The sequence below is a fragment of the Sellimonas intestinalis genome, assembly GCF_001280875.1.
GTDB classification, from domain to species: Bacteria; Bacillota; Clostridia; order Lachnospirales; family Lachnospiraceae; genus Sellimonas; species Sellimonas intestinalis.
Genome location: NZ_LGAJ01000003.1, coordinates 749,369 through 807,039, shown reverse-complemented (window position 1 = coordinate 807,039; position 57,671 = coordinate 749,369). Strand labels below are relative to the sequence as shown.

At 47.3% G+C, this 57,671-nt stretch carries 48 protein-coding genes (2 of these 48 running past the window's edge); 44 read left to right on the top strand and 4 right to left on the bottom strand.

Features of this window, described 5'->3' with window-relative positions; all coding sequences use genetic code 11:
* From AOA56_RS04875 to AOA56_RS04835, 8 genes are all read left to right on the top strand, one after another.
* On the top strand, positions 1-339 hold the 3' end of the coding sequence (locus AOA56_RS04875; RefSeq protein ID WP_053769071.1) for a peptide ABC transporter substrate-binding protein. The gene continues 1,356 nt to the left of window position 1, outside the view; the window shows 339 of its 1,695 coding nt (coding positions 1,357-1,695); its start codon lies off the left edge, out of view; its stop codon occupies positions 337-339.
* A gap of 72 nt (positions 340-411) precedes the next feature.
* The gene (locus AOA56_RS04870) at positions 412-1,530 is read left to right on the top strand and encodes an amidohydrolase family protein (protein ID WP_024732400.1); all 1,119 of its coding nucleotides are present in this window, start codon (positions 412-414) and stop codon (positions 1,528-1,530) included.
* Positions 1,530-2,696 carry an amidohydrolase family protein gene (locus AOA56_RS04865; RefSeq protein ID WP_053769070.1) on the top strand — a complete coding sequence of 389 codons (1,167 nt, stop codon included), beginning with the start codon at positions 1,530-1,532 and terminating at the stop codon, positions 2,694-2,696. The genes AOA56_RS04870 and AOA56_RS04865 overlap by 1 nt, the downstream gene beginning before the upstream one ends.
* A gap of 438 nt (positions 2,697-3,134) precedes the next feature.
* Positions 3,135-3,692 carry a manganese efflux pump MntP gene (locus tag AOA56_RS04855; protein ID WP_024732402.1) on the top strand — a complete coding sequence of 186 codons (558 nt, stop codon included), beginning with the start codon at positions 3,135-3,137 and terminating at the stop codon, positions 3,690-3,692.
* 66 nt (positions 3,693-3,758) lie between these two features.
* Positions 3,759-6,401, top strand: a complete 2,643-nt coding sequence (gene polA / locus AOA56_RS04850) for a DNA polymerase I (RefSeq protein WP_053769068.1) — start codon at positions 3,759-3,761, stop codon at positions 6,399-6,401.
* A gap of 18 nt (positions 6,402-6,419) precedes the next feature.
* Positions 6,420-7,010 (top strand): dephospho-CoA kinase, encoded by a 591-nt coding sequence (coaE, locus tag AOA56_RS04845; RefSeq protein WP_053769067.1) that lies wholly within the window; start codon positions 6,420-6,422, stop codon positions 7,008-7,010.
* 23 nt (positions 7,011-7,033) lie between these two features.
* Complete coding sequence (locus AOA56_RS04840) at positions 7,034-7,831, top strand: MBL fold metallo-hydrolase (protein ID WP_024732405.1); 798 nt, start codon at positions 7,034-7,036, stop codon at positions 7,829-7,831.
* Positions 7,832-7,851: 20 nt separating this feature from the next.
* Positions 7,852-8,709, top strand: a complete 858-nt coding sequence (locus tag AOA56_RS04835; protein ID WP_053769066.1) for a DegV family protein — start codon at positions 7,852-7,854, stop codon at positions 8,707-8,709.
* 134 nt (positions 8,710-8,843) lie between these two features.
* On the opposite strand, the gene AOA56_RS04830 is transcribed toward AOA56_RS04835, so the two are convergent.
* Positions 8,844-10,133: a nucleotidyltransferase gene (locus AOA56_RS04830; protein ID WP_053769065.1), complete on the bottom strand. Its 1,290-nt coding sequence runs from the start codon at positions 10,131-10,133 to the stop codon at positions 8,844-8,846.
* An 89-nt stretch (positions 10,134-10,222) separates the two neighbouring features.
* On the opposite strand from AOA56_RS04830, the gene mgtE reads away from it, so the two are divergent.
* The 5 genes from mgtE (at position 10,223) to rpmF (ending at position 14,649) form a co-directional block, all read left to right on the top strand.
* Positions 10,223-11,554, top strand: a complete 1,332-nt coding sequence (gene mgtE, locus AOA56_RS04825) for a magnesium transporter (protein WP_024732408.1) — start codon at positions 10,223-10,225, stop codon at positions 11,552-11,554.
* A gap of 113 nt (positions 11,555-11,667) precedes the next feature.
* On the top strand, positions 11,668-12,663 hold the full coding sequence (gene pta / locus AOA56_RS04820; protein WP_024732409.1) for a phosphate acetyltransferase: 996 nt from the start codon (positions 11,668-11,670) through the stop codon (positions 12,661-12,663).
* Positions 12,664-12,678: 15 nt separating this feature from the next.
* Positions 12,679-13,866, top strand: coding sequence for an acetate kinase (locus tag AOA56_RS04815; protein ID WP_024732410.1), 1,188 nt, complete (start codon positions 12,679-12,681; stop codon positions 13,864-13,866).
* A 78-nt stretch (positions 13,867-13,944) separates the two neighbouring features.
* Positions 13,945-14,463, top strand: a complete 519-nt coding sequence (locus tag AOA56_RS04810) for a YceD family protein (RefSeq protein ID WP_024732411.1) — start codon at positions 13,945-13,947, stop codon at positions 14,461-14,463.
* Positions 14,464-14,466: 3 nt separating this feature from the next.
* Entirely contained in the window at positions 14,467-14,649 is a 183-nt protein-coding gene (gene rpmF, locus AOA56_RS04805) for a 50S ribosomal protein L32 (protein WP_024732412.1), read from the top strand.
* A gap of 280 nt (positions 14,650-14,929) precedes the next feature.
* Here the strand turns inward: rpmF and AOA56_RS04800 are convergent, their stop codons facing one another.
* Both AOA56_RS04800 and AOA56_RS04795 read right to left on the bottom strand, forming a co-directional pair.
* Positions 14,930-16,672 (bottom strand): cache domain-containing sensor histidine kinase, encoded by a 1,743-nt coding sequence (locus AOA56_RS04800; RefSeq protein WP_024732413.1) that lies wholly within the window; start codon positions 16,670-16,672, stop codon positions 14,930-14,932.
* Positions 16,673-16,677: 5 nt separating this feature from the next.
* Positions 16,678-18,180 carry a response regulator transcription factor gene (locus tag AOA56_RS04795; RefSeq protein ID WP_024732414.1) on the bottom strand — a complete coding sequence of 501 codons (1,503 nt, stop codon included), beginning with the start codon at positions 18,178-18,180 and terminating at the stop codon, positions 16,678-16,680.
* A 284-nt stretch (positions 18,181-18,464) separates the two neighbouring features.
* Here AOA56_RS04795 and AOA56_RS04790 point away from each other — a divergent pair, with 284 nt between their 5' ends.
* The 20 genes from AOA56_RS04790 (at position 18,465) to AOA56_RS04690 (ending at position 43,029) form a co-directional block, all read left to right on the top strand.
* Positions 18,465-19,766: an ABC transporter substrate-binding protein gene (locus tag AOA56_RS04790; RefSeq protein ID WP_069956199.1), complete on the top strand. Its 1,302-nt coding sequence runs from the start codon at positions 18,465-18,467 to the stop codon at positions 19,764-19,766.
* A gap of 28 nt (positions 19,767-19,794) precedes the next feature.
* Positions 19,795-20,688: a carbohydrate ABC transporter permease gene (locus AOA56_RS04785; RefSeq protein ID WP_024732415.1), complete on the top strand. Its 894-nt coding sequence runs from the start codon at positions 19,795-19,797 to the stop codon at positions 20,686-20,688.
* Complete coding sequence (locus tag AOA56_RS04780) at positions 20,678-21,523, top strand: carbohydrate ABC transporter permease (protein ID WP_048621670.1); 846 nt, start codon at positions 20,678-20,680, stop codon at positions 21,521-21,523. The genes AOA56_RS04785 and AOA56_RS04780 overlap by 11 nt, the downstream gene beginning before the upstream one ends.
* A gap of 20 nt (positions 21,524-21,543) precedes the next feature.
* On the top strand, positions 21,544-24,633 hold the full coding sequence (gene lacZ, locus AOA56_RS04775; RefSeq protein ID WP_053769064.1) for a beta-galactosidase, LacZ type: 3,090 nt from the start codon (positions 21,544-21,546) through the stop codon (positions 24,631-24,633).
* A gap of 69 nt (positions 24,634-24,702) precedes the next feature.
* Entirely contained in the window at positions 24,703-25,092 is a 390-nt protein-coding gene (locus AOA56_RS04770; protein ID WP_024732417.1) for a GrdX family protein, read from the top strand.
* A gap of 15 nt (positions 25,093-25,107) precedes the next feature.
* Positions 25,108-25,797 carry a TetR family transcriptional regulator gene (locus tag AOA56_RS04765; RefSeq protein WP_048621673.1) on the top strand — a complete coding sequence of 230 codons (690 nt, stop codon included), beginning with the start codon at positions 25,108-25,110 and terminating at the stop codon, positions 25,795-25,797.
* A 226-nt stretch (positions 25,798-26,023) separates the two neighbouring features.
* Positions 26,024-27,310, top strand: a complete 1,287-nt coding sequence (gene grdG / locus AOA56_RS04760; protein ID WP_053769063.1) for a sarcosine reductase complex component B subunit alpha — start codon at positions 26,024-26,026, stop codon at positions 27,308-27,310.
* A 21-nt stretch (positions 27,311-27,331) separates the two neighbouring features.
* On the top strand, positions 27,332-28,654 hold the full coding sequence (gene grdF / locus AOA56_RS04755) for a sarcosine reductase complex component B subunit beta (protein ID WP_082349852.1): 1,323 nt from the start codon (positions 27,332-27,334) through the stop codon (positions 28,652-28,654).
* A gap of 81 nt (positions 28,655-28,735) precedes the next feature.
* On the top strand, positions 28,736-29,884 hold the full coding sequence (locus AOA56_RS04745; RefSeq protein WP_024732422.1) for a YkvI family membrane protein: 1,149 nt from the start codon (positions 28,736-28,738) through the stop codon (positions 29,882-29,884).
* A gap of 152 nt (positions 29,885-30,036) precedes the next feature.
* Complete coding sequence (locus tag AOA56_RS04740; protein ID WP_024732423.1) at positions 30,037-31,272, top strand: threonine/serine exporter family protein; 1,236 nt, start codon at positions 30,037-30,039, stop codon at positions 31,270-31,272.
* An 80-nt stretch (positions 31,273-31,352) separates the two neighbouring features.
* Positions 31,353-32,366, top strand: a complete 1,014-nt coding sequence (gene plsX / locus AOA56_RS04735) for a phosphate acyltransferase PlsX (protein WP_024732424.1) — start codon at positions 31,353-31,355, stop codon at positions 32,364-32,366.
* A 24-nt stretch (positions 32,367-32,390) separates the two neighbouring features.
* Positions 32,391-32,624, top strand: coding sequence for an acyl carrier protein (gene acpP / locus AOA56_RS04730; protein WP_024732425.1), 234 nt, complete (start codon positions 32,391-32,393; stop codon positions 32,622-32,624).
* A gap of 53 nt (positions 32,625-32,677) precedes the next feature.
* Positions 32,678-33,364 carry a ribonuclease III gene (gene rnc, locus AOA56_RS04725; protein ID WP_053769062.1) on the top strand — a complete coding sequence of 229 codons (687 nt, stop codon included), beginning with the start codon at positions 32,678-32,680 and terminating at the stop codon, positions 33,362-33,364.
* 7 nt (positions 33,365-33,371) lie between these two features.
* The gene (smc, locus tag AOA56_RS04720; protein ID WP_053769061.1) at positions 33,372-36,929 is read left to right on the top strand and encodes a chromosome segregation protein SMC; all 3,558 of its coding nucleotides are present in this window, start codon (positions 33,372-33,374) and stop codon (positions 36,927-36,929) included.
* Between the two features lie 22 nt (positions 36,930-36,951).
* Positions 36,952-37,908 carry a signal recognition particle-docking protein FtsY gene (gene ftsY, locus AOA56_RS04715; RefSeq protein ID WP_024732428.1) on the top strand — a complete coding sequence of 319 codons (957 nt, stop codon included), beginning with the start codon at positions 36,952-36,954 and terminating at the stop codon, positions 37,906-37,908.
* 38 nt (positions 37,909-37,946) lie between these two features.
* Positions 37,947-39,161, top strand: a complete 1,215-nt coding sequence (gene ilvA / locus AOA56_RS04710; protein ID WP_053769060.1) for a threonine ammonia-lyase — start codon at positions 37,947-37,949, stop codon at positions 39,159-39,161.
* A 40-nt stretch (positions 39,162-39,201) separates the two neighbouring features.
* Positions 39,202-39,612 (top strand): hypothetical protein, encoded by a 411-nt coding sequence (locus tag AOA56_RS04705; protein ID WP_024732430.1) that lies wholly within the window; start codon positions 39,202-39,204, stop codon positions 39,610-39,612.
* Between the two features lie 140 nt (positions 39,613-39,752).
* Positions 39,753-41,141 carry a beta/alpha barrel domain-containing protein gene (locus AOA56_RS04700; protein ID WP_053769059.1) on the top strand — a complete coding sequence of 463 codons (1,389 nt, stop codon included), beginning with the start codon at positions 39,753-39,755 and terminating at the stop codon, positions 41,139-41,141.
* A gap of 17 nt (positions 41,142-41,158) precedes the next feature.
* Positions 41,159-41,806, top strand: coding sequence for a GntR family transcriptional regulator (locus AOA56_RS04695; RefSeq protein WP_053769102.1), 648 nt, complete (start codon positions 41,159-41,161; stop codon positions 41,804-41,806).
* Positions 41,807-41,826: 20 nt separating this feature from the next.
* On the top strand, positions 41,827-43,029 hold the full coding sequence (locus AOA56_RS04690; protein ID WP_053769058.1) for an NADP-dependent isocitrate dehydrogenase: 1,203 nt from the start codon (positions 41,827-41,829) through the stop codon (positions 43,027-43,029).
* A gap of 148 nt (positions 43,030-43,177) precedes the next feature.
* On the opposite strand, the gene abc-f is transcribed toward AOA56_RS04690, so the two are convergent.
* Entirely contained in the window at positions 43,178-45,106 is a 1,929-nt protein-coding gene (gene abc-f, locus AOA56_RS04685; protein WP_053769057.1) for a ribosomal protection-like ABC-F family protein, read from the bottom strand.
* A 146-nt stretch (positions 45,107-45,252) separates the two neighbouring features.
* Here abc-f and AOA56_RS04680 point away from each other — a divergent pair, with 146 nt between their 5' ends.
* From AOA56_RS04680 to AOA56_RS04630, 11 genes are all read left to right on the top strand, one after another.
* Positions 45,253-45,903 (top strand): redox-sensing transcriptional repressor Rex, encoded by a 651-nt coding sequence (locus AOA56_RS04680; RefSeq protein ID WP_024732434.1) that lies wholly within the window; start codon positions 45,253-45,255, stop codon positions 45,901-45,903.
* A gap of 95 nt (positions 45,904-45,998) precedes the next feature.
* Entirely contained in the window at positions 45,999-47,510 is a 1,512-nt protein-coding gene (locus AOA56_RS04675; RefSeq protein WP_053769056.1) for a bifunctional ADP-dependent NAD(P)H-hydrate dehydratase/NAD(P)H-hydrate epimerase, read from the top strand.
* A gap of 17 nt (positions 47,511-47,527) precedes the next feature.
* Positions 47,528-48,694, top strand: coding sequence for an alanine racemase (gene alr, locus AOA56_RS04670; protein ID WP_024732436.1), 1,167 nt, complete (start codon positions 47,528-47,530; stop codon positions 48,692-48,694).
* A 69-nt stretch (positions 48,695-48,763) separates the two neighbouring features.
* A complete protein-coding gene (locus tag AOA56_RS04665) occupies positions 48,764-49,123 on the top strand; it encodes a type II toxin-antitoxin system PemK/MazF family toxin (RefSeq protein WP_270523079.1) in 360 nt (119 codons plus the stop codon).
* Positions 49,124-49,134: 11 nt separating this feature from the next.
* Entirely contained in the window at positions 49,135-49,956 is an 822-nt protein-coding gene (locus AOA56_RS04660; protein ID WP_053769055.1) for a hemolysin family protein, read from the top strand.
* A 67-nt stretch (positions 49,957-50,023) separates the two neighbouring features.
* Positions 50,024-50,755, top strand: coding sequence for a YebC/PmpR family DNA-binding transcriptional regulator (locus tag AOA56_RS04655; RefSeq protein WP_024732439.1), 732 nt, complete (start codon positions 50,024-50,026; stop codon positions 50,753-50,755).
* 35 nt (positions 50,756-50,790) lie between these two features.
* Positions 50,791-51,561 carry a CFI-box-CTERM domain-containing protein gene (locus AOA56_RS04650; RefSeq protein ID WP_024732440.1) on the top strand — a complete coding sequence of 257 codons (771 nt, stop codon included), beginning with the start codon at positions 50,791-50,793 and terminating at the stop codon, positions 51,559-51,561.
* Positions 51,562-51,591: 30 nt separating this feature from the next.
* On the top strand, positions 51,592-52,875 hold the full coding sequence (locus AOA56_RS04645; RefSeq protein ID WP_053769054.1) for an O-acetylhomoserine aminocarboxypropyltransferase/cysteine synthase family protein: 1,284 nt from the start codon (positions 51,592-51,594) through the stop codon (positions 52,873-52,875).
* A gap of 56 nt (positions 52,876-52,931) precedes the next feature.
* The gene (locus tag AOA56_RS04640; protein WP_048621689.1) at positions 52,932-53,648 is read left to right on the top strand and encodes a ClpP family protease; all 717 of its coding nucleotides are present in this window, start codon (positions 52,932-52,934) and stop codon (positions 53,646-53,648) included.
* A gap of 89 nt (positions 53,649-53,737) precedes the next feature.
* Positions 53,738-56,278 carry an FtsK/SpoIIIE family DNA translocase gene (locus AOA56_RS04635; protein ID WP_053769053.1) on the top strand — a complete coding sequence of 847 codons (2,541 nt, stop codon included), beginning with the start codon at positions 53,738-53,740 and terminating at the stop codon, positions 56,276-56,278.
* Positions 56,279-56,300: 22 nt separating this feature from the next.
* Positions 56,301-57,671, top strand: partial view of a formate--tetrahydrofolate ligase gene (locus AOA56_RS04630; RefSeq protein WP_024732443.1) — the 5' portion only. Its footprint extends 300 nt past the window's final position; only the first 1,371 of its 1,671 coding nucleotides appear in the window; the start codon lies at positions 56,301-56,303; its stop codon lies off the right edge, out of view.

The window sequence follows — 57,671 nt, the reverse complement described above, 5'->3', positions numbered from 1 at the left end:
GATATTGCCCAAGGCGGATGGGGACCGTATTACAATGAGCCGAGTGCATTTCTTCAGCTTTTTGATCCAGATAATGGTTATTTCAACTCTGCAAAAACAGGATGGACAAATGAAGAGTCCAAACAGTATAAAGAACTGCTTGAAAAAGCTAAAAATATCGTAGACGACAAAGAAAAGGCAGAGATTTATCTGGAGGCGGAAAATCTGGTTGTCGGAAATGCATTGATTGCGCCGACTTACCTGGAGGCATCACCGACCTATGTGAAAAACTATGTGAAAAACTATTTTGTAACGACAAATGGAACAGTGGATTTTTCACAGGTATCGATTGAAAAGTAGAGAACAGACAGATCAGAAGGCCAATCACAAGCGGGTGGTTGGCCTTTTTCAAAAGAGAAGGAGGGAAAGCAGATGTACCTGATTAAGAACGGTGTTGTCCATGTGGGGGACGGCACGATTCTGAAGGACTGCGATATTTTAACAAAAGGATCAACGATCCAAAAGATTGGCCAGGGACTTGATTGTCCCGAGGCTGAGGTGGTCGATGCGTCGGGCTGCGAGGTATTTCCTGGATTTATCGATCCACATTCGATGATTGGAGCGCTTGGAATTCCATCCAGAAGTCTGGATAACCAGGAAAAATCCGATCCTATCACACCAGAGCTGAATGTCAAGTACTCCGTAGATCCTGACGAACTAAACGGACAGGAATTTTATAAAAGCGGAATCACCACGGTCGGACTGGCTCCGGGGAATACTAATATCATGGGCGGACAGATTGTGGTGGTGAAAACTGCGCCTATGAAAATGAGCAGGCGTATAGTGAAAGAAAAAGCGGCATTAAAATGCAGCGTTACGGCGTCGGTCAAATCGGTTTATGGGAAGCAAAACAAGATGCCGATGACAAGGATGGGATCGTTCTGGATGCTTGAGGAGGCAATCCGAAAATCAGAAAAAAGCGGCGGAGGTACAGAAAATCAAGAGAGAGATCGGGTGATCCAGGACGTCTTTGACAAAAAAAAGATGCCAGTCTTTGCGGCGGCAGAGCGGATCGGGGAGATCGCAGGTCTACATCATTTGATGGAAGAAAAGCAGGTGCCATTCGTCCTGGTGGACGGGTATGAGTTTGGAGATGTCATAGAAGATATGAAGCGTCAGCATACGGGACTAATCCTTGGCAATGTAAACGATGGATCCAGGATTGCAAAGCATGGAATGGATCTTGGTAAAATAAAGGAATTGGCAGAAAACGGAAACAAGATAGCTTTTACCAATTCCAGCAGTGGCTCTTCCGAAGGAAGAGAAGTGTTCCTCTGGACAGCCATTGAGGTATTCCGTGCCGGCGTGGATGCAGAAGAAGTGGTAAAGATGATGACGATACATCCGGCCGCCATGCTTGGCGTGGGAGACAGAATTGGAGCGCTGCGGGAAGGAATGGACGCCGATCTTTCTATCTATACGGGACATCCGGTGAAAACATATGCGGCCAGAGTCAAACACAGTATCATCAACGGGGAGGTGGTCTTCTGATGGAACACATATTGATTCAAAACGGGACATTATATACGATGGAAGAGGGAACAGAACCATTTCAGGGAGATCTGCTTGTCGCAGAAGGAAAAATCAAAAGCATCGCAAAAGAGATTTGTCCGGCAACACTGCCGTCTGATACGAAAGTGGTGGATGCGTCCGGAATGAACATCTTTCCGGGACTGATTGACGCACATTCCCATATCGGACTCTTTGATTTTAACGGTGAGAATTCGGTCGACGACGCTAACGAAATGACGGGGCCTGTCACTTTGTCCGTGGACGCCAGATACGGTGTCAACCCCAAGGCAAAAGAATTCCGGGTGGCATATGAGTACGGCATTACAACCATGCTTCTGACACCGGGAAGCGGCAATGTATTCTGTGGTCTGCCGTTTGCCCTGAAAACATATGGTGACAATGTATTTGACATGTCTATCAAAGCGCCATGTGCGGTGAAGATTGCTCTTGGGGGGAATCCGAAAGGGACCTACGGGGATCGAAACCAGCTTCCGATGACGAGGATGGGCGTGGCAAAGGTGCTCTGGGAAACCTTTGGAAAGGCAAAAGCCTATCAGGAAGCAAAAGAAAAAGGAGAAGCCTTGGAGTATGACCCGGATATGGAGGCGATGCTTTTGGCACTTCGTGGAGAGATCCCGTGCAAGATCCACTGTACTCAGTATGATATGCTGACAGCGATCGAAGTGGCGAAGGCCTTTGGGGTACGTTTTTCTCTGGAACATGCATGGGGCGCCACAGATTATATGGATGAGATTGTAGAGAGTGGGTGCGACATCTGTTATGGGCCGATCGGGACATACCGCTGCGTGGGAGAACGAAGGAAGGTAGATATTGAGGCGGTAAAGACATTGGACGAGCGAGGGGTTACGGTAGCGCTGATTACGGATTCTCCGATTCTCAGCGAAGAGTCTTTGTATCACCACATCGGAGAGGCTGTTCGGGAGGGGGTACCGTGGATGCGGGCTCTTCGAATGGTAACGGTGAATCCGTCGAAGATTCTCGGAGTGGAAGAGCGGATCGGCACTCTTACAGAGGGAAAAGACGCAGATTTAATTCTGGTGAAAGGACGGCTGGGATTGGATACAGATGCAAAAGTACTTTGTACGATGATAAACGGGCAGATTGTATATCAGAGCACACGTTAAAGAGGATCGGGAATGAGCAGGTGCTGATCCCGGATCCATCTATCACCACCGGAAAGACCATCTTAATGCCAGAGAATATACTATGGCGGCAAGGCATGCGGCATGGAGAGGACAAAATCTCCAGCCGCTTTTCTCGTTTTATAGGAAACTGCGTTATCAGAAAGGATTACAAAAAACAGTTGAAAGAACGGGCAATGTCGGTTATAATACAATCTGGCGGAAACGCCGGCACAAAGAAAAATGGAAACATAAGGGAGTAGTTGGCACTTTTACAGTGTGACAAAGTCAACATATTGGAGAGATCCTGGCTTTGTATGAAACAGCGAGACTTATCTGTATCAGACGATGATATGGGTAGGACTCGATTTTTTTTGCCCTTTTGTAAACAGGTTGTGCGTATTCAAAGGAAGAAAAGAAGAAGCAGGAGGAAACTGAACAATGGGATTTTTAGAGCTGTTCTTTATCGCAGTGGGTCTTGCCATGGATGCCTTTGCGGTGTCGATCTGTAAAGGACTGTCCGTAGGTGTGGCAAAGCCAAAATACGTGTTGTGCGTAGGACTTTATTTTGGAGGATTTCAGGCGCTGATGCCGACGATAGGCTACTTTGTAGGAGTCAATTTCCGGGGAGCCATCGAGAGTGTGGATCACTGGATTGCGTTTATTTTGTTGGCTATCATCGGAGGAAATATGATCCGGGAGTCCAGAGGAGAAGAAGAATGTGTGGGAGCCCGTTTTGATGTAAAAGAGATGACGGCGCTTGCGGTTGCCACCAGCATCGATGCATTGGCAGTTGGTGTAACATTCGCTTTTCTGGACGTTAGTATCGCTCCGGCAGCGGCGTTTATCGGCTGCCTGACGTTTGCGATTTCGGCGGCAGGACTGAAAATCGGTACGGTTTTTGGAACAAAGTATAGAAACAAAGCAGAGTGTTTTGGGGGAATTGTCCTGATTCTGATCGGTCTGAAAATCCTCTTTGAGCATCTTGGAATATTTTAGCGTTGTAAAAGTGGACAAAACGAAGTAAAATAAAAGAAGTATTTTAACAAAGAACGGAGTTTGGCGATGAGTGAAAAACAGTTTCAGGATCAGAAAATCGTTCTGATTGACGGACACAGTATTTTGAACCGGGCGTTTTACGGTCTTCCGGACCTGACGAATGCGGAAGGACTTCACACCAATGCGGTGTATGGATTTTTGAATATTCTTTTTAAAATACTGGATGAGGAAAAGCCGGAATTTTTGACCGTTGCGTTTGACGTCCACGCACCGACGTTTCGGCATGAGATGTACGAAGAATATAAGGGCACCAGAAAGCCGATGGCTGAGGAACTGCGTGAACAGGTTCCCCTGATGAAAGATGTTTTAAAGGCCATGGGTATCCGTCTGATTGAGAAGGCGGGACTGGAAGCGGACGATCTGATCGGGACGCTTTCGAGGCGCTGTGAGGAGGCGGGGATGGATGTGGTTGTCCTTTCCGGAGACCGGGATCTCTTACAGCTTGCTACAAAGAAGGTCAAGATCCGGATTCCCAAGACGAAAGGCGGCAGGACCGAAGTAGAGGACTATCTGGCGGCGGACGTCAAGGAGAAGTACCAGGTGACTCCGCAGGAATTTATTGACGTCAAAGCGTTGATGGGTGATACTTCCGACAATATTCCGGGGGTGCCAAGTATCGGAGAGAAGACGGCGACGAAAATCATTGTGGAATACCAAACGATTGAAAATGCGTATGCCCATGTAGAGGAAATCAAGCCTCCAAGGGCGTCCAAAGCCCTGAAGGAACATTATGATATGGCGCGGATGAGTAAAGAACTGGCCACCATCAACGTCCATGCGGATTTCCCTTATGAGGTGGAGGAGGGACGGATCGGGAATCTCTTTACGAAAGAGGCGTACGAGTGGTTTCAGAGACTTCAGTTTAAAAATCTGCTCGGAAAGTTTGAGATTCAGGCGCCGGCCAATGCCATTGAAGATAGATTCCGGACGGTGACAGATCCGGCAGAGGCCCAGGCAGTGCTGGGGCGTGCCGCGTCCGCAAAGACAGTGGGTATCGCTCTGGAGAAAAACAGGGAGAATATGCTTCCACTCTTTTCCATGGGAAGTGAAATTACCGGCGCGGCATTCGCTTTTTCCCATGACGGCAAGGAAGAGGTCGTCTCTATTTTGGTAGGAGGCACATTGACAGCGGAAGCGCTGCTGAAGCAGATTTCCGCACTTACGGAGAGCAGGGCAGAAATTTCCATGTTCGATGTGAAGCAGGATATGAAAAACTTCCGGGTGTGCAGACCGGAGAATGTCTTTGACGTTCATGTGGCGGCATATCTGCTAAATCCGCTGAAAAGCTCTTATGAGCCGAATGATGTCGCCAGAGAATATCTGGATCTGACGATTGACGGGAAACTCTCTGAGGAGAAGAAGCGTTGTTATGAGGCGTACACCATGTACCAGGGAGCGGCCATCCTCCGGGAGAAGCTGCAAGAGAGCGGTATGGAGGCGCTTTTTGATGAAATTGAGATGCCGCTTGTCTTTGCCTTGTTTGATATGGAGCAGGCAGGTGTGAAAGTGGAGGCCCGAGAGCTGAAAGCCTATGGAGAGGAGCTTGGTGTCCAGATTGAAAAGCTGGAAACGGAGATTTTTGAGCTGGCGGGGGAGGAATTCAATATCAATTCCCCGAAACAGCTTGGAGTTGTGCTCTTTGAGCATTTACAGCTTCCGCATGGGAAGAAGACTAAGACCGGATATTCCACGGCGGCGGACATTCTGGAGAAGCTGGCGCCGGATTATCCGATCGTTTCCAAGATTCTGGAATACCGTCAGATTGCAAAGTTAAAATCTACCTACGCGGACGGGCTGGCGCATTTTATTCAGGATGACAATCGGATTTACGGCACCTTTCATCAGACTGTGACAGCTACGGGGCGAATCAGCAGTACCGAGCCGAACCTCCAGAATATCCCGATCCGGATGGAGTTGGGACGGCAGATCCGGAAAGTATTTGTGCCTAAGGAGGGTTTTCAATTTGTGGATGCGGATTATTCTCAGATTGAACTTCGGATTCTGGCACACTGTTCAGACGACGAGGCGCTGATCCAGGCATACCGGGAGGCAAAAGATATTCACCGCACGACCGCGTCCCAGGTGTTCCACACCCCTTTCGAGGAGGTGACGGATCTTCAGAGGAGAAACGCCAAGGCAGTCAACTTCGGCATTGTCTACGGAATCAGTTCCTTTGGACTTAGCCAGGATTTAAGTATTACGAGAAAAGAGGCGGCAGAGTATATCGACCGTTATTTTGAGACTTATCCGGGTGTGAAAAAATATCTGGACGGCGAGGTGGCATTTGCCAAAGAACACGGCTATGTGACGACGATGTTCGGGCGCAGACGTCCAGTTCCTGAGCTTTCTTCCAGCAATTTCATGCAGAGAAGTTTCGGAGAACGGGTGGCGATGAATTCCCCGATCCAGGGAGCGGCGGCAGATATTATGAAGATCGCCATGATTCGGGTCAACAGACGGCTCAAGGAGGAAAATCTGGAATCGAGAATCGTTATCCAGGTACACGATGAGCTTTTAGTGGAGGCGAAGAACGAGGAAGTTGAGCAGGTCAAAGCGATTCTCAAAGAAGAGATGGAGCATGCCGCCAGTCTGAAAGTCCCGCTGATTGCTGACATGAGCGTAGGTTCCAACTGGTATGAGGCAAAATAGGTTATAGATGGGTGTCAGATGAAAACGATAGGAATTACAGGAGGAGTCGGGGCCGGGAAGAGTACGGTCCTAGACTTCTTACGAGAAACATATCAGGCCTCCGTCTGTGAGGCGGACAAGGTAGCCCACGAACTGCAAAGGCCGGGGGAGGGCTGCTATCAGGAGATTCTGAAAGTATTCGGACCGGAGATCTTGTGTGACGATCAGACCATCGACCGGAAACGGCTTGGCAGCATCGTCTTTGCCGATGTGGAGAAATTAAAACGGCTGAATGGGATCGTACACCCTAAAGTCAAGGAATGGATCCGCAAAAAACAGGAAGAAGAGCAACGGGCCGGGACGAAGCTTTTTATTATAGAAGCGGCGCTTCTGCTCGAAGATCATTATGAGGAAATCTGTGATGAGCTCTGGTACATCCGTACCCCGGAGGCAGTGCGGAGAAGGCGTCTCAGGGAAAGCCGGGAATATTCGGATGAGCGGATCAAAGGAATTATGCAGAATCAGAAGTCAGAAACACAGTTTCTGAAAGCGTGTGACAGGGTCATAGAAAATGGAGAGGATTTCAAAGAGACTTGTATCCAGATCCAAAAAGCGTTAGAATCGTACTAGAAACCGTGAAGGAGAAGAAGAACATGAGAATTTGCAGTATAGCCAGCGGAAGCAGCGGAAACTGTATTTATGTGGGAGATGAGCATACCCATGTGCTGGTGGATACCGGGATCAGCAAGAAGCGGATCGAAGAGGGATTAAAAGATCTGGACGTCAAAGGGGATGAGCTGGATGGTATTTTTATTACCCACGAGCATGCGGATCATATTCAAGGGCTGGGTGTATTCAGCAGAAAATACGGGATCCCCATCTATGCTACAAAGGGCACCATCGAGGGAATCAAAGATTACCGGAGTCTTGGAAAGATGCCGGAGGGACTTCTGCACGAGATCCGTGCAGACGAGCCTTTTACTTTAAAGGAGCTGACAGTATGTCCGTTTCGGATTTCCCACGACGCAAATGAACCGACCGGATATCGGTTTGAAAATGGTGAAAAATCAGCGGCCGTAGCTACGGATCTTGGAATCTACGATGATTATACTGTGGAGAATCTGAAAGGTCTGGACGCCATCCTTTTAGAGGCAAACCATGATATACATATGCTGGAGGTAGGAGTTTATCCATACTATTTAAAACAGCGGGTAATGGGAAAGCAGGGCCATCTTTCCAATGAGTTATCAGGCAGACTTCTGTGCGATATTCTGCACGACGATCTAAAATGCGTGATGCTTGGGCATTTGAGCAAAGAGAATAATTACGCAGAGCTGGCTTATGAGACTGTGAAGCTGGAAGTCACTCTTGGTAACAATCCGTATAAAGGAGAGGATATCCCGATCATGGTAGCCAAACGGGATACCAGGTCGGAAATTATCACTGTTTAGGAAGAAAAGGAGAGGATGATATGAGTCGTGTTGCCGTTTTAACTGACAGCAACAGTGGAATCACACAAGCAGCAGGGAAGGAACTGGGAGTAGGAATCCTTCCAATGCCGTTTTTTATTGACGGAGAAGAATATTTTGAAGAGATCACCTTATCCCAGAAGGAGTTTTATGAGCGTTTGAAAGCAAACCATGACGTTAAGACATCCCAGCCGGCGCCCGGAGACGTGATGGGAATGTGGGACAAGTATTTGGAAGAGTATGATGAGGTTGTCTACATTCCGATGTCAAGTGGTCTGAGCAGTTCCTGTGAGACGGCCATCATGCTGTCTACAGACTATGACGGTAAAGTACAGGTTGTCAACAACCAGAGAATTTCCGTGACACAGAGGCAGTCGGTGCTGGACGCGCTGAAGCTTCGGGACGCGGGAAAGAATGCGGCCGAGATCAAAGAGATTCTGGAAAAGGTCAAACTGGAATCCAGTATTTATATTACTGTGGATACGCTCAAGTATTTAAAGAAAGGCGGACGCATTACGCCGGCGGCAGCGGCGATTGGTACAGTTCTGAATTTAAAGCCGGTGCTTCAGATTCAGGGCGAGAAGCTAGACGCTTACGCTAAAGTTCGCGGATGGAAGCAGGCGAAGAAGACGATGCTGGACGCCATTGAGAAGGATATGCTGCACCGTTTCGGAAAGCAGCCGGTTCATTTGGAAGCAGCTTATACCTGCTCTGAGGAAGAGGCACGGAAGTGGAAAGAGGAGATCGAGGATCGTTTCCCGGAATATGAGGTGGATATGGATCCGCTTTCTCTTAGCGTTGCCTGTCATATTGGGCCGGGAGCAATGGCAGTAGCGTGCTCCAAAGTGCTGACAGTGTAAAAGGAAAACAGACTGACAGGAAACTGTATCAGTTGTAAAAAAGAGCTCTTTACCGGACAGGAGGATCTGACGGGCCTCATGTTCGTTCGGTAAAGAGCTCTTTTATCTTTTCCAAGAGAAGGGGAATCCGGTATTTATACGATGACGAGAGGGTGGCTGTACTCGTTGCAAAACGGAGTCTTAAACTTATTGCTAATGACCGACTCGTACAGATTTGACGCAAAAATATCCAGATGAAGCATCTGCTGTCCATGTTCGGAAAGGGAGTCCATATCACTGAGCTTTGGAAGCAGCGGAATCCGGGAATTCTTCTTGATAAAGGAAAGAATTTCCTTTTCCTTCTGGACGAAGCCAAGCATCCGGGCATAATGGATAAAGCCGTCGGCGGCTACACGATCCAGAAAAGAAGCCTGGATGCCGAGCATGATATGAAGCAGACAACGGCTGATCCGGGAGTAGGTCACCTCTTTTGTCTTTATCAGGTCACAGAACTGGTCAAAGTTCTGATAGCTGTTGAGATGCTTCATAATACGATTGGCAAGCTCCTCGGAGACATCCGCATATCGGGTAAGCGTTCCGCGGCTTTCCCGCATAAGCTGATATTTGATAAGCAGGGAAAAATCATTGCTGTATATCGGGTAGCGGGTTAGATGAGTCCTCTCCAGCAGGTTGACACATTCCCGCGGCACATGATCTTCCAGCCGTGCCAAAATGGAGGAGAGCTTTGGCTCGTCGTAAGGTGTGTCTTCCACTGTGCGTAGAGAACTTCCTGAAAAAAGGAGAAGTCTGCGGATGGCGGTAGCGGAGCTGAAATTCCCGGCCGGTTCTAGGGTATCAGCATGATACCGGGAGTCTTTCCGGAGAATGGTATAAGGCCGGATTGTGCTTTCCTGCCGGATCAGTGCTTTGATGTATTCCACTCCCAGTGTATTGTTCGGGCTTGCCAAAATCCGGGACAGGGCAGGATCGTGAAGATAATCCTGCAGAGCCCGTTCTCTGGCAGATGGAAAGGGAAGCCCCTCTTTGAGCGAAGCACGAAGGAGAGCCCGGTATTCTTCAGGCTCATCGGAGAGCACTTCAGCGATCCGGGTGAGTGGCTGAATATCTCCACATTCGCTTCCGAAACACAGGGCGTCCACGCAGCCCAGACTGTCCAGAAGGGCCACGGCGCCCTGGGCAAAATATTCCGCGCTTCCCGTGGCAAAGCATACCGGAAGTTCCAGGACGAGAGAAGCCCCGGATTTTAAAGCTACTTTGGCTCTTAGGTGTTTTGGCATGATGGCAGGAGCGCCGCGCTGTACAAAATTACCGCTCATCACAACAATGACAGTATCCGCTCCTGTCACTTCTTTTGCCTTTTGTATATGATATTCGTGCCCATTGTGGAAAGGATTGTATTCTGCAATTAAACCAACTATTTTCATAATGTCCTTGTAATATCCTCCTTATTGTGATTATACTATAAAAGGAATCCGCTTGCAAAAAAATCTGGTGGAACGAAAGGGGGATACACATGGACCAGAAAGCGCTGTTGGCACTTTTGGAAGAACGAAAGTTTAAAGAATTAAAAGAAGAACTGGGAAATATGTACCCCGTTGACATCGCGGAATTGCTGGAGGAGGTAGACGAAAGACAGATGATACTGATTTTCCGTCTGCTCGGCAAGGAAGAGGCGGCGGAGACTTTTACGGATATGAGCAGTGAAACAAGAGAATTCCTGATTAATGCCTTGACAGATTCCGAGCTGGAAGAGGTCATGGACGAGATGTACGTGGATGACACGGTGGACGTCCTGGAAGAGATGCCTGCTAATGTGGTAGACAGACTTCTGATGGCAACAGATGAGGAGACAAGGGTGCAGATTAACGCCCTGTTACAGTATCCGGAAGACAGCGCCGGAAGCGTGATGAATATTGATTATGTCAGTTTCCGAAAAGAGATGACGGTAGAGGAGGCGATTCTCAAAATTCGTCAGGTTGGCATCAACCGGGAAACCATTTATACCTGTTATGTGACGGAGAAGAAGAAGCTCATCGGATGGGTGGATATCAAGGACCTCCTGACTTCCAGCGAGAGTAGAACGATTGAGGAGATCATGGATACCAACATTCTTTATGCACATACCCACGATGACCAGGAAGAAGTGGCTACCATGATCCGCAAATACGGACTTGTAGCAATTCCGATTGTCGACTATGAGATGTGTATGGTCGGTATCGTTACCGTTGACGACGCTATGATCGTTTTACAGGAAGAGGCAACGGAGGATATCAGCATGATGGCCGGTGTCAGCCCGAACGATGATTCCTACTTCGGAACGAGCGTCTGGCGACATGCCCTTTCCAGAATCCCATGGCTTTTGTTTCTGATGCTGTCAGCTACGGTAAGCGGCCTTCTGCTTGCCTATTATGAAAACGCAATGTCGGCCATGCCGATTTTAATTACCCTGATCCCAATGCTGATGGGTACCGGCGGGAATTGCGGTTCCCAGAGCTCTACCCTGATGATCCGGGGACTGGCCGTTGGTGAGATCCGGTTCAAGGATCTTTTTCGGGTGATTTTTAAGGAGATCCGGATTGCGCTCATTGTCGGTGTGGTACTGTCTGTTGCCAATGGGATCAGAATTTATGTTATGTATCAGGATATGAAGCTTGCGTTTGTGATCGGTATCACGATTATTGCGATTGTCTGTATGGCAAAGGTGGTGGGATGCGTCCTTCCGCTTGTTGCAAAGAGGATCGGGCTTGACCCGGCACTGATGGCGACGCCTTTGATCTCGACGCTTCTGGATACGGGTACGATACTTGTTTATTTTGCGATTGTAACGCTGATGTTTCGATTGTGAGTTATAGAAAAGGGGAATTGTATCAAAAAAGAGACAGATTATCTCTTGTATACAATTTCCCTTTACGTTATAATAATAGCATCTGAGAAAAAATGGAAAGGAGTCATTAAATCATGGGATTTATTGATGAAATCAAGACAAAAGCCAAAGCCGATCTCAAGACCATCGTACTTCCGGAGACAGAAGACGTCCGGACTTACGAGGCGGCTGAGGCCATTTTAAAAGAGGGGACAGCAAAGCTTGTTCTGATCGGAAGCGAAGAGGAAGTCGCAAAAAATAAGGGGAATTTCGATATCAGCGGAGCACAGATTGTGGATCCCGCAAAGAGCGAGAAGACGGAGAGCTATATCGCGAAGCTGGTAGAATTAAGACAGAAGAAGGGTATGACAGAGGAGCAGGCAAGAGAGCTTCTTCTGACGAACTACCCGTACTACGGCGTGATGATGGTGAAGATGGGGGACGCGGATGGAATGGTTTCCGGTGCCTGCCACTCTACAGCCGATACCTTGCGTCCGTGTTTACAGATCCTGAAGACGAAACCGGGCACCAAGCTCGTATCCGCATTTTTTATCATGGTAGTGCCGGATTGCGAGATGGGGGAGAATGGTACATTCGTATTCGGCGACTGCGGTCTAAACCAGAATCCGAGCCCGGAAGAGCTGGCAGCAATCGCGATTTCTTCCGCAGAGAGTTTTAAGCAGCTTGTAGGGGCAGAGCCGAGAGTTGCAATGCTTTCTCATTCTTCCATGGGGAGCGCAAAGCACGACGATGTGACAAAAGTTGTAGAGGCAGTCAAGATCGCAAAGGCGGAAGCGCCGGATCTGATGCTGGACGGAGAGCTCCAGTTAGACGCTGCGATTGTTCCTTCCGTAGGGGCATCCAAGGCTCCGCAAAGTCCGGTAGCAGGAAAGGCCAATGTTTTGATTTTCCCTGACCTGGATGCGGGAAACATCGGCTACAAATTAGTGCAGAGGCTGGCAAAGGCAGAAGCTTATGGTCCGATGACACAGGGAATCGCAGCCCCGGTCAACGACCTCTCCAGGGGATGCAGCGCAAAAGATATTGAAGGTGTTGTTGCCATCACGGCAGTACAGTGCCAGTCAAAGTAGAAAGGAAGAAAGAAAATGAAAATTTTAGTAATTAACTGTGGAAGCTCTTCATTAAAATATCAGCTCATCGACATGGAAAATGAGAGCGTTCTCGCAAAAGGACTTTGTGAAAGAATCGGAATTGAAGGGTCCAAACTCACTCACAAACCAACAGGAAAAGAGAATTACGCGATCGAGACACCAATGGGCGATCATAAGGTTGCCGTGCAGCTTGTACTGGACGCTCTGATGGATAAAGAACACGGCGTAATTGAAAGCACAGAGGAGATTACGGCAATCGGACATCGAGTTCTTCATGCAGGAACGGTTTACAGCGATGCGACGTTAATCAATGAAGACGTTAAGAAAGTCATTCGTGACTGCTTTGACCTTGGCCCTCTTCACAACCCGGCGAACCTGATCGGAATTGAGGCATGTGAAGCGGCAATGCCAGGAAAGCCGAATGTAGCGGTATTTGACACTGCGTTTGGTATGAAGATTCCGGAGAAAGCAGCAATGTATGCGATCCCATATGAGTATTATGAGAAATACAGCATCAGAAGGTACGGCTTCCATGGTACAAGCCATATGTTCGTATCCGGTGAGACATTAAAGAAAATCGGAAAAGACGCTGCGAAAGTCATCGTATGCCATCTTGGAAACGGTGCCAGCATCTCCGCATCCATTGGAGGAAAATGTGTCGATACCAGCATGGGACTGACACCTCTGGAAGGTCTGATTATGGGGACAAGAAGCGGTGACCTGGATCCGGCTGTTCTGCAGTTCATCTGCAACCATGAGAATATCGATGTAAATGAGATGCTTAACATCCTGAACAAGAAGTCCGGTGTCCTTGGAATGAGTGGGGTATCTTCCGACTTCCGCGATGTAAGAGAGGCGGCTGACGCGGGAAATGAACGTGCGATTATGGCACTGGATGCTTACAGATACCGTGTGGCGAAATATATCGGTTCCTACACAGCGGCAATGAACGGCGTGGATGCGATCACATTTACGGCTGGCGTAGGCGAAAATGATACTCAGATGAGAGAGGAAATCTGCGAATATCTCGGCTACCTGGGTGTGAAGATCGACAGTGAGAAGAATGCGCAGGCTCGTGGAAAAGAAGAAGAAATCTCCACACCGGATTCCAAAGTCAAAGTATATGTCATTCCGACAAATGAAGAGCTTGCGATCGCACGCGAGACAAAGGCTTTGGTATAATCTCTTTCCTTATAAAAAACTGTTGACAAAAAAATGTGACATGATATAATAGTCAAGGTATGAATAGGAGCAATGAATATGCTGTTAAACCTATCCGACGTACTGTCCGACCAGCACAGTCCGATTGATGCGGCTGTTCCACTGGAAATTAACACGATGAAGCTGCCGGGAGGTCCATATCCCTTGGAGGAGAGGAGCAACGTACAGATTCATGTGGAGCATGTAAAAGGGAAAGAGATCGCTGTCTCGGGAAATTGCAGTCTGACTGCGGTGATTCCGTGTGACCGTTGTCTCAGTCCGGTGAGAGTTCCGATGGAGATTTCATTTGAGAAGCGTGCCATTGTCGGTGGAGAGGCTGAGGAGACAGACGAAGCATCAGATTATATTGACGGATATCATCTTGACGTCGACAAATTACTCTATTATGAGATTTTGATAGGATGGCCGACGAAAACCCTGTGCAGGGAAGACTGCAAAGGACTTTGCAGTGTATGTGGTCAGAACCTAAACGAGGGTACCTGTGACTGTGAAGACACGGGTCTTGATCCAAGAATGTCAGTTATCCGCGATCTGTTTAAGAATTTTAAGGAGGTGTAACCGATGTCAATTTGTCCAAAGAATAAAACTTCCAAAGCAAGACGCGACAAGAGAAGAGCAAACTGGAAAATGAGCGCTCCGAATCTTGTAAAATGCAGCAAATGCGGCGCACTTATGATGCCTCACAGAGTTTGCAAAGCTTGCGGAAGCTACAACAAGAAAGAAATCATTACTGTAGAAGACTAATGAGAACAATGAAAAAGGGAGTTTGCAAATGCAAGCTCCTTTTTTCGTGGGGATTTACCACACTTCATCTTCGCAATAACAATAACAGTATCAGCATCCTTATAATTTCCCAATACTGCGTCTTCCCGTGATTTTTCCAGTTTCTGTAATAACATTTCTTCGTCCATAAATGCATATGGATTTCATTCTGGTCTCTTGATTTCAAATGGGAATCCGTTATTGGCAACTGCTTGTGTTAAAAACAATCTGATTGCAGATGTAGTAATAGCAATCCGAGAGTTCAGCTATTACACCTCCTTGCCGGGAAACTGAGCATAATATGAGTTCCATATCCCCGTTCACTGATAATCTCAAAGCCATTTTCTTCCGGATAGAGGATCGCCAGTCGGTCACGGACATTGGAAATGCCGATCCGGTTGCCGGTTCCGGACGTAGAAGAAGCATGTAGAAGCATCGCCACCTGCTCTTTTGACATCCCGTCGCCGGTATCTGTAATATCACAGTAAAGCTTCCCCTTGTTCTGATAGATAAAAATATGAATGCTCCCGCTCTTCGTCTGTTGAAACGCATGGAAAAACGCATTTTCTACAAGTGGCTGTAAAAGAAGATTCGGAATCTCCAGATTGGCACAGTCCGGCATAGCGTCTGCATCGGCCTGGATCAGTCCACCGTATCGGGGTGAGATAATAGAAATATAGTTCCGGATATTCTGCAATTCATCAGAGACCGATACTTTTTTGTTTGTTTTATTCAATGTACTTCGGAATAGGGAGATCAGAGAATCGATCGTCCTGCAAGCTTCTGAAGTATTTTTCATTTCTACCATATGTTTGACACTGTCAAGTGTATTATAGAGAAAGTGTGGGTTGATCTGCATCTGCAGGATACTCAGTTCGTCCTGTCGCCGCCGTTCGTGTGCCTCATCTATCTCTTTGACATAAGAGTTCAGCGAAGTAATCATCTGATTATAGGCCGAAGCGATTCCCTGGATCTCTGTGGTATCTGAGGTGTCAGACAGAATAATAGGATCCGGAATCCCCTTTGCGTCTTTCATATGATTTGCCAGAGTGCGCAGAGGCAGCAGATTTTTCCGGATGATGAAAAAGGAAAGCAGCATGAGCAGCAGAAGGGCCGTACAGATCACCAGAATGGACTGGATCCTTGGCCAGAACTCGTTGAGCAGGAGGGAGGAAGTAATCTGGCTGACAATGTATGCATCGTAATATGGAAGATAACGGGATAAAACAATCCAACTACCAGAAAGCTCAGAGTACTCACGGTCCCGCTTCTGATTTTCCCTGGCAGACAATAATAGGCTTTGGTTTTTTTCTCCGATATCGTCAGTCAGATTACTTGATAAAATCGTACCATCTGAGGAGAGAAGAAGAATACTGGTGCTCTGACTGCTGAAGCTCTGATAGAACTGTCTCAGACTCTGTTCCGGTATAAGGATGAACAGTGCGCCGTACAACGAGCCGTCAGAGCCGGTCAGTGGCCTGCATCCGTAGATAACAGGGATATGCTGTGTCAAAAAGGTAAAACCTTCTTTTCTTCCTTCATATGCGATGCGGTCTGTGTGGATTGCGGTCTGCAGCGCAGGAAGGGTGAGCAGTTCCGAAGACGGGCAGGTGACGCCGCCGTTTCCGGAACCGACGACAATTCCATTTGCTCCCACTAGAACCAGCTCATAATCGACCATGGCGGCTGGCATTCCGGAGAAGATCCGGCTCAGATTCTGGCGAGCCTCCCACTCGGCTGTGATATCATTAAGATCCGAGGAAAGAGCCCTCCCAAGCAAGGGGGTGTTCTGGATTTCCACAGCAATGCCGGAAATATGGTCATTGACAAGACTAAGGCTGGTGGCAGTCTGGCTTAAAATTTCCAGATTGGAGGAAACAGCGGCCCGCTTGGTCTGGTGGATGTAAATCCTGGATGAAGTGAAGGAGGCTGACAGCAATAGCAGGATGGTGACCGCAAAGATCGGCAGCATTAAATTTAGGAAAATGGTTTTTGTACGGTGCATAAATGTCAGTCCTTTCTCTGGTATTGATTGCGAAACTGCAGGGGGGTCATACCCACTTGTTTTTTAAATACTTTTCCAAAATAACTCTGGTCAGCATATCCGATCGTTTCACTGATATAGCTAATGCTGAAATTTGTGACACTTAAAAGCTCTTTCGCATGGCGGATACGTGTATCGTTCAGATGTTCGCTGAAATGTTTCCCTGTTTTTCTGCTGATGTAGGCAGAGAGATAGGAATAGTTCATATGGAGATTGTCAGCAAGATCATATAGGCTGACCTGCTCCATATAATGCTGTTCAAGGTAGTCATCCAGTTCTGTAAAGATCAGATCCGGTGTCTGGGAACCGGAACACAGTACAGTCAGTTCCCCATAAGCAGATGTGACAGCTTCGCAGAACTGTGAAAAGGTGAAAATGTAGTCTAGCTGTTTAAAAAGCTTCAATTCGACCCGGGAGATTTCCGAAAAATTCTGTGCCTGGTTTCTTGCGTATCTCAGGGAGCTGTAAAAGGTATGCTCCACAAACTTTTTAAACCGGAATGGATTCATTTTCGTGCTGTTTTTCAGATCCATCATATAAGCAAGAATCAAATCGCAGGCGTCCTGCCAGCATCCATGCTCGGCATAGCAGGTGTAGCGCTCCTGCTGAAATGGAGGGGCGGATTCTTCAGAAGAAAGCAGATCATTTTCAAAAAAGCAAAGCTGATTCTCATATAAAATAGAATAACCGCAGAGATCCAGAAGCTTTTCTGCCCTTTCACGAAACAAGGACAGATCTTGAAACGGGGCACTGATTACACAGCTTGTATGACGCAGCCTGAAAGCCATCAAGTTAAGAAGAGGCCGGATGTTCGCATCGGAAGAAGAGAAGGCCCAGAGCACGACGGCATGATTCTGAGTAGTAAAGCATGAGAGAGCCGGTACGTCGGTACTGCTACGGTCCAGCATCTGTTGCAGATCTTCTTCACTTTCAAAATCCGGTTTGGGAGAAGCGAGAAGAGCGAGACAGTAATACTGCCCTATAAGTCGTTTCTTAACATAAGATGAGAAAGAGTCCGAATCCCCATTTGCATACCCGTCCAGTACTTTTCTTGCCAGAAGTCCGAAGGTTTTTTCTGTTTGACCGGATAGGAGCGACTCCTTTGCTGGGCCTAATCGGTTCAGACATTCAAGCAGAGAATCTTTTGTCACCCGGTTTTTTAAAAGATAGTCAGAAGCCCCGTATTGAAAAGCTTCCCTCACTTTGTCAAATTCATTGAAATTACTGAGCATTACAATCGGGGCTTTGGAATAGCGGCGGAGCATTGCGACAAACTGGATGCCGCTGATTCCCGGCATGACAACGTCGCAGAGTACGATATCGGGCTGGAGTTTCAGAAAAAGTTCCAGACCTTCTTTTCCGTTCGAAGCCTCTCCGGCGATCGTATAATTGTTTGCTTCCCAGTCCATCATATATTTCAGACCCTGGCGAAAGATAAATTCATCGTCTATAATCATCAAACGTCTCATCTGGCACGCTCCTTTTCGCTTTTGTTTTTTTGATTATACCATACGAAAAAGATTCCAACATCAAATCACTTTGAAAAAATGCCGACTGCCAAAATATAACAAAATAATTCAGAAAAAGATCAAAAAATAATCAGAAAATGACAGATACCAAACAAAAAGCAAAAATAAATCCGAAAAACAAAGAAAAAGATTCTATAATTTTGTGCAGAAAGACGATAATATTTTATCTAAATACATGGCCATGGGAAACAATGAAACCGACAGAAAATACAGGAGGAGAGAAGATGAGAAAGAAAGTAATATCTGCTTTATTGATTTCGGCAATGATAGCCGGTCTTTGTATGGGATGTGGAACTTCTTCATCCGGAGATGGAGCGAAGGATTCCTCAGATGGCAAGAAAAAGGTTGTCGTCTGGGCGTGGGATGTGGAATACAATATCCCGGTGATGGAAGAAGCTGCAAAACGTTATGAAGAAAAGCACAGTGATGTCGACATCGAAATAATGGAATATGCATATGACGATATTACTCAGAAACTCAACACGAATCTGAGTTCCGGTATCACAGACGGACTTCCGAATATCATTTTAAGTGAGGATGCAAATGTCCAGAAGTACATCCAGTCCTATCCGGGAGAATTCAAGGATATGTCAGATATCGTGGATTTTTCCAACTTTGCGGAATACAAAGTGGAAGTTCTGACCATGGATGATGGCGTATACGGAGTACCGTTTGATATCGGGACAGAAGGACTGTTTTACAGGAAAGATTATCTGGAACAGGCCGGTTACACGAAAGAGGATCTGACGGATATCACCTGGGATGAGCTGATTGAGATCGGAAAGAAAGTCAAAGAAGTGACCGGAAAAGACCTGATGACAATGGATCCGAACAGTATGACGATTATGCGTGATTTTATGCAGTCCTCGGGAACCTGGTACTTTAAAGAAGACGGAGATCTGAATATCGCAGAAAATCCGGTGATTGAGGAAGGATGTCGTATTTACAAAGAACTGATGAACAGTGGAGTGATCAAACTTACAACTGGATGGGGAGATATGGCGGCTGCCCTGAATAATGGGGATGTCGCTTCTATCGTGAGCGGATGCTGGATTGTACCGACCATCACCGCACAGGAAGATCAGTCCGGACTCTGGGAAGTGACAAGGATGCCACGCTTAAATATTGAGCAGGGTACGAATTATGGGAATCGTGGAGGTTCCAACTGGCTTGTCTTGGAACATGCAAAGAACAGTGATATCGCGGCGGACTTTTTAAATGAAATCTATGCAAACGATACAGAATTCTATGAGACGATTCTGACTGAAATCGGGGCGATTGGCGCTTATATTCCGGCGCAGTCCAGCGAAGCGTATAAGGAACCGGTAGAATACTTCAGTGGAGAACCGATCTGGGCTAACTTTGCGGAATGGGCAAAGCACGTTCCACCGATTTCAGTCGGAGTCTATTCTGACGAGGTGGATTCCACGCTTGTGACGCAGATGGCAAATGTCCTGAACGATTCCACGAGTATTCCGGATATGCTGAAAACAGTAGAAGACCTTGTGAAATCACAGATACAGTAAACTATGATTTGGAGTTGGAGTATAAGTTATGAACAAAAGATCATCAAAACAATGGTTCCGGCTTGCAAACAATGGGTGGGCGTTTGTGCTCCCATCCATTGTCCTCTTCCTTTGGCTTGTCTTATGGCCGATGATCAGCGCCTTTTTGATGTCGCTGCAGAAAGGAAAAGGAACAGTCGTAGAATTTGCGGGACTGGATAATTACATCCGCCTGTTTCAGGACCCGGTATTTATCAGCAGTACGATCAATACGATTACATATTTTATTATCCAGGTTCCGGTCATGCTTGTGTTGGCGTTGATTATTTCTTCGATCCTGAATAATCCAAGGCTGAAATTCCGCGGATTTTTCCGTACAGCTATTTTCGTGCCGTGCGTGACAAGCCTGGTGGCTTATTCTTTGCTGTTCAAAAGCATGTTCGCGACAGACGGTATTATCAATCAGGTGTTGGTGTCACTACATATCGTAAGTGAACCGATTCCTTGGCTTTTGGAGACATTCTGGGCCAAGGTGGTGATTATTTTTGCCATCACCTGGAGATGGACCGGATACAATATGATTTTCTATCTGTCCAGTATGCAGAATATTGACCGCGGGGTTTATGAAGCGGCAGAGATCGATGGTGCAGGGGCATGGCAGAAATTCTGGTATATTACCGTTCCGTTGCTAAAGCCAGTCATCCTTCTGACTGCGATTATGTCTACAACAGGGACGCTACAGTTATTTGACGAGGTCGTGAACATTACTTCCGGCGGACCGGCAAACAGTACGATGTCGATTTCCCAGTATATTTACAACCTGTCCTTTAAATACGCCCCGGATTTTGGATACGCGGCGACTGTTTCCTATGCAATCTTTATTATGGTTGCGGTGCTGTCTTTGATTCAGATGAAAGTGAGTGGTGACCGAAATGACAACTAGACATACAGAAATCTATAGTGGAAAAGCAAAAAGAAGAGTAATTTACGGCGTCCAATACCTTTTTTTGATCGTTGTCTCCATTGTCTGTGTGTTCCCGTTTCTATGGATGCTGATCGGGGCGACAAACAAAAGCATGGATATTACCCTTGGAAAGATGTCTTTGGGGAATCAGTTTTTTAACAATCTGAAAAATCTTCTGGAGGCGGGAGATCTGCTGACATGCCTGAAAAACTCTGCGGTTCTCAGTGTATTCATTACGGTTTTGAGTATGTTGATCTGCTCTTTTGCGGGTTACGGCTTTGTGATCTTCCAGAGCAAAAAGAAGGAGTTCTTTTTCTCATTGATTTTGCTGTCCATGATGATACCGACATCTTCTCTTGTCATTCCGATGTTTAAGATGTTCAACAGTATGCATCTGCTCAACACAAAACTAGGAGTGGTGCTTCCTGCTCTTAGTACGGCATTTTTAATTTTCTTTTTCAGGCAGAACACAAAAAACTTTCCGCTGGAGACTATCCAGTCGGCCCGGATTGACGGTCTGGGAGAATTCGGGATCTTTTTTAAGATTTATATGCCAATGATGAAATCCACTTATGCGGCAGCGGCCATTATCACCTTTATGTCAAGCTGGAACAACTATATGTGGCCATTAATTTCGTTACAGACCAAAGATCAGAGAACGCTTCCGCTTCTGATCAGTTCCCTAGGAACTGCGTACACTCCGGATTACGGAATGATTATGGTTGGAATCATCATCACGACCATCCCATCAGCGGCTATTTTTTTCCTGATGCAGAAAAGTTTTGTCAACAGTATGATGGGATCTGTCAAGTAGGATCAGAAAGAGGAATGTGTATGGAACGATCACAAATAAAACAGCATCTGGCGGATCCGGAATTTTTTGCGGAGAACCGGTTACGGCCGGTATCAGATCATATGTGGTATGAGACGGAAAAGGAGGCGCTGAAAAAAGAAAAAATGCGTCTTCGGATGAGTTTGGGCGGAGCATGGAAATTTTTCTATGCTCCGAATCCGGATAGTGTACCGGATGGATTTGAAAGAAACGACTATTCCTGCGATGGATGGAATACCATTTCTGTCCCAGCCCATATGGAATTACAAGGCTATGGACGTCCCCATTATACGGATACGGACTATCCGTGGGACGGGATCGAGGAGGTCACGCCTCACGGCATCCCGCAGATCTACAATCCAACAGGATGCTATGTACGATATTTTTCTATCCCGGAGCAGATGAAAAAGAAAAAGCTACTGCTTACCTTTGAGGGAGTGGAGACGGCCTTTCACTGCTGGATTAACGGTCACTATGTAGGATATGGGGAGGATAGCTATACGCCATCGGTGTTTGAGATTACCCCGTTTGTAGAAAACGGGGAAAATAAAATTGCAGTGGAAGTGTCGCGTTTTTCCTCTGGGAGCTGGCTGGAAGATCAGGATTTCTGGAGGATGGGAGGGATCATGCGGGATGTATCTGTCACTGCGGTTCCGGGGCTTCACATTCGGGATCTGGAGGTAACGGCCTGTCTGGATGAGAAGATGACAGAGGGAAAACTTAAGGTCCGGTTTGATTTGGAAGGAGATCCGGCGGTATTGAAAAGCAGAAAAGGGAAGATTATCTGGAAACTTTTGGATGGAAAGATCCGCATGGAACACACCGTATCTGAAGAAACAGAGAAAATCATGTCCGGAGAATTGCTGATAGACCGGGAGGATATCCAGATGACAGTATGTGTGCCGGATGTAAAGTTATGGAGTGCGGAGAGACCTTATCTGTATCGGCTTGTTTTTACGGTGTATGGCGAAGAGGGAGAAATCTATGAGAGTGTTCCGCAGGACGTTGGATTTCGGAAAGTGGAGATCCGGGATTCGGTGTTGCTTTTTAACGGCAGGCGTCTGCGTCTATATGGAGTGAACCGGCATGAGTTTTCTGCCAGAAAAGGACGGGCAATCGGGAAAGAGGAAATGGAGTGGGATATCCGGTTTTTGAAGAGGAACCATTTCAATGCGGTGCGGACGAGCCACTATCCAAATCAGAGTTACTGGTATGAACTGTGCGACCGCTTTGGCATCTATGTGATGGATGAGACGAACCTGGAAACTCATGGTACCTGGCATCTGAAACAATTTAACCACACGCTGCCAGGGGACAATCCCCGGTGGCATGAAGCAGTGATGAGCCGAGCCCGTGCGATGCTGGAACGGGACAAAAATCATCCTTGTATCTTCTCTTGGAGTGTAGGGAATGAATCCTGGAGCGGAAAAAACCTGTATGAGATGAGTATGTATTTCAGGAAAAGAGATGACAGCCGGCCGGTTCATTACGAAAATGTATGCCATGACCGCAGATGGGGTAGGACAACAGATTTTGAGAGCAGGATGTACGCCTCGCCTGAGGAAGCAGAAGCGTATCTGAAAGATCATCCGGAAAAGCCGTACCTTTTGTGCGAGTATTCTCATGCCATGGGAAACTCCTGCGGAAATCTGCGGGAGTACATGGAACTATTTGACAAATATCCGCAGTACAGCGGAGGATTTCTATGGGATTACATTGACCAAGCACTGTACCAGACAGGACCAAACGGCAAGGAATATCTGGCCTACGGAGGCGATTTTGGAGATCGCCCGACCAATTATAATTTCTGCGGGAATGGTGTAATCTTCGCGGATCGGACCATCTCTCCGAAGATGCAGGAGGTGTCGTATCTGTATCAGCCTTATAAACTTACGCCTTCAGAGACAGGAGTTACCATCCGAAGTTTACAGCTTTTTGAGAACGGAGAGTATTACCGAATCGTCTGGCGGCTGGAAAAAGAAGGAAGGGTATTAAAATCCGGAGAAGCGCCTCTTGTGATCGAACCGGAGAGTACGGTTTTCGTAGAGGCGGACCTTTCGATTCCAGAAAAGGCAGAGGCAGGAGAATATGTCAGAACAGCAGCTCTTGTCATGGAGAGAGACACTCCTTATGTGAAACGTGGGGAGGAAATCTGCTTCGGTCAGACCACAGAACAAAAAGAAGAGAAAGGCAAAAGAGAAGAAAACAAGCATCCTCTGCTTCGGACAGTGGATGGCGATAGTTCTTTTTCCGTAGTGGGAGCGGATTTTCGGATTACTTTCCAGAAAGCGACTGGAAAACTGGTCTCCTGGAAAATCGGGGAGAAAGAGCTGGTGTATGATCCGGTACATACGCTGTCACCGGAATTCTGGAGAGCGCCGACAGATAACGATGAAGGATATCGCATGACGGAGAAATGTCATTTCTGGAAGATGGCGTCTTTGTATCCGAAAGTAAAAGAGGTCACGTGCGGTACGATAGACCATCATGCGGTGATCGATACCATCTATACGCTGGGAGAAACCGCTCAGTGCAGATTACGGATACAGATTGACGGAGAAGGGAATATGGATGTGACAGAGTCGTATACTGGTATGGAAAATCTTCCTGATCTGCCATGTTTTGGCGTTTCCTGGAAACTGCCGAAAGCGTTTTCCCACATCACATGGTATGGAAAAGGACCTCAGGAAACCTATCGGGATCGTCAGGCTGGAGGAAGACTGGGGCGGTTTGAAACAACTTCTGCCTTAAGCTGTACGCCGTATCTGATTCCGCAGGAATGTGGGAATCATGTGGAGACGAGGTGGGTAGCCCTGACAGACTCTTCCGACACAGGGATCCGGGTGGAGAGTGCGGTGCCTTTTGAATTTTCCGTTCTTCCTTATACTTGTCACGAGCTGGAGGGAGCCAGACACTGGTTTGAGCTTCCGAAACCGTATGCATCTGTTCTGAGGATTCTGGAGCAGCAGACCGGGGTAGGAGGAGACAATAGTTGGGGAGCGTGGGCACATAAACCTTATAGGTTAAGCGGGGAAGAAACCAGGACGTTCTCCTTTTCCATACGGATGCTCCAAAATGGCAGAACTGCATAAAGAAGTCCTTGTCCCTCCCTCTTTTCTATGTTAAGATGAAATGAAACCAACGAAAAGAGGCGCATGACAATGTGGAATATGGAAAAAGTGACTCTGGTGACAAATAATGACAGAGTCTATGAAAAATATAGAGAGGATATGGAAGTGCTGCTTCTGGACTCCTACAGGGACGTTCTTTTGAAAGTCCGGGATCTGGTCTATGACCGTCATATCCTACTGACTCATCCGCAGGCATCCAGCCTAAAGCCGAATCAGACGCCATATCGGTCCATCATGGTATATCCGAAAGGGGAAGAGGACAATATGAAAGATATCATGCTGATCGAAAAATGCATTGAGACATATGACCAGTGGCAGGAGATCGCGGCCACACCGCACAACTATCAGAAATCAGTAGCGGAAGATTTCAAGACGATCGACCTGTCTGTGATTGAGAATATCGTGCCAAGGCTGATGTAAAGGCAGGCGACAGGTATGGAGGAAAGGAAAAAATATTTTAAGGGACTGACGAGAAGGGATTATATTGCCAAGGCAAATGAGATCATCCACCGGGAGGGAATCGAGGCAGTGACTATTCGGCGGATCGCAAAGGAGATGGGATGCTCAACAGCGAGCCTGTACCGGTATTTTGACAGCCGGGATGAACTACTGTATTATGCGGAATTAGGTGAGATGAATGACTATATCCGACGGCTCAATGCGGCAGAAAAGCATTGGAGGAATGTGTGGGATATCTATGTTGGGGTGTGGTATTGCTACTCTATGGAGGCATTCCGGAAACCGGAAGCATATAATCTGTTATTTTTTGCCAACAATAACACGAAGCTGAGGGTTTCTATCCGGGAGTACTATCAGATGTTTCCTGAAAATCTGGAGCTGTCCAACCGGGTTTTTCATGAGATGCTCCAGACAGCGGACTTCATGGGGCGTGATTTTGAAATGTGCAGAAAATGTATCCGTTCCAATGCCATTGGGTATGAAAATGCGGTATCTCTCAATCGGATGGTCTGTCTTTTGTTCAAAGGATATTTTAAAACAGTCTGCGATGATGGAATCAAAGAAGAGGAAGTAAATGCAAGAGTACGTCAGTTTATTCGTGATATTGAGGATCTGGTTCGAATGCTGGCAAAGGATCTGAAAGGGTATAAAGCGTATCAAATTTAACGAAGAGCAGGTTTCGGGAAAGCAATAACAGGCCGGAATCTGCTCTTTTTTGGCGGAATTGCTGTACTTATAGAAGTTATCGAAAAAATGTATAGATAAAATGTATAAAAAAGCTTGATAATTGTAAGACAACAGCATATAATGAACATAAAGAACATGAAAAAAGATAACAAAGTTTTTTTTTGACTTAATGTTATCGCGATTACAAAGAAGGAGGGATTTACCTATGAAATTGGAATTAGGTAAGATTAAGATCGACGATATCCAATTTGCAGAAAAGACATATGTGAAAGATCATGTGCTCTATGTCAATAAGGAAGAAGTGGAAGAGCTTGTTCTGGAAGACGACAAATTAATTGGATGTAGCCTCGACATCGCGCGTCCGGGAGACAGCACCCGCATCACCCCTGTGAAGGATGTCATTGAACCAAGAGTAAAAGTATCGGGCGGAGAGATATTCCCAGGAGTTGTTGGAAAAGTAACGCCGTCAGTCGGAGAAGGAAGAACGCATGCGCTGGACGGATGCTGCGTTGTTACCGTTGGACGGATTGTCGGATTCCAGGAAGGTGTCATTGACATGAGCGGGCCTGCAGCGGATTATTGCCCGTTTTCCAAGACCGTAAATCTCTGTGTAGTAATCGAACCTCAGGAAGGACTTGAGACACACGTATATGAGAAAGCCGGAAGAATGGCAGGACTGAAAGTTGCGGCATACCTCGGAGAGACCGGAAGAAATGTAGAGCCGGATACTTTGGAGACATTCGAGACAAAGCCGATTTTCGAGCAGGCAGCAATGTACCCGGATCTCCCGAAGGTTGGATATATCCACATGCTTCAGTCTCAGGGACTTCTCCACGATACATATTATTATGGTGTTGACGCAAAACAGTTTGTTCCTACATTTATGTACCCGACCGAAATTATGGACGGTGCGATCGTTTCCGGTAACTGTGTAGCCCCATGTGATAAGGTTACGACATACCACCACTTCCACAATCCGGTGATTGAGGACTGCTACAAACACCATGGAAAAGATATCAACTTTATGGGCGTAATCCTTACCAATGAGAACGTATTCCTTGCCGACAAAGAGAGACACTCCGACATGGTAGCAAAGCTGGCAGAGTGGATGGGACTGGACGGCGTGCTGATCACAGAAGAAGGCTATGGAAATCCGGATACTGACCTGATGATGAACTGTCGGAAAGTTGAGAAGAAGGGCGTCAAAGTCGTTCTGATTACAGACGAGTTCCCAGGCAAAGACGGAAAATCCCAGTCACTTGCAGATACCTGCGATGAAGCAGACGCACTTGCTTCCTGCGGACAGGGAAACGCAACATTACAGTTCCCGGTAATGGATAAGGTCATCGGTACGATGGATTATATCGAAAGCCAGATCGGCGGATGGGCAGGATGTGTCAATGAGGATGGTTCCTTTGAAGCAGAGCTTCAGATTATCATCGCTTCTACGATTGCAAATGGCTTCAACCACCTTGCGGCAAAAGGATATTAATATTTGGAAGGAGGAACCAACATGGCAAAATATAAAATTGTTCATTATATTAACCAGTTCTTTGCCGGCATTGGCGGTGAGGAAAAGGCAGATTACAAACCGGAAGTAAGAGAAGAAGCACTCGGACCAGGCGCGGCTCTTGCACAGGCTCTTGGTGAGGATTACGAGATCGTAGCTACCGTGATCTGCGGTGACAACTATTTCGGTGAAAACCTGGATGAAGCGACAGATACGATTATCGATATGGTAAAGAAATATGAACCGGATGTATTTTTTGCAGGACCTGCATTCAATGCCGGACGTTACGGTGTTGCCTGCGGTACGATCTGTAAAGCTGTGGAAGAGAGACTTGGTATTCCGGTGCTGACAGCAGCATATGAGGAGAACCCTGGTGTTGATATGTTCCGTAAGGACGTGATCACAGTGAAGACAGGAAATTCTGCCGCTACGATGAGAAAAGTCCTACCTTCCATCGTCAATCTGATTCAAAAGATGGCTACAGGAGCAGAGATCCTTGGACCTGCGGAGGAGAACTATCACGAAAGAGGAATCCGTGTCAACTACTTTGCGGAAGAGAGAGGATCCGCTCGTGCGATTAAGATGCTCGTTAAGAAGATGAAAGGTGAACCGTTTGAGACAGACCTTCCGATGCCGAAGTTCGACAGGGTACCGCCTGCACCGGCGATCAAAGATATCAAACACGCAAAGATCGCTGTTGTTACATCCGGTGGAGTTGTTCCGGTAGGAAACCCGGATCATATTGAGTCTTCCAACGCGACGAAGTACGGTGTGTACTCTATCGAAGGAATGGACGCCCTGTCTCCGGACGATTTCACAACAATCCACGGTGGATACGACCGTCAGTTCGTCATGGCGAATCCGAACCTGGTTGTTCCGCTTGATGTACTGCGCGAAATGGAAAAAGACGGAGAGTTCGGTGAACTTGTAAACTTCTTCTGTACAACAACCGGAACCGGAACAGCTACCGGATCCGCTGCAAAATTTGGAGATGAGATTGGTAAGATCCTCACAGAACAGGAGCATGTTGACGGCGTTATCCTTGTCAGCACATGAGGTACCTGTACTCGTTGCGGCGCAACGATGGTAAAAGGAATCGAAAAATATGGGGTTCCTGTCGTACATATGGCGACGGTTGTTCCGATTTCCCTTACAATTGGAGCAAACAGAATTATTCCGGGCGTTGGTATTCCGTATCCGCTGGGTGATCCTACTCAGGGCGAAGTGGATTCCAAGAAGATACGTAAGAGAATGGTTCGTCGTGCATTAAAAGCACTTCAGACAGAAGTAGACGGTCAGACTGTATTTGAAAAAGATAACTTCTAAATAAACAACAGACAGGAAATTGTGGGTACGGTGCATCTGTACTGTACCCACATTGAATTTATAAGGATAGGAGGGGACTCTATGGGCAAAGAAAGCGGTGCGGTGAACTGGAAGAGAGTTCTGATTCTGGCTGGAGCCGTGATTGCGTTTACAATCGGTTCCGGGTTTGCAACCGGACAGGAAATTATTCAGTATTTTACAGCCTATGGCTGGCAGTCCATTTTGGTTATTCTTGGATTTGCGGTTGCATTTTTGTATTACAATTTCAACTTTGCAAAAGCAGGTGCGGAGCAGCATTTTGAACATGGGAACGACGTGTACAAATATTTCTGCGGAAAATACGTAGGTACATTCTGCGATTACTATTCCACGGTTTTTTGTTATATGTCATTTTGGGTAATGATCGGAGGAGCGGCATCCACACTGCACCAGGAGTACGGACTTCCTACCTGGGCAGGCGCAGTGATTCTGACCATCCTGACGACCATCACCGTAATCGGCGGACTGAATTCTCTCGTTGACGCCATCGGTGTGGTGGGACCAATCATCGTTGTCCTTTGTATCTTTATTGGTCTTGTTACCTGTATCCAAGATGGCGGCAATGTCGCTGCTGGTCTTGATGTGATCAAGAACAGCGCCTATGCGGGAGCAGAAGGTGGAGAGACGATCAAGAACGCAGGAGCAAACTGGTTTATCTCTGCTGCATCCTACGCTGGATTCGTTCTTTTGTGGTTTGCAAGCTTCACGGCAGCTCTTGGTTCTAAGAACAAGAAAAAAGATCTCAATTACGGTATTATCGGCGGAACCGTTGCAGTATGTGTGGCGATTGGTTTGATTTCCTTTGCTCAGATCGCAAATATCAACACTCCGCTTTCAGGCAGCGACAGCACCTTTGTATGGAATGCTGATATTCCGAACCTGATCCTTGCCATGAAGATCTGGAAACCGTTCTCGGCGATTTTTGCGATTGTTGTATTTGCCGGTATTTATACGACAGCAGTTCCTCTGCTCTACAATCCTGCATCCCGCTTCGCAAAAGAGGGAACGTCAAAATTTCGTATCCTGACTGTGATTCTTGCGGTTGTCGGATTGATTGTCGGTCTGTTCCTTCCGTTCAGAACACTGGTTAATGTGATCTATGTTATCAACGGATATGTAGGAGCGATTTTGATTCTCTTTATGCTAAAGAAGAATATTACGGATCTGTTGAAAAAGAAGAAAAAGGCTTAAGGAAGAAGATAAAAAACAGCAACCATTATGGTTGCTGTTTTTTCTGGGAAAATAACGAAAAATCTTTTAGAAAAAGGATGAAAAAGCACGCGTTTTTTGCTAAAATATGAGAGGATTCAAGAAGAAAAAAGGAAGTGGAGTGAGGTAGGAGGATGAATTATCACAGAATCATTGAAGGAATCCTGGATATTGGAGAGGAAATGCTAAAAAGCGGGGCGGAGAATTATCGGCTGGAGGATGCCCTCTATCGAATGTTGAAAAGTTATGGCTTTATCAGATACGATGTGTTTGTCATTCCGAGCAATATTCAGGTTTCGGCCAAGACGCCGGAAGGAGAGTTAATCACGCAGATACGGCATATCGAGTCATTTGAGAATGATTTTGACAGACTGGATCATTTGAACGATCTTTCCAGATATGTATGCGCCCATAAGCCGGATGCGGATCATCTCAAGGCTAAATTTGACAAAGTCATCAGCCTCCCGGAGCAGCCGGAGATTCTGCGCTATGTAGCTGGAGTTATGGGGGGTGCTGGATTTGCCGTATTTTTTGGAAGTGGATTTGCAGATGCGATCGTAGCAGTTATTGTTTCTTTAATGATTGTGTTTGTCGGAAAATGGCTGAGTATGAGGGAAGGCAACTTGATGATCTATAACTTAATTCTTGCATTTCTCTCGGAGGTCATTATTATCCTGGCAACTCGAAACGGGATCGGAACTCACCCGGATCGGATTATGATCGGAATCGTCATGCTTTTGATTAGTGGCCTTGGCACAACGAATGGTTTCCGAGAACTCTTACAGAGAGATTTCATTTCAGGATCCATTAATATTCTGAATTCTATTTTAGGAGCTACGGGAATTGCACTCGGAATCGCTCTTGCAATGCTGCTTTTTCACGAGCGGCTGGAAGAAGGATTTATGCTGACCCCAAGCATTCCGATGCAGCTTATCTCCTGTACGATTGCGTGTATTGGGTTTGCCATGTGGTTTAAGGTACGGGGGAGAAAAGTTTTTTATTCCGGAGTCGGAGCTTTTATTACATGGGGAATTTATGCTTTGATTTATGAGATTGAACCGAGCAATTTCCTGGCCACGCTGATTGCGGCTGTCTTTGTTGGATTTTACGCATTTATCATGTCAAGAGTTAATAAAGCGCCGTCAACGATCTTTCTGACGGCATCTGTATTCCCGTTGATTCCAGGACCGAACCTATACTATATGATGTATGGATTTGTCAGCAATGATTCAGCTCTGATATCCAGCGAAGGGGTGCTGCTCGCGACTACGTGTCTTGCGATTGCATTTGGATTCAATATCGTGGATGTTGTATCCAGGGTCATAATGAGCACATTAAAACGGGAATTTCGTGTAACTAAGAACTCATAAACACGAAGGTTATCAGAAAAGCATTGATTTTTATAACAATGTCTAGTAGAATTACTGGTAGAATGCTAGGAGGTAGAAGCATGGCGGAATACACAAAAGTGGCACTTGATGCCATGGGAGGGGATTATGCCCCGGCAGAGATCATCAAAGGTGCGGTGGACGCGGTCAATAAACGTAAGGATATCCGTGTGGTGGTTGTCGGAAAAGAGGATATCATAAAGGCAGAACTTGCGAAATATACTTACGACAAAGAACAGATCGAGATCAGAAACGCCAGCGAGGTGATTGAGACAGCGGAGCCGCCGGTGATGGCGATCCGGGAAAAGAGGGATTCATCGCTTGTCGTCGGGATGAATATGGTTAGGCAGAAAGAAGCGGACGCCCTTGTGTCCGCAGGAAGTTCCGGAGCTATCCTTGTGGGAGGCCAGGTGATCGTGGGAAGGATCAAAGGAGTAGAACGGCCGCCGCTTGCACCGCTTTTACCTACGAAGAAAGGATTTTCTCTGCTGATTGACTGTGGAGCAAATGTGGATGCCAGACCATCTCATCTGGTTCAGTTTGCGAAGATGGGCTCGATCTATATGGAGAACGTCATGGGTGTGAAGAATCCGAAGGTTGCGATTGTCAATATTGGAGCCGAAGAGGAGAAGGGTAACGCACTTGTGAAGGAGACGTTCCCGATGCTGAAGGCATGCCCGGAGATTCATTTCACCGGGAGCATTGAGGCGCGTAATATTCCATATGGAGACGCGGATGTTGTTGTCTGCGAAGCTTTTGCGGGAAATATCATTTTGAAGCTTTATGAGGGCGTGGGAGGCGTACTCGTTGATAAGATCAAAGAAGGCATGATGAAGAGTCTTCGGACAAAGATCGGGGCACTTCTTGTAAAGCCGGCACTGAAAGAGACGATGAAGGGATTTGACGCAGGGGAATACGGAGGAGCGCCGCTTCTGGGACTGAATGGTCTGGTAGTAAAGACACACGGCAATTCTAAAGCACGTGAGGTCTGCAATTCCATTATCCAGTGTGTGACATTCAAAGAGCAGAAGATCAATGAGAAGATCAGAGACAGCATTCAGAAAGAGAAAGAATAAACTTTTTAAGGAAGGAATGTAACTATGGAATTTGAAAAATTGCAGGGGATTATCGCAGATGTATTAAATGTGGACGCCTCAGACATTACAATGGAGACCACGTTTGTTGACGATTTGGGAGCAGATTCTTTGGACATTTTCCAGATTATCATGGGAATTGAAGAAGAGTTCGATATCGAGATCGATAACGATGACGCTGAGAAGATCGTGACAGTGGGAGATGCGGTAGAGCAGATCAGGACGGCAGCAAATAACTAAAACATATATGCGGAAAAGCCCGTGAGGGCTTTTTCGTGTTAATTGGGGGTTTTATGAGAAAAATCAGAGAACTGGAAGGGAAAATCGGATACTGTTTTCAGGATCAGGAACTGCTAAAACATGCATTGCGCCACAGTTCCTATGTCAATGAAAAACATATGAAAAAGCATGAATGTAATGAAAGGCTGGAGTTTTTGGGAGATGCGGTTCTGGAGGTGGTATCCAGCGAATTTTTATTCTTTGAGCATCAGACGATGCCGGAAGGAGAGCTTACAAAGAAGCGGGCAAGTATGGTCTGCGAGCCTGCTCTTGCGTTCTGCGCCAGAGATATTGATCTGGGAGAATATCTGCTTCTTGGAAAGGGCGAAGAGGCGACCGGAGGAAGAAAGAGAGATTCTGTCACATCAGACGCCATGGAGGCGTTGATTGGGGCGATTTATCTGGATGGTGGGTTTGCTAGTGCGAAAGAGTTTATACACCGGTTCATTTTAAATGATCTGGAAAATAAAAAGCTCTTTTTTGATAGCAAGACTATCCTGCAGGAAATCGTGCAGGGAAGTTCCGATGAGCACGTTTCCTACGAGCTGATCCGGGAAGAAGGACCGGATCACAATAAGACATTCTGCACAGCGGTCAGGATCGGGGGCCGCACCTACGGCGAAGGGGAAGGACGGACAAAGAAGGCGTCCGAGCAGCAGGCTGCGTACCAGGCGATTTTGAGATTACAGGAGAAACAGTAGGAGCGCTATGTATTTAAAAAGCATTGAAGTACAAGGATTTAAGTCATTTGCCAATCGTATTGTCTTTCAGTTTCATAATGGAATTACCGGTATCGTAGGACCAAACGGCAGTGGAAAGAGTAATGTGGCGGATGCGGTGCGCTGGGTACTTGGTGAGCAAAGGGCAAAGCAGCTCCGGGGCGGCAATATGCAGGATGTTATTTTCTCCGGGACGGAGAACCGAAAGCCACTAAGTTATGCATCGGTAGGAATCACACTGGATAACTCCGATCACAAACTTCCGGTTGATTTTGAAGAAGTGACGGTGACGAGAAAACTTTACCGATCCGGGGAGTCAGAGTACCTGATGAATGGGAGAAGCTGCAGACTCAAGGATATCAATGAGCTTTTCTATGATACCGGAATCGGGAAAGAAGGCTACTCCATCATCGGCCAGGGGCAGATTGATAAAATATTAAGCGGAAAGCCAGAAGAGCGAAGAGAGCTCTTTGATGAGGCGGCCGGGATTGTAAAATTTAAGAGGAGAAAGAATACTTCTCTGAAAAAGCTGGAAGAAGAGCAGCAGAATCTGGTCCGTGTGACAGACATTCTCTCAGAGTTGGAAAAGCAGTACGGGCCGCTCAAGAAACAGTCTGAGACGGCCAGGGAATATCTGAAAAAGAAGGAAGAGCTGAAAAAGCTGGATATCAATCTTTTTCTTGTACAGACGGAGACGTTACGGGCTCAGGAAAAAGAGACGCTGGAAGCGCTTTCAAGAGCCGAGGAAGAGCTGGCGGAGACAAAGAAGCAGTATGAAGCCATGAAAGAAGAATACGCTGAAGTGGAAGGCCGTATTGAGGAGATCGATCTTGCGATGGAGACTGCCACAAAGCAGTTAAACGATACGAAGCTGATTCGACAGCAGTACGAAAACCGGATTGATCTGCTAAAAGAGCAGATCAAAAGTGTCCGGACGAGCGACGCCCATTACGTGGAGCGAAAAGAGACCGTAGAGGCGGAGATTCAGAAGCGGGAGGAAGAGCTTCGCGATCTGAAAGCTCAGCGGGAGGATTTGGAAGATCAGATGCGGGAAAAGGAAGCCCAGAGCGAGTCAGAGAGGAAAACGCTTACCAATCTCCAGGAAGAGATGGCAAGAATCAGTCTCTCTACAGAGGAGAAGAAAAATGAGATCATGCAGATTCTCTCCGGACGTGCTTCCACAAAAGCACGGCTACAGCATTTTCACACCTTACGGGAGCAGCTTCGTGTACAGAAGGCGGAGCTTGCCAAGCAGCTTCTGGCGATTACCCAGGAGACAGAGGTGTACCGGACGGATTATGAGAAATACGAAAGTGAATGGAAGACATTGTCTCAGGAGATTCGTACCTGTCAGGAGACGATTGCCGGATATGAAAGCGAGATCAACCGTCTTCAGCAGGAAATCACCCGAGAAAATGAACAGATCCGAATCGGACAGAGCGCTTACCACCGAGAGCAGTCCCGGCTGGAATCGCTGAAAAATATGACGGAACGGTACGAAGGATACGGAAATAGTATCCGCCGGGTGATGGAGCAAAAGAGCCGGGAGACGGGAATTTTAGGTGTTGTGGCAGATCTGATCCGTGTGGATAAAAGATATGAGACGGCGGTGGAGACGGCTCTTGGAGGCAATATCCAGAATATTGTGACAAAAGATGAGGAGACAGCCAAGCGGATGATTTCCTTTCTGAAACAACATAAATTTGGGCGGGCGACGTTTCTCCCGCTGACAAGTGTCCGGGGATCGGAGTTTCTAAAGCCGGAGATTCTGGAAGAAGATGGCGTCATCGGACTGGCTCACACGTTGGTTGAGACGGACAGGCAGTTCCATGATCTGATGAAGAACCTGCTGGGACGTACTGTTGTCGTAAAAAATATTGACGTGGGAATCTATCTGGCGAGGAAATACCGCCAGAGTGTAAGGATGGTGACGCCAGAGGGCGAGCTGTTAAATCCGGGTGGATCTATGACAGGTGGAGCCTTTAAGAATTCCAGCAGCCTTTTAAGCAGACGTCGGGAGATCGAGGAGTTTGAAAAGACGGTGCAGATGTTAAAGAAAGATCTGGATGAGGCGATCGCTTCTTTGGAGACCCATAAGCAGGAACGTGCCGGATACTATACAAAGATGGATGCACTCAAAGAAGAGATGCAGAAAATCTATGTCCGGCAGAATACAGCCAGGATGAATCTTTCCCAGGTGCAGAGCCGCCAGAAGACCATTACGGAGCGGAAATCCGTCCTTCTTCATGAAAATGAAGGACTGGAGAGCCAATTAAGGGAACTTCAGGAGAATCAGGACTCGATTGAGATTGAACTTGGCACTTCGGAAGAACTGGAGAAGAAGTTAAAGTGGGAGACCGAGGAAGAACAGAGGGTACTGGAGGAGAAAAAAGAACAAGAACAGATTCTGCAAAAGAGGGCGGAGGAAGCGCATCTTCTGTTTGTGGAGCTGGGACAAAAAGAAAACTTCCTAAATGAAAACCAGGATCGTATTTTACAGGAATATACGAAATACATACAGGAAAAGAAGTTGTTGGAGGACAACCAGGGAGACAACAAGCGGGAGATTGGAGAAAAAGAGCAGGAGATGGGGCTGGCAAGGCAGAAAATAGAGAATGCCGGGGAGCTGATCGAAGAGATTGAACAGGAATTACAGGAAAGCGCAAAGGAGAAAGAAGCGCTCTCCAGACGACATAAGGAATTTCTGAGTAAACGGGACGTCATTTCTGAGACGATGTCCGATCTGGATAAAGAGGCGTTTCGTCTCGGAGGTAAGCGGGACAGCCTATCTGAGACGATGGAAAAGCAGATGAATTATATGTGGGAGGAATACGAGATCACATATAATCATGCACTTCAGTATCGGGAAGAAGAGCCGGGGGATCTTTTGTTTATGAAAAAGGAGATCCAGAGAATCCGCTCTGAGATCCGCGCCCTTGGCAATGTCAATGTCAATGCTATTGAGGATTTTAAAAATCTGGAGGAACGCTATGAGTTCTTAAAGAACCAGCATGAGGATCTCATTGAAGCGGAAGTGACATTAAAGCAGATTATTGAAGAATTGGATACTGCTATGAGGAGACAGTTTGAAGAGGAGTTCGCAAAGATCAAAGAAGAATTCAACAGTGTATTCAAGCAGTTGTTCGGTGGAGGGAAAGGAACACTTGAGCTTCTGGAGGATGAGGATATCCTGGAGGCCGGGATCCGTATTATCGCCCAGCCACCGGGAAAGAAGCTTCAGAACATGATGCAGCTTTCCGGAGGAGAGAAGGCATTGACTGCGATCGCGCTGCTGTTTGCGATTCAGAACTTAAAGCCGTCACCGTTCTGTCTGCTGGATGAGATAGAGGCGGCTCTTGACGACTCCAATGTCACAAGGTTTGCTCAGTACCTCCACAAGCTGACAAAGAATACCCAGTTTATCGTTATTACCCATAGAAGGGGAACAATGACAGCGGCGGACAGACTGTATGGAATCACCATGCAGGAGAAGGGAGTATCGACCCTTGTTTCAGTTGATCTTTTGGAAAACCAGCTTAGTAAATAAAGAATAAAGGAGTGAAAGAGATATGGCAGAGGAGAAGAAAGGATTCTTTCGGCGTCTGGTATCTGGTCTGACAAAGACAAGGCAGAATATTGTATCTGGTCTGGACAGCCTGTTCCATGGTTTCTCAAGTATTGATGAAGAGTTTTATGAGGAACTGGAAGAAATTCTTATCATGGGAGATCTTGGAGTCAAAGCAACGTATGCGATTCTCGATGATCTTAGAGAGAAGGTAAAGGAACAGCACATCAAGGAGCCAGCCGACTGCAAGCAGCTTCTGATTGACAGTATCAAAGCCCAGATGCAGATCGGGGAGACGGCCTATGAGTTTGAAAATCGGAAATCCGTTGTGCTTGTGATTGGTGTCAACGGAGTTGGAAAGACCACTACCATCGGAAAGCTTGCGGGCAAGCTTCGAAGTGATGGGAAAAAGGTTGTGATTGCGGCGGCGGATACATTCCGTGCGGCAGCGGGTGACCAGCTTAAAGAGTGGGCAGATCGGGCTAATGCCGAATTTATAGGGGGACAGGAAGGCTCAGATCCGGCGGCCGTCGTTTACGATGCGGTGGCTGCCGCAAAAGCGAGGAAGGCAGATGTGCTGCTCTGTGATACCGCAGGACGTCTTCACAATAAAAAGAATCTGATGGAAGAGCTGAAAAAAATCAATCGTGTCATTGAGAGAGAATATCCGGACGCATACCGGGAGACTCTGGTCGTTCTGGATGGGACGACAGGACAAAATGCACTGTCTCAGGCAAAACAGTTTGCGGAGGCAGCGGAGATTACAGGAATTGTACTGACAAAGATGGACGGGACCGCAAAAGGGGGAATTGTGGTTGCCATTCAGTCCGAACTTGGAATTCCGGTAAAATATATCGGAGTTGGCGAGACGATCGACGACTTGCAGAAGTTTGATCCGGATGATTTTGTAAACGCCTTGTTTACAGCGGATTCACATGAGGAAGATGGGGAAGAAGAGTAAAAGGAAACAGTGACACGGAAGGAAAGAAGGTTACAGCGATGATGACATTGGAAAAATTTGAAGAAGCAAGTGAGCTTGTCAAAAAAGTGACAAATCCGACAAAGCTTGTGTACAGTGAGTATTTAAGTGAAGAGACTGGAGGCAAGATCTATTTAAAACCGGAAAATATGCAACATACAGGCGCATATAAGATTCGGGGTGCATATTATAAGATCAGTACCCTCACCGAAGAAGAGAAGGCAAAGGGACTGATTACCGCATCCGCGGGGAATCATGCACAGGGCGTAGCCTACGCAGCAAAGCTATTTGGATGCAAGGCGACGATTGTCATGCCGACAGTTACTCCGCTGATTAAGGTGAATCGCACGAAGAATCTGGGGGCAGATGTCGTACTTTATGGCGATGTATATGACGATGCCTGCAACAGAGCTTATGAACTGGCAGAAGAGCATGGCTATACGTTCGTTCATCCGTTCGATGATCTGGAGGTAGCCACCGGACAGGGAAGTATTGCTATGGAGATTGTGCAGGAACTTCCAACAGTGGACTATATCATTGTACCGGTAGGTGGAGGCGGGCTCGTCGCGGGAGTATCCACCCTTGCCAAGATGCTCAATCCCAAGATTAAGGTGATCGGCGTAGAGCCGTCTGAAGCGGCCAGCATGAAAGCTGCTCTCAAAGCAGGAGAGCCGGTTACACTTCCGAGCGCAAATACGATTGCAGATGGTACTGCAGTAAAACGGGTAGGAAGCTTGACATTTGAGTACGCAAAGAAAAATGTGGATCAGATTCTGACGGTGGATGATGATGAACTCATCGGTGCTTTCCTCGACATGGTGGAGAATCACAAGATGGTGGTAGAAAATTCCGGCCTTCTTTCTGTTGCGGCACTGCGTCAATTAGATTTGAAAGGGAAAAAGGCAGTCTGCATTTTAAGCGGTGGAAATATGGATGTCATCACCATGGCTTCTATCGTACAGCATGGTCTGATCCAGAGAGACCGGATCTTCTCTGTCTCCGTCCTGCTTCCGGATAAGCCGGGTGAGCTCGTACGGGTGGCAAAGACGATTGCAGACGCCCAGGGCAATGTCATTAAACTGGAGCATAATCAGTTTGTCAGCACAAACCGGAATGCGGCAGTAGAACTGAGGGTGACGATGGAAGCATTCGGAACCGAGCATAAACATCAGATTTTGGAAGCGTTGGAAAACAATGGATTCCGTCCGAAGCTTGTTACGACAAAACTGTATTAAGATGGGACTGTAAAAGAAAATTGTAAAAGGAGGGAACGCCGTGGAAAACTTACGGCCGGAGGAAGGTGGAATTTACCACAGCCTGTCAGGAACTGTCTATCGGTATCTTGGCATGGCAAGACACTGCCAGACCGGAGAGGAGCTTCTGATCTTTCAGGAGAAGGAGACGCAAATTTTGCAGGCAGTGACGGTACCTTATTTTACAAAAGAGTTTCAGAAAGCTGGAGAGGATCCGGAACAAGGGCTTCTTTATGCTTTTCTGAATGCGGACTCCAATGAAGAGAAGCTGATTCTGCTGCAGCAGAATCGCTCGGAAATGACAGAGGCAGTACTGGAAACAGTGGCGCAGAGTCTGGATTATACGCTTGACAGCAGCGATCCGGACAGAATGTTTTTGGATCTGGAACAGTGTCTTAGAACAAAAATCAAATATGAGCGCAGAAGAATATAAAGAGCTTCCCACCGGGCGGTCATATGACCGGATCTTTGGTGGGGAGTTTTTTCACGTCTTATTGGAGAAATGTTATATTCTGGGTTGACACATTTTGTATAATTGTATACAATTATACAAAATGAAAAGGAGTGAAGGAAATGGATAATAGAAAAGTTTACATGAACTACCATAATAATTTATTGCAGCTCGAAGAACATATGTATCCATTGGTGGATGTTGATACGCCGAACGTATTCCGGAATCTTTTTCCTTATGATGAGGTTCCGAAGATTGCGTTTAACGACCGTATTGTGCCACATTCCATGCCGGATGAGATCTGGATCACCGATACGACATTTCGGGATGGACAGCAGTCCCGTGCACCGTATACGACGGAGCAGATCGTGACGATCTATGATTATCTGCACAGACTTGGCGGCCCGGAAGGGAAGATCCGCCAAAGCGAGTTTTTCTTATATAGTAAAAAGGACAGAGACGCTGTCTATCAGTGTTTAGAGAAGGGCTATCAATTTCCGGAAGTGACAAGCTGGATCCGCGCAAGCAAAAAGGACTTTGAGCTTGTCAAAGAAATCGGTCTCAAGGAGACAGGAATTCTTGTAAGCTGTTCTGATTATCATATTTTCTATAAGCTGAAAATGACAAGACGAGAGGCGTTGCGGCATTATCTTTCCATTGTCCGGGACTGCCTGGAAATCGGGATCAGTCCACGGTGCCACCTGGAAGATATCACCAGATCGGACATTTATGGATTTGTGATACCGTTTTGCCTGGAGCTGATGAATCTGATGGGAGAGTACAGGATTCCGATTAAGATCCGTGTCTGCGATACGATGGGATATGGCGTCAACTATCCCGGAGCGGTGATCCCTCGGTCTATTCCGGGTATCATCTACGGTTTGATGGTTCATGCAGGGGTGCCGAGCGAACTCATTGAATTTCATGGCCACAATGACTTCTACAAGGCAGTCAGCAATGCCACGACAGCATGGCTCTATGGTGCCTGCGGCGTGAACTGTTCCCTTTTTGGGATCGGAGAGCGTACCGGCAATACACCGCTGGAAGCAATGGTCTTTGAATATGCACAGCTCCGTGGCAGTCTTGACGGTATGGACACGACCGTCATTACGGAACTTGCTGAGTACTATGAAAAGGAGATCGGCTATCATATTCCGGAGCACACCCCGTTTGTCGGCAAGAACTTCAATGTGACGAGGGCTGGTATCCATGCGGACGGACTTCTGAAAAATGAGGAGATTTACAATATTTTTGATACGGGTAAGTTCCTGAACTGTCCGGCTGTGGTCTCTGTGTCCAATACATCGGGAATTGCGGGTATTGCACACTGGATCAATACATATTATAAACTTCCGGATGAGCGGAAAGTAGGAAAGGATTGCGAACTTGTCGCAGCGGTTAAAATATGGGTGGATGAGCAGTATGACGACGGCCGTGTGACTGTAATGACAGATGAAGAGATGGTGCAGAAGATCACTGAAATCTGCCGGGAAAAGGAAATCATTTTATGACGAAGAAAGGAAGCGTGATGGAAACGAGTCAGAACTATTCGCTAAGCGGAAAGGTCTTTCGTACATTGAGCGAGCAGATCCTTTCCGGAAAATATCAAACAGGCGATGAGCTTCGAGAAGTGACTGTAGGAAAGGAGCTTGGCGTGAGCAGAACTCCGGTTCGGGAAGCGTTTCGGAAACTGGAACTGGAGGGGCTGGTGACAAGCATCCCGAATAAAGGGACCTATGTCAACGGTATTTCCAGGGATGACGTGCAGGATATCTATATGATCCGGTCCAGGCTGGAAGGGCTGGCTGCACGGCTAGCCACCAGAAGAATTACACCGGAGCAGATCAATGAGATGGAGGAGATGATTTTTTTATCAGAGTTTTATCTTAAAAAGGGGATGACAGAACAGCTCTCCAATCTGGACGGCAAATTTCATTTTATTTTGTACGAGGCCTGCGGCAGCAGGATGCTGAAAAATGTGCTGACGGATTTTCACCGTTATGTGCAGATGGCAAGGCGGATGTCTGTCAAGGTGGAAAACAGGGCGGAAAAATCAATTCGGGAGCACTCGCAGATCTTGGCGGCAATTCGGGATCAGGATGAGGACAGGGCAGAGCGGCTGATGGAAGAGCACATTCATCACGTTGTTTTAAATCTGCACCTGGAAGAAATTTAGAAAAGAAAGGGATGGTATGAATGGAAAAGATACAGATGCAGACACCAATCGTGGAGATGGATGGAGATGAGATGACAAGGATTCTTTGGAAGATGATCAAGGATCACCTTCTTCTTCCGTTTCTTGATCTGAATACAAAATACTATGACCTGGGGCTTGAGTACCGCAATGAAACGAATGATCAGGTGACGATCGACAGCGCTGAGGCGACAAAGAAATACAAGGTGGCAGTAAAGTGCGCGACGATTACGCCAAATGCGGCCCGGATGAAAGAGTACGACTTAAAAGAAATGTGGAAGAGTCCGAACGGTACGATCCGTGCGATTCTGGATGGTACGGTTTTCCGTGCTCCGATTGTTGTAAAAGGAATTGAGCCGTGCGTGAAAAACTGGAAAAAACCGATCACAATCGCAAGACATGCCTACGGCGATGTCTATAAAGGGACAGAAATGAAGATTCCGGGAAGAGGCAAGGCAGAGCTTGTCTATACAGCGGAAGACGGAAGCGAGACAAGAGAGCTGATCCATACCTTTGACAGCCCTGGTATTATCCAGGGGATGCACAACTTAAACGGTTCTATCGCAAGCTTTGCGAGAAGCTGCTTCCATTATGCGTTAGATACGAAGCAGGATTTGTGGTTTGCGACAAAGGATACGATTTCCAAGAAGTATGACCATACATTCAAGGATATTTTTCAGGAAATTTTTGATGTGGAATTCAAAGATCAGTTTGAACAGGCAGGCATCACTTATTTTTATACACTGATCGATGATGCGGTAGCTCGTGTGATGAAATCTGAGGGAGGATATATCTGGGCATGTAAAAATTATGATGGGGATGTAATGAGTGATATGATCTCCTCAGCGTTCGGTTCTCTTGCCATGATGACGTCAGTACTCGTATCTCCGGACGGATACTTCGAGTATGAGGCGGCTCATGGAACGGTACAGAGACATTATTACAAACATCTGAAAGGAGAGGAGACGTCCACCAACTCTGTGGCTACGATTTTTGCCTGGAGCGGAGCATTAAGAAAGCGCGGTGAACTGGACGGGAACAAGGAACTTCAGGATTTTGCGGACCGTTTGGAACAGGCTACCATCGATACGATCGAGGCGGGAGAAATGACAAAGGATCTGGCGCTGATTACCACTATCCCGGATCCGGTCGTATTAAACAGCGAGGATTTCATCAAAGCCATCGCAAAGAGACTGACAGAATAGTACTGCCTTGATGTATCATTATGAGCAATAAGCAAACTAGAACTGGAGCATGTGTTTGCGTTTGATAAAAGCTCTATCCAATATAGGCGAACAAAAAACAGGCGGGATCAAATTGGCCCCGCCTTAGCTACGTTTCTATGTTTGTTTATCAATTTTCCGGATCCTCGGCGAGTGTTTCCCACTGCTCATAAAGAGTCTCCAGTCTTGCTGTAATTTCATCTTTTTCTTTTGCGAGCTCCTGGCAGCGGACGGAATTGGAGTAGACATCTTCCCGGGTCATCAGATGATCGATCTCCTCGCTTCGTCCTTCCAGCTTTTCGATCGTTTCCTCTGTACGCCGCAGATCATTCTGTCGTTTCCGTTCTCTTGCCTGTGCCTCCTTCTGGGCTTTCCAGTCCAGTTTCCCGGAGGATAAAGGAGTTTCCTTTTCGGCCGTGGCCTCCGGGGCAGGAGCAGCGTAGACGGCTGTAAGCTCCTCTTTTTTCTCCAGATAGTAATCATAGTTTCCAATGTAGTTGACGAACTTCTGATTGACCAGCTCCAGGATTCGTGTGGCAGTCCTATTAATGAAGTACCGGTCGTGGGAGACATAGAGCACAGTCCCGGTGTAATCGTTCAGCGCGTGTTCCAGAATCTCCTTGGACGCCATGTCCAGGTGGTTGGTCGGCTCGTCGAGGATGAGAAAATTTGCTTCAGAAAGCATGAGCTTTGCCAGGGAGACCCTGCCCCTCTCTCCACCGCTTAAATCCCCGATCAGTTTGTAGACGTCGTCACCGGTAAAAAGAAATGCGGCCAGCATATTGCGGATTTGGGTGTTGGTAAGATGAGGATAATCATCCGAGATCTCATCGAACACCGTCTTGTCCATGTGCAGGACATGGTGCTCCTGATCATAATAGCCTACCGTAACGTTAGAACCAAGGGTAAACGTCCCGCTGTCTGCAGGCAGTACTTCATTTAAGATTTTTAAAAGCGTTGTCTTACCGGTGCCGTTATCTCCGATGATGGCAACATGTTCTCCACGTTTGAGTTCAAAGCTGATATCTTCAAAGAGTGTCTGTTCCGGAAAGGATTTGCTTAGATGGCTGACACTTAGGACGTCATTGCCACTGATGATGGAGGGCTCCAGCTTTAAGTGCATATCGGTTTTCAGTTCCATCGGTTTTTCGATCCGGTCGATTTTTGCAAGCATCTTTTCCCGGCTTTCCGCCCTTTTAATGGATTTTTCCCGGTTAAAAGAGCGGAGCTTTTCAATCACGGCCTCCTGGTGGCGGATTTCCTGCTGCTGATTGAGATATTCTTTCAGTCTTGCATCCCGTAACATCTGCTTTTTCTGGGCGAAATCCTGATAATTGCCAAGATACATGGTAAGGGTTCCGGCCTCGATCTCGATAATCTTTGTAACGACCCGATTTAAGAAATATCGGTCGTGGGAGACGATCAGAACGGCGCCCGGATAGTTCAGGAGATAAGTCTCAAGCCAGGTGATAGAGTTTAAGTCCAGGTGGTTGGTGGGCTCGTCAAGAAGAAGGATATCCGGCTTTGTCAGAAGAAGTTTGCCAAGTGAGACACGGGTTCTCTGGCCCCCGGAAAGGGAGGAGACCGGCTTTAAAAATTCTTCCTCTGTAAAGCCGAGCCCCTTTAACAATCCGGTGATTTCGCTTTCATAAGCATATCCGTTTTCTCGTTCAAACCGGGACGTCATCTTGTGATAAGAGGAGAGCTTTTCTGTCAGAGCGTCACCGCTTAAAGACTCAAGTTCCGCCTCTGTCTTTCGGATCTGGTTTTCCAGATCCACAAGATACTGTCTGGATGTGCGGAGTTCCTCATAGATAGTCCGGGTACTGTCTGTCATCGGGTGCTGAGAAAGATAGCCAATCTGCTTTCCTTTTGCAAGAATAATCTCACCGGAATCGGATGGAAGCTCCCCGGTGATCATCTTTAAGATTGTTGATTTTCCGGCGCCGTTTAACCCTATCAGCGCCGCTTTTTCGTGGTCTTCTATATGAAAAGAGCCATGTCGTACAATGACCTGGTCTCCAAATGATTTTTCCAGATTGTGACATGCAAGTATCATAAAATCCTCCTTTGATAAATCAAAAGTTCCGTATTCATTATAACGGAATTTATACAAAATACAACATAAAATCCCATGAAAAGTTTGACTTTATATCAGGTTTTACATATAATAAGGATATTGAGAAGAACAGGAAGGTGCAGGAAGTGGAAGGAAAAGGAATTTCTCAGGCAGTCATCCGAAGACTGCCTCGATACTACAGATACTTAGGAGAGTTACTGGAAGACGGTGTAGAGCGCATTTCCTCCAACGACTTGAGCAAGCGCATGAAAGTCACCGCTTCCCAGATTCGTCAGGATTTGAATAATTTCGGCGGTTTCGGGCAGCAGGGGTATGGATACAATGTGAAGTATTTACATTCGGAGATAGGAAAGATTCTGGGACTGGACAGAGAGCACAATATGATTATCATCGGAGCGGGGAATCTGGGACAGGCCTTGGCAAACTATACTGCTTTCGAGCGCAGCGGGTTTATGCTGAAAGGACTGTTTGATGTCAATCCGACGCTGGCCGGTGTGACGGTAAGAGGGATTGAGATCCGCATGATGGACGAGCTGAAGAGCTTTATCCGAAATAATGATATTGAGATCGCAATCCTGACTATACCGAAGACAAAGGCGGTTGCTGTGGCAAATATGTTGGTGGAAAACGGTATCCGGGCAATTTGGAATTTCGCCCATACGGATCTGAATCTCCCGGAGCATATTGTCGTGGAAAACGTACATCTTTCCGAGAGTCTGATGAGACTCTCCTACAATGTACTCCGCTATGAGGAGAAGCATCAGAAGAAAAAATAAGAGCAAGAAGGACGTGAGAGAGTTGTAGTAAGCTGCGGGATTCCACGTCCTTTTTTCTGTCCGGATACCAGAACTTAAAGGAAGGAGCGATAAGGATGAACTATATTATAGACGGCAGGACAATGAAAGCGGCAGACCATTACACGATTGAGACCATCGGGATCCCGTCCCTTGTACTGATGGAGCGGGCGGCCTTGCAGGTGGTAGAAACGGTCAAAAAGGAAAAGATTGATATCACCAGAAGCCTAATTGTGTGTGGCAGTGGAAATAACGGCGGAGATGGGATTGCGGTAGGACGTCTCCTGTTGGAGAAAGGGGCAAAGGTGACGGTGGTGCTCGCAGGCAATCCGGATCATTGCACAGAGGAGGCAAAGGAACAGATCCGCATCTTTCAGGCAATCGGAGGAACTGTGGAACGGGAAATTCCACAGGAAAGCTACACGGCAGTATTTGACGCCCTGTTTGGAATCGGTCTTTCCCGAAAGGTGGAAGGACGGTATGCCGGGATCCTGGAGCGGATGAATGAGATGGAAGCAGCCAAAGTGGCGGTGGACATTCCGTCCGGTATTGATTCTTCGACGGGGGAGGTGCTTGGGACGGCGTTCCAGGCAGATCTGACGGTGACATTTGCTTATCTGAAGACGGGGATGGCACTGTTCCCAGGCGCGCTTTATGCAGGAAACGTGCAAGTCAGGGATATCGGCATCTATTTGCGGGGCGGCGTGGAAGGACCGCGGTATCTTTCCTATGAACGGGAGGATATCAAAACGCTCTGCCCCAAGCGGGGCGCAGATGCCCACAAAGGAACGTACGGAAGAGTCTTGATGATTACAGGAAGCGAAGGAATGGCGGGAGCGGCAATTCTCTCAGCAAGCGCAGCTTATCGGATGGGAAGCGGAGTGGTGAGGATCCTGACGCCGAGGTGTAACCAGGCAGTATTACAGGCGAAGCTGCCAGAAGTCATCGTCACGCCTTACAAGGAAGAGATTTCCAGACAGATGGAAACGTTGCTTGACTGGGCTGACGTTATTTGTGCCGGATGCGGTCTGGGGATGGATGAGCGGACCAAAGAAGTCCTGGAGACATTGCTTATCTATCTGGAAAACCATGAGAAGCCATGCGTCCTTGATGCGGACGCCTTGAACAATATTGCGGGAATGGAACAAAAAAAGAGGGAAATGTTGCTTTCCGGTGCGGGGAGCCGCTTGATTTTCACTCCTCATGTGAAAGAATTCGCCAGACTTCTTGGAAAAACGACAGAGGAAACGAAAAAAAGCAGGATGGGACTTGCACAACAGTATGCCAAAACCTATAATATAATATTAGCAGCAAAAGATGCCAGAACCGTAGTAGCAGGAAAGGGGAAGATTCCGTATTTGAATCTGTCCGGAAATTCCGCCATGGCCAAAGCCGGATCCGGGGATGTTCTCGCAGGAATGATCACGGGATGCCTTGCGCTTGGTATGGAGCGGTTTGAGGCGGCGGCATTTGGCGTGTTTGTCCATGGACTGTGCGGGGATGAAGCAAGAGACCGCTATGGGGCTCACAGCGTACTTGCGACAGATCTGATTGAAATGATACCGATTGTGCTGCGGGAAATCCATTGAGGAAAGGTTCTTACAAAATGAAAACTTACAGCAGAGTGTGCGCGAAAATTAATTTGAATCATATTACATACAATATAGAGCAGATGAGGCATCATATTTCACCGGACACGAACATGATTCTGGTGGTGAAGGCAGACGGATACGGACATGGCGCCACAAGAATTGCTAAAGAGACGGAAAGATTGGACTGTGTATGGGGTTATGCCACCGCAACGCTTGATGAGGCGGTGCTTTTGAGAAAAGCTGGAGTGCAAAAGCCGATATTGGTGCTTGGATGTACATTTCCGGAGCAGTACGAGGAGGCCATCCGCCACGAGATCCGTATGACGATCTACACAGAACAGTCGGCAAACGCAGTTTCAAAGCTTGCAGGAAAGCTGAAAAAACCGGCATGGATTCATGTGAAGCTCGATACCGGGATGTCCAGACTGGGATTTCAGACGGGGGAGGAATCTATCGATGAAATTGAAAGGATCTTTTATCTGCCGGGAATCCGGATGGAAGGACTCTTTACCCATTTTGCCAAAGCGGACGAGATGGATAAGACGTTTACCAACCGACAGATGGAAGAGTATCTTTTTATGACGAGGAAGCTGAAAGAACGGGGGATTGAGCCACAGTACCGGCATTGCTCTAACAGCGCGGCTATCATCGACCACCCTGAGGCCAATCTGGATCTCGTGCGTGCGGGCATCGCACTCTACGGGCTTTATCCTTCCGATGAGGTGAGAAAGCGTGATCTCGCATTAAAGCCGGTACTTTCTTTAGTGAGCAGTATCGTTCATACAAAGTGGATCGAGCCAGGGGCGGTTGTCAGTTACGGAGGATGTTTCCGTGCCGAGAAGAAAACACGTGTGGCTACCATTCCGGTCGGCTATGCGGACGGCTATCCGAGAAGCCTCTCCAATAAGGGGTATGTGCTGATCCGCGGGAAACGGGCCCCGATTATCGGCAGAGTCTGCATGGATCAAATGATGGTGGATGTGACGGAGATCGACGAGGCAGCATTTATGGATGAAGTGGTGCTGGTAGGAAAAAGCGGCCGGGAAGAAATCACCGTGGATGACTTAAGCGCCCTGTCCGGAAGATTTAATTATGAATTTCTCTGTGACCTCGACAAGAGGATTCCGAGAGAATATGTAAAAGATGGAGAAGTCATCGAGCAGGTCGACTATTTCGCATAAAAGACCCACGGCTTTTGGAATACTTCAAAGGAAAGATGGAAATACTCATTATATCTTAGAAAATGGAGTGTGAAGAAAGTGCAGCAGGTTCATAGAGGAGACATTTTTTATGCGGATTTAAGCCCGGTCGTCGGTTCCGAACAGGGGGGCGTTCGTCCGGTGCTTGTGATACAAAATGAAATGGGGAACAGACACAGCCCGACCGTGATATGTGCGGCTATTACTTCGAGAATGCACAAGTCGAAACTTCCGACGCATGTGGAGATTGACGCGAGAAGGTATGGTGTCGTAAAAAATTCGGTTGTCCTTCTGGAGCAGATCCGGACAATCGACAAGCAGAGATTGAAAGAAAGTGTATGCCATCTGGATCAGGAAATCATGCAGAAGGTTGACGAGGCCCTGAGAATCAGTATCGCACTTTCTACATAAAAGGAGAAGATATGGACCAAAGGGACACAATCAGAAAAGAGGTTCTGGGAGCTCTCAAGGAGGGCGAACAAGACGGAAGTATCCGAGAGATGGAATACAGAATGATCCGCAACGTGTTTTCTTTCATGGATCAGGACGCAAAAGATGTTATGACCCACCGGAAAAATATTGTGGCATTAAACTGTGACGATACGCTGGAGGAAGCGGCGGCCTTTGCCTCCAAAGCAAAGAACTCCCGGTTCCCGGTCTACGAGGAGGAAATCGATAATATCCTGGGGATTGTACATATCCGGGATATTATGAAGTTTTATCTGGATCCGGACATGCGGGGGAAAAAGTTAAAGGAGATCGGGGACGCACTTATGCCTGTGGGCTTTATTCCGGAGACGAGAAAGATCAGCCGACTTTTTATGCAGATGAAAGCCAACCAGAGCCATCTTTGTGTGGTGATCGATGAGTACGGACAGACTTCCGGACTGGTGGCGATGGAAGATATTATTGAGGAGATCATGGGAAATATCCGGGATGAGTATGACGAGGAGGAAGAGATGATCCGCAAGAGCGAGGAGGGCTCTTACCTGGTTGACGGCCTTTGCGGCCTGACGGAGCTTTCAGACGTCCTTGGCATCGTCTTTCAAGATGAGGATGAGGACAATGAGTATGAGACACTCAATGGTTTCCTAATTGTGAAGCTTGAGCGGATTCCAGCGGAGAAGGAAGAGTGCAGTGTTTTCTATGAGGGGTATCTTTTTGAAATCCAGCAGGTAATAAACAATATCATCCGGAAGGTGAAGATCACCAAAACGGAACTTGCCACAGAAACGAAAGAATGATAAAATGAAGAACATGAGTTTTCCTGAAAAAGGAAGAGAGATTACATACGAAGAGAGGTAGAAAGAAATGTCAGGACATTCCAAGTTCGCGAATATTAAACATAAAAAGGAAAAAAACGATGCGGCAAAGGGAAAGATTTTTACAAAGATCGGCCGTGAAATTGCGGTAGCTGTCAAGGAAGGCGGCGGAGCGGACCCGGCGAACAACAGCCGACTCCGTGACGTGATCGCAAAGGCAAAAGTAAACAATATGCCGAACGACAACATTGAGCGGAGTATCAAAAAGGCGGCTGGAGACATGGACGCCAACAATTACGAGAGAGTTGTATATGAAGGATATGGGCCGAACGGTACCGCGATTATCGTGGAGGCTCTGACGGACAATAAGAACCGTACTGCTTCCAATGTAAGGAGTGCCTTTACAAAGGGAAACGGCAATATCGGGACACCGGGATGCGTATCCTTTATGTTTGATAAGAAAGGACAGATCCTCATTGACCGGGAAGAGTTTGAAATGGATGCGGACGAACTGATGATGCTGGCTCTTGACGCAGGTGCAGAGGATTTTGCGGAAGAGGAGGACAGCTTTGAGATCATTACTGATCCGGATAGCTTCTCTGAAGTCCGCGAAAAGCTTGAGGAGGCAGGAATTCCGATGATGGAGGCTTCGGTCACTATGATTCCGCAGACGTATGTAGAGCTGACAGATGAGACAGATATCAAAAATATCCAGAAGACACTGGACCTTCTTGACGACGACGATGATGTGCAGGAAGTATATCATAACTGGGAAGAGTAGAGAAGGCCGGAATTCGCAGTAAGGGAGGCCGTCTTATGCAGACAGGACCAGAAAAACAGATGATATCCATGTTTGAAGAAGCGATAGAGCTTTCCTCACAGTTTAAAAAGGCTACATATGAGCCGACTTTCCGTGGTTTTTTTGAGAGAAGACGCCCGGAGCTTGCCAGGATGTTAAAAGAGATCCGGGAGAAGGACGAAGGAAGGAGAAAGCAGCTCATTCAGGTTCTTGGAACAGAGGTTCCGGAGTATGCAAGCGAGCAGCTTCATAAGCTTTCGGACAAGAGGAAGAGAGAAAATCGGATCTTGGATTACAATCTGGCATTGGTGACATTTTTTATTCCATTGCTGCTCTACAGCCGGGATCCCGAGCTGGAGGCGGTGGCGGACGAGATGATTTCCTCCTGGAACCGGATTGATACGGTGACGATGAAAGTGGGTAAATCTACCTTTGAGGAGATCAACGGGGGATTCCGTAAGCGTCTTTGCTATGTGACGACCGCGGTTTGCCGGTCCTTACAGAAGCCGGATGAGTGCTACGAGCTCAAATTGCTCAGAGAGTACCGGGACAGGTATCTTGTTTCCTCCGAGGGGGGAAAGGAGACCATCCGGGAATACTATAATATTGCGCCGACGATTGTAAAACGGATCGAACGAATGGCAGAAGCCGACGTTATCTACCAAAAGATCTGGGAAGAGTATCTGAATCCATGCATCCATCTGATCGAGGCAGGAGAGCTTGCGGCGTGTAGAACCGTATATACAAATATGATTCAGGATCTGGAGCAGGACTATCTGTTCTCCTGATCCGCAGAGAAAAACAGGAGGAACAAGGATATGAATGAACAGTTTAACATTGAAACCAAATGCATCCAGTCAGGCTGGAAACCAAAAAAAGGAGAGCCGAGGATTCTTCCGATCTACCAGAGTACGACGTTTAAGTATGACACAAGCGAACAGATGGGACGATTGTTTGACCTGGAGGACAGTGGATATTTCTATACGAGACTCCAGAATCCGACCAATGATGCGGTAGCAGAGAAGATTTGCGACCTGGAGGGAGGCTATGCGGCCATGCTGACATCTTCCGGACAGGCTGCCAATTTCTATGCGGTGATGAATATTGCCGAGGAAGGAGATCATATCGTATGTTCTTCCGCTCTTTACGGCGGCACCTATAATCTGTATGCCCACACGATCCGTAAAATGGGTGTAGAGGCTACATTCGTGGATCCGGATTGCACAGAAGAGGAGTTAAATGCGGCATTTCGTGACAATACGAAAGCTGTTGTCGGGGAGACAATTGCCAATCCGGCGCTTACCGTGCTTGATATTGAGAAATTTGCGAGGGTAGCGCACGAACATGGTGTGCCGTTGATTGTAGATAATACCTTTGCCACACCAATCAACTGCCGCCCGTTTGAGTGGGGCGCTGATATTGTGACTCATTCTACGACGAAATATATGGATGGACATGCCATGACAGTCGGCGGAGCGATCGTGGACAGTGGAAACTTTGACTGGGAAGCCCACGCCGAAAAATTCCCGGGGCTTACCAAACCAGACGAGACTTACCACGGTATTGTATATACCCGTAAATTTGGAAAAGGTGCTTACATTACCAAGGCGACTGCACAGCTCATGCGGGATCTGGGCTCCATCCAGGCGCCGCAGAATGCATTCCTTTTGAATGTAGGCCTTGAGACGTTGCATCTTCGTGTGTCGCGGCACTGTGAGAATGCAAAGAAGGTGGCTTCCTATTTGAAAGGACATAAAAAGGTTGCCTGGGTGAATTGTGCTATGTTGGAAGGGGATAAATACCATGATCTGGCAGCGAAGTACATGCCAAACGGCACCTGCGGTGTCATCACTTTCGGATTAAAGGGTGGAAGAGATGTCGCTGTCAAAATGATGGACAGTCTGAAGCTGGCAGCAATCGTGACCCACGTATCAGATGCTAGAACCTGTGTCCTTCATCCAGCGAGCCATACGCACCGTCAGATGAACGATCAGGAGCTCCTGGAAGCAGGAGTGCAGCCGGATCTGATCCGTTTTAGCGTTGGAATTGAGAATGCAGACGATATCATCGCGGATCTGGAACAGGCACTTGCCCTCGTATAATGCATATTTAGAAAAATACCTCCGCATACTAAGCAAAAAATGTGGAGGTGTTTTTTATGGGAAATCAGGAAAAACAAGAGAAAGAAACAGAGCAGATCAAGGAGACGGGGAGTCTGGAGCTGGAGACAAAGCACGGGGACTATAAGGTCTATCTGTTGACTATTATCGGGGAGATCGAAGGGCATGAAGCAGTCTCTGGCAGTACGAAAGCAACCAAATACGAGCATCTGCTCCCGAAACTTGCCGAGATCGAATCCAGTGATGAGATCGAGGGAGTATTGATTCTGCTCAATACTTTAGGTGGAGATGTGGAGGCAGGACTTGCCATTGCCGAGATGATCGCTTCGTTAAGCAAGCCGACCGTATCTCTTGTCCTTGGAGGAAGCCATTCCATTGGAGGGCCGCTTGCTGTTTCTTCGGACTATTCGTTTATTGTGCCGAGCGGAACTATGATTGTACACCCGGTACGTTCCAACGGGATGTTTATCGGGGTGATCCAAAGTTACCGGAATATGGAGCGTACACAGGATCGGATTACCAAGTTTATTTCCAGTCATTCACGAATTACTAAAGAGCGTCTGGAAGAGCTGATGCTGGATTCGTCTCAGCTTGTCAAAGATGTAGGGACGCTTTTAGAGGGTGAGGATGCGGTCCGGGAGGGGATCATCGACGAAGTGGGAGGGATCCACGAGGCCTTTGAAAAGATTTACTCCCTGATTGATGAACGGCGGAATCAGAAGGAAATCGGGGAACGAGAGCACAAAAATAGATAATGACAGCATATTTTAAAAATGCTATAATGAAATATAGTGAAAATGGGAAAGGCCCGTCTGAAGCGGGAAAGTAATAAGGGGGATATTTCATGGCCCAGAATACGCCACAGAAGAAGAAAAAAAGTACAACAGCAAAGAAAGCAGGGCGAAAGACTACCAGATCCACCCGGTCCAAATCCAGCCGTTCTACAAGAGCGACGAAAGCTCAGATGGAGCGGGAGACGATCGTCAGAGAGGAGATTGTAATCCTGGTATCTTTGGCGGTCTCGATCATTCTTTTGATTAGTAATTTTGGACTTGCGGGAGCAGCAGGAAGAGTGATTTCGGACTTTATGGAGGGACTTTTCGGACAGATGACGTATTTGTTCCCATTCCTGCTTTTTGCAGGCGTCACATTTTTCCTATCCAATCGGGGGAATCATAAAGCATACACGAAGCTTGGCGCCGCGGTAGTTCTTGTAGCCTTGATTTGTGCCTTTTTGGAGCTTGTCAACCGGGCGGGAGGCAGTATTGGCGAGAAGATGGCGCATTTAACGGTCCCGGCGCTGGGCGTAGTCGGCTCGTATGTGATTATTGTGATTTTGATGATGATCTGTTTGATTCTGATTACACAGCGTTCGCTTTTAAAAAGTGTGCAGAACGCCGGACGAACGCTTCAAAGTAAGGCAAAGACTGGCAGGGAGCACCGAAAAGTACAGCGTGAGGAGAAGAAAAAGGTCAAAGAAGCCAAGCGGCAGGAGCATAAGGTGGCGGGAGTTTCTTTTGATACGACTTTGGAGGGACGCAGTCCGGAGATCCAGGAGCTTGTTGTGACGGAAGAAAAAAGCCTGAAAAAGAAAGCAGAAAAGAGGGCAAAGGAGACGGAACAACAGGCGGCACCAAAGACCCAGGAAGAAGCTCCGGCCGGAGAGCTTACGATTACAAGAGCATCCTCCTATGAAGAACCGGGGGAACCGGTTCTGACGGAGGCGTTTGAGGCTGTTCCGGATCTCTCTGAGTTTCCGGAAGAGGGAATCAGTGCTTTTAAAGAGGCTGTGAATCCAAAGGAAGAGGCAAAGATCAGGACCAGAGTAAAAGCTGAGAATAAGGAGCAGGAGGCAGCGGCAAGAGAGCATGTAACCGCTGAGATTGAGAAATCCATCGCAAAGCCAGTCTCTGTATATCATGCGCCTCCGATCAGCCTGCTGACCCATGGAAAGAAGGGGACAGGCGATTCCGACGCGCATTTGAGAGAGACGGCAGCTAAGCTACAGCAGACATTAAAGACATTCGGTGTCAATGTGACCGTGACGAATGTGAGTTGCGGCCCTGCGGTGACCCGGTATGAAGTTCAGCCGGAGATGGGAGTAAAGGTCAGCAAGATCGTAGGTCTTGCCGATGATTTAAAGCTCAATCTTGCAGCGGCGGATATCCGGATTGAGGCACCGATTCCGGGGAAAGCAGCGGTCGGTATTGAGGTGCCGAATAAGGGCAATTCCACCGTACAGCTTCGGGATCTTCTGGAGAGTGAGGAGTTCAAAGCCGCAAAATCCAAGATCAGCTTTGCTGTCGGAAAAGATATCAGCGGACGGACGGTAGTGTCAGATATTGCCAAGATGCCGCATCTTCTCGTTGCGGGCGCGACGGGATCAGGGAAGTCCGTCTGTATCAATACTTTGATTATGAGTATCTTATATAAGGCTTCCCCGCAGGAAGTGAAGCTGATTATGATTGACCCAAAGGTGGTGGAGTTAAGCGTTTATAATGGGATTCCGCATTTATTAATTCCGGTTGTGACGGATCCGAAGAAGGCGGCGGGCGCCTTGAACTGGGCGGTGGCCGAAATGATGAAGCGTTACCAGCTCTTTGAGCAGTACAAGGTGCGTGATATGGATGGTTTCAATGCAAAGGTGGAAAGTGTCAAAGATATTGACAACGAGGAGGAGCGGCCGGAGAAGATGCCGCAGATCGTCATCATCGTAGACGAGCTTGCGGACTTGATGATGGTGGCTCCAGGGGATGTGGAAGAATCCATTTGCCGTCTGGCACAGCTTGCCCGTGCTGCAGGGATTCATTTGGTGCTTGCGACTCAACGGCCGTCGGTCAATGTCATTACCGGCCTGATTAAAGCCAACATGCCGTCCAGGATTGCTTTCTCTGTATCTTCCGGAGTAGATTCACGGACCATTATCGATATGAATGGAGCAGAAAAGCTCCTGGGAAAGGGTGATATGCTCTTCTATCCGGCAGGCTACCAGAAGCCGGCACGTGTCCAGGGAGCCTTTGTATCTGATAAGGAAGTGCAGGCAGTGGTGGATTATCTGCTGACAAATAATGGAAATGCTGCCTACGATGAGGAGGTTCAGACGCATATGGCAAATGCCTCAAGCGGAGCGGCCGGATCCGGGGCAGGTGGCCAGGGAGAAGAACGGGATGTCTACTTCCAGGATGCGGGATATTTTATCATCGAAAAGGAAAAAGCATCCATCGGGATGTTACAGCGGGTGTTCAAAATCGGATTCAACCGTGCGGCAAGAATTATGGATCAGCTATATGAAGCAGGCGTCGTCGGAGAGGAAGAGGGCACCAAACCAAGAAAGGTTCTGATGTCAAAGGAACAGTTTGACCAGTACATAGAGGAACATGTTTAGGGGAAGAAACGGAGGAAGGAAAATGAAAACAGACATTCAGATTGCACAGGAAGCGACAATGGAGCCGATCAAACATGTGGCGGCATCGATCGGAATCGGGGAAGACGACCTGGAATTCTACGGAAAGTACAAGGCAAAGCTCTCTGCTGAGCTCTGGGACAAGATTAAGGACCGCCCAAACGGAAAACTCGTCCTTGTGACAGCGATTAACCCGACACCCGCCGGAGAGGGGAAGACAACTGTGACGGTAGGACTTGGACAGGCAATGGCAAAGATCGGACAGAAAGCAATGATTGCCCTGCGTGAGCCGTCTCTTGGTCCTTGCTTTGGAATCAAAGGAGGCGCCGCGGGAGGCGGATACGCCCAGGTTGTACCGATGGAAGATCTGAATCTGCATTTTACAGGAGATTTTCATGCGATCACATCGGCAAACAATCTTCTTGCAGCCCTTCTGGACAATCACATCCAACAGGGGAATCAGCTTGGTATTGATCCAAGACAGGTCGTCTGGAAACGTTGTGAAGATATGAACGACCGTGTCCTCAGAAATATTGTGGTAGGACTTGGGAACAAGATGGATGGCATGGTACGGGAAGATCATTTCGTGATCACCGTAGCTTCCGAGATTATGGCGATCCTCTGTCTGGCGGACAATCTTTCCGATCTGAAGAGACGCCTTGGGAAGATCATTGTTGCCTATTCTTTTGACGGTAAGCCGGTGACAGCAGATGATCTCCAGGCTACCGGCGCTATGGCGGCTCTGTTAAAGGATGCCATCAAGCCGAATATGATTCAGACACTGGAGCACACACCGGCTTTGGTACACGGCGGACCATTTGCTAATATTGCTCATGGATGTAACAGTGTGCAGGCTACCAAGATGGCGCTCAAGATGAGTGATATCACGATCACTGAGGCGGGATTCGGCGCTGATCTCGGTGCGGAGAAGTTTATGGATATCAAGTGCCGGATGAGCGGATTAAAGCCGGACGCTGTTGTTTTGGTTGCCACGATCCGGGCATTGAAATACAATGGCGGAGTGCCGAAAAATGAGTTGAATGAAGAAAATCTGGAGGCTTTGAAAAAGGGAATCGTCAATCTGGAAAAACACATTGAAAATCTTCAGAAATTCGGCGTACCGGTTGTTGTTACCCTGAATGCGTTTTCTGCGGATACTGAGGCGGAAAAGGGATTTGTCAAAGAATTCTGCGAGGAAAGAGGATGTGAATTTGCCATTGCGGATGTTTGGGCACGAGGCGGCGAAGGGGGCGAAGAGCTGGCAAGAAAAGTATTAAATACACTGGAGACGAAAGAAAGCCAATTCCATCCGCTCTATCCGGACGATCTGCCTTTGAAAGACAAGATCGAGACGGTTGCCAGAGAGATTTACGGT

Coding starts and splice junctions, on each gene's coding strand:
- AOA56_RS04815 (WP_024732410.1), top strand. CDS start 12,679: ATGAAAATTTTAGTAATTAACTGTGGAAGCTCTTCATTAAAATATCAG.
- AOA56_RS04675 (WP_053769056.1), top strand. CDS start 45,999: ATGAACTATATTATAGACGGCAGGACAATGAAAGCGGCAGACCATTAC.
- AOA56_RS04795 (WP_024732414.1), bottom strand. CDS start 18,180: ATGAGACGTTTGATGATTATAGACGATGAATTTATCTTTCGCCAGGGT.
- ftsY (WP_024732428.1), top strand. CDS start 36,952: ATGGCAGAGGAGAAGAAAGGATTCTTTCGGCGTCTGGTATCTGGTCTG.
- acpP (WP_024732425.1), top strand. CDS start 32,391: ATGGAATTTGAAAAATTGCAGGGGATTATCGCAGATGTATTAAATGTG.
- AOA56_RS04660 (WP_053769055.1), top strand. CDS start 49,135: ATGGACCAAAGGGACACAATCAGAAAAGAGGTTCTGGGAGCTCTCAAG.
- AOA56_RS04870 (WP_024732400.1), top strand. CDS start 412: ATGTACCTGATTAAGAACGGTGTTGTCCATGTGGGGGACGGCACGATT.
- AOA56_RS04800 (WP_024732413.1), bottom strand. CDS start 16,672: ATGCACCGTACAAAAACCATTTTCCTAAATTTAATGCTGCCGATCTTT.
- polA (WP_053769068.1), top strand. CDS start 3,759: ATGAGTGAAAAACAGTTTCAGGATCAGAAAATCGTTCTGATTGACGGA.
- AOA56_RS04700 (WP_053769059.1), top strand. CDS start 39,753: ATGGATAATAGAAAAGTTTACATGAACTACCATAATAATTTATTGCAG.
- AOA56_RS04635 (WP_053769053.1), top strand. CDS start 53,738: ATGGCCCAGAATACGCCACAGAAGAAGAAAAAAAGTACAACAGCAAAG.
- AOA56_RS04655 (WP_024732439.1), top strand. CDS start 50,024: ATGTCAGGACATTCCAAGTTCGCGAATATTAAACATAAAAAGGAAAAA.
- AOA56_RS04640 (WP_048621689.1), top strand. CDS start 52,932: ATGGGAAATCAGGAAAAACAAGAGAAAGAAACAGAGCAGATCAAGGAG.
- grdG (WP_053769063.1), top strand. CDS start 26,024: ATGAAATTGGAATTAGGTAAGATTAAGATCGACGATATCCAATTTGCA.
- AOA56_RS04785 (WP_024732415.1), top strand. CDS start 19,795: ATGAACAAAAGATCATCAAAACAATGGTTCCGGCTTGCAAACAATGGG.
- AOA56_RS04745 (WP_024732422.1), top strand. CDS start 28,736: ATGGGCAAAGAAAGCGGTGCGGTGAACTGGAAGAGAGTTCTGATTCTG.
- AOA56_RS04765 (WP_048621673.1), top strand. CDS start 25,108: ATGGAGGAAAGGAAAAAATATTTTAAGGGACTGACGAGAAGGGATTAT.
- AOA56_RS04865 (WP_053769070.1), top strand. CDS start 1,530: ATGGAACACATATTGATTCAAAACGGGACATTATATACGATGGAAGAG.
- smc (WP_053769061.1), top strand. CDS start 33,372: ATGTATTTAAAAAGCATTGAAGTACAAGGATTTAAGTCATTTGCCAAT.
- coaE (WP_053769067.1), top strand. CDS start 6,420: ATGAAAACGATAGGAATTACAGGAGGAGTCGGGGCCGGGAAGAGTACG.
- AOA56_RS04840 (WP_024732405.1), top strand. CDS start 7,034: ATGAGAATTTGCAGTATAGCCAGCGGAAGCAGCGGAAACTGTATTTAT.
- AOA56_RS04695 (WP_053769102.1), top strand. CDS start 41,159: ATGGAAACGAGTCAGAACTATTCGCTAAGCGGAAAGGTCTTTCGTACA.
- AOA56_RS04645 (WP_053769054.1), top strand. CDS start 51,592: ATGAATGAACAGTTTAACATTGAAACCAAATGCATCCAGTCAGGCTGG.
- plsX (WP_024732424.1), top strand. CDS start 31,353: ATGGCGGAATACACAAAAGTGGCACTTGATGCCATGGGAGGGGATTAT.
- AOA56_RS04790 (WP_069956199.1), top strand. CDS start 18,465: ATGAGAAAGAAAGTAATATCTGCTTTATTGATTTCGGCAATGATAGCC.
- rnc (WP_053769062.1), top strand. CDS start 32,678: ATGAGAAAAATCAGAGAACTGGAAGGGAAAATCGGATACTGTTTTCAG.
- AOA56_RS04830 (WP_053769065.1), bottom strand. CDS start 10,133: ATGAAAATAGTTGGTTTAATTGCAGAATACAATCCTTTCCACAATGGG.
- AOA56_RS04740 (WP_024732423.1), top strand. CDS start 30,037: ATGAATTATCACAGAATCATTGAAGGAATCCTGGATATTGGAGAGGAA.
- AOA56_RS04835 (WP_053769066.1), top strand. CDS start 7,852: ATGAGTCGTGTTGCCGTTTTAACTGACAGCAACAGTGGAATCACACAA.
- AOA56_RS04690 (WP_053769058.1), top strand. CDS start 41,827: ATGGAAAAGATACAGATGCAGACACCAATCGTGGAGATGGATGGAGAT.
- pta (WP_024732409.1), top strand. CDS start 11,668: ATGGGATTTATTGATGAAATCAAGACAAAAGCCAAAGCCGATCTCAAG.
- ilvA (WP_053769060.1), top strand. CDS start 37,947: ATGATGACATTGGAAAAATTTGAAGAAGCAAGTGAGCTTGTCAAAAAA.
- abc-f (WP_053769057.1), bottom strand. CDS start 45,106: ATGATACTTGCATGTCACAATCTGGAAAAATCATTTGGAGACCAGGTC.
- mgtE (WP_024732408.1), top strand. CDS start 10,223: ATGGACCAGAAAGCGCTGTTGGCACTTTTGGAAGAACGAAAGTTTAAA.
- alr (WP_024732436.1), top strand. CDS start 47,528: ATGAAAACTTACAGCAGAGTGTGCGCGAAAATTAATTTGAATCATATT.
- AOA56_RS04770 (WP_024732417.1), top strand. CDS start 24,703: ATGTGGAATATGGAAAAAGTGACTCTGGTGACAAATAATGACAGAGTC.
- AOA56_RS04650 (WP_024732440.1), top strand. CDS start 50,791: ATGCAGACAGGACCAGAAAAACAGATGATATCCATGTTTGAAGAAGCG.
- rpmF (WP_024732412.1), top strand. CDS start 14,467: ATGTCAATTTGTCCAAAGAATAAAACTTCCAAAGCAAGACGCGACAAG.
- AOA56_RS04780 (WP_048621670.1), top strand. CDS start 20,678: ATGACAACTAGACATACAGAAATCTATAGTGGAAAAGCAAAAAGAAGA.
- AOA56_RS04855 (WP_024732402.1), top strand. CDS start 3,135: ATGGGATTTTTAGAGCTGTTCTTTATCGCAGTGGGTCTTGCCATGGAT.
- lacZ (WP_053769064.1), top strand. CDS start 21,544: ATGGAACGATCACAAATAAAACAGCATCTGGCGGATCCGGAATTTTTT.
- AOA56_RS04810 (WP_024732411.1), top strand. CDS start 13,945: ATGCTGTTAAACCTATCCGACGTACTGTCCGACCAGCACAGTCCGATT.